Consider the following 47632-nt stretch of genomic DNA (forward strand, 5'->3'; position numbering starts at 1 on the left):
CGATACGACACTGGTGCCGATCACTCCAATGACATCGGTTACGCCGATAGTGCCACCTTCGGAATCGCCTCGATGAGCGCGGGAATCGAGGGAGATATTCCGGTTGTCACCCTGAATCCAAAGACGTCCACGTCCGATGTTGACAGGACCAAACGAGAGGGCAGAGGCAGGATTGGTCGTCACATAGGGCTCGACTAATGGATGGCCGTTGACCACCATCTGCCCCTTTGAGTTGCAGCAGCTAACTGAGTCGCCGGGAATGCCGATGACCCGCGAGATGTAGGTGCCCGCCTGCTTCCATTCTGAACGACTCCACGAGGCGGGGGCACGAAAGACGACGATGTCGCCTTCATTTGGCACGTAGTTGCCGCGAGTGAGGCGGGCTGTGCCACGACTGCCCTTCTTTAGTGTGGGTTCCATGGAAGCGCTCTGAACGACATATGTTTCGCGACCGGAGGCCTTGTCGACGAGTCCGCAACTCGCCACGGGGCCAGCGATCAGCAGCGCCATTAAGATGAGAATTCTTCCATAGTTCATCGTTGTATTATCGGCGAAAGACGCGGCATTGCGAAATCCCGCGCCATCGCGGATGGGGGAGCTGTCGATCACCGCCTTGGACCAGTCCAGCTGGGTCCTGGATGGAGGCTGGTGTTGACCGGAAGATCAGGGTGTAGCAAAGGCACACGACAGCGAAGAACGCCATCGAGCCGAGCGAACCCGTGCGGCGTTCGCCGCCTCTCGGCCGGCAAGCCCACTCTTCAACCGGGACACCTCATCACGCAGCCGCGGCAGCAGCGCGTCCAACTCACGCCGCCTGTCCTCGTCGAGGTTAAGCGCCGCGGATACCCGCTCAACCGTCTCCGGAGTCGGCAGCAGTCGCCCGGTCTCCATCCGGGAGATCCAGCCGGAGCCTCGCCTGAAGCCGCGTACCGCCTGCGGGTGCGCTATCTCAAGGGAGAAGGACTGGCTGACGTCGGCGCGGGTCCACCCATGAAGGGGGCGAGAGTGCCCGAGCGGCGGGAGAGGACGGTGTGCACGAGACGGGAGGCGACGACGGCTGCGGCGGCCAGCGCGCCGGTGCCGGCCCAGATGTACAGCGCGAGCCAGACATAGGTGATCTGGTCCAGCGTGCCCACCCGACGCATCGGGAAGCCGATCAGATCGGCGAGGCCGACGAAGAACGCGATCGGCAACGCGTAGGGAACCAGCCGTACGAACAGGCGCCACACGGCGCGGCCCGTACGGCGGCGGGCCCAGGTGCGGGCACGGTGGACCCCCACGAAGCCGAGCCCGAGATTGAGCAGCGTCAGGCCGCCCAGCCAGAGATCCGCGGTCATGGTGAAGGGGACGGCGTCCGCGTCGGGGCGACCCTCGATGATGTTGATCAGGCCGTCGGTGATGATGACCGCGTCGTCACCGGAGATCATCCCGGTGTTGGTGACGACCGCGATGCCGTATCCGCTCGCCGGCAGGAGGGTCTGCGCGGAGTTGTGGGTGAGCAGCCAACCGGTGTGCCGGAGCTGAGGCGCTCCCCCGGCGGTCTTCCCAGTCTCCCAGCCCATGCCGTACTTGCTGCCGTCCATGCCGGACGCGGTCTGGGTGATCCTGACAGTCTCCTCGGGGAAGACGTGGCCGGCGCCGTTCTGCGTGATCAGCCACTTGGCCATGTCGCCGGCGGTACTGACGACACCGTAGGAGCCGTTGACGAACCACTTCGGATGGGAGCGCCTGACGACCTGGCCGTAGGCCCGGATGTACCCTTCGCCCGCGCCGGGGAGGTCCATGGTGGTGTTCACCGTCCTGGTGGACGTCATGCCGAGCCGGCCGAACACGGTGGCGCCCATGTAGTCGGCGAACGGAACTCCGGCCACCACCTCGACCAGGCGCGCCGCGACAGCGTAGTTGGGGTTGTGATAGATCATCGTGGTGCCCGGGTCCGTGGCGAGTGGGGCGGTCCGCAGCATCGCGACGGCGTCCTTGAGAGTGTCCGGCGGGGGGAGCGTCAGCTCGGGGAAGGTCTGGTCGCTCATCCCGGACGTCTGCTGGAGCAACTCCCGCACGGTGATCTTCCCGGCGCGAGGATCGGCCATGGTGAACTCGGGCAGATACGTCTGGACGGGGGCGTCCAGGACGATCTTTCCCTGGTCGGCGAGGTGCAGCACCGCCAAGGCCGTGAAGGACTTGGAGACCGAGGCAAGCGGCATCGGCGTCTCCTTCGTGATCGCCCCGCCGCCGGCCGTGTGGCCGTAACCCGCGGTGTGCACGACATGGTCGCCCTTTGTCACCGCGACCAGGGCACCGGGCAGTCGGGTCCGCTCGATGTAGTCGCGCATGTAGTGGTCGATCACGGTATCGCTCAGCCCGCCGGTCTCCGGCGCTTCCGCCGAGGCGCTCGCCACCGTTCCCCCCATCGCGAGCAGTACACCGGTCAGACCCGCGATCACCGCGACCTTCCGGGTCTTCATCGAGGGCCCTCCGAGGTCTCTATTCGCATGGGACGAACGTTAGAAATCGGCGGGAAGGTCACACAGCGTACGATCGTATGGACCCTCACCTGACTTTCGTCAGGTCCCGGATCGGGGCGGCTTCTCCGGCTTCGGATCGGTCGCCGAGTGATGCGCTCTACGGTCGCCAGGGGTAAACGCCTTTGAGGTGCGTCAATCTCGGCATTCGTCGAGAAATGGTGCAAATACTGTGAAAGTAGTCAGGAAGGCCGGGCAGGGGCTTTCTTGGTCGCAGAGACTGCGCCGGTGCCTACTACGAGAAGTTTCCGATGCTACAGAGTTCCGCCCATCGTGGCTTCGCTTGGATGGCTCTCGCTGGCAGGCGCCTGCTATCTGCGACTACCACTGTTTCGCGCGATCTGGCTGGGCTACTGGCTGTTGATCGTGGCGTTGTGGGCGTGGGTCTTCCTGTGGACTTTTCTGACCGTGATGACGTACCTCTCCCGCAAGGCCTACGCCCGCGCAACAGGTGCCCTGCTTGTGGCAGTGATCGTAGGGGCACTGCTTTCAGTTCCGAAGTGGGAGAACGCCTTCATAGACAGCCTCTTCCTTCTGCAGCGCGACCGGTTCGACGCACTCGCCACCGCATACAGGAACGGCGAGCCCTTACCGGTGCCGTGGTGGATGAGCCTTCTCTCGATCGACGGACGTGTGGGAGCGCAGGAGCACGCGCTATATCTCCCCGTGTACGAGGACTGGAGAGCCGAGACGGGGGTGGGGATCGCTTACGTGCCGTTACCACTCGATGCCGACGACTGGATTGTGACCGCGGCGGGGGACATGGGCAGGCCGACCCGTTCCTTCGGGAACGGGTGGTGGTGGGTGGAGTAGCCATCAGATCCCCTGGAGTTCGTGGACGGCTTCGCCGACCACGATGGGAGGCCCACCGCCGATATGCCGACCACCACGGTACGGATGCGGCTGACCGAGCACGACGGCGGCACCTGGATGGAGGCGTGCTCGGTCTTCGACTCCCGGGAGCAGATGGGCCAGCCGGTGAGCATGGGTATGGCGGAGGGGCTGCGGCCGGCGGTCGGTCAAATGGACGCCCCGCTCGTCGGCTGAGGAGCGCACGACGGCCGCCGCTCAACGGGCTGGTCGGCTCATGACGCGAACACCGCCCTTACTCAGCGGTTGTCGGCGATGTGGTTGGCGGCGACGTATCCGAACGTCATGGCGGGGCCGATGGTGGAGCCGGCGCCGGCGTAGCTGTGGCCCATGACGGCGGCGCTGGCGTTGCCGGCCGCATAGAGGCCGGGGATGACCGTACCGGCAGGTGAGAGCACGCGTGCCTTGCCGTCGGTGACCATTCCGCCCTTCGTGCCGAGATCACCAGGGACGATCTTGAAGGCATAGAACGGCGGGAGCCACAGCGGGGCGAGACAGGAGTTGGGAACGACCGCCGGATCGGTGTAGTAGTGATCGTAGGCACTGTCGCCGCGCTTGAAATCAAGGTCCCTGCCGGTCGCGGCGAAGCCGTTGAAGCGGCTGATCGTGCCCTGTAGGGCACTGGCGGGGACGCCCATCTTGGCCGCCAGACCCGCGATCGTGAACGACTTCACGAGGGCGCCGTTGCCGTACCACGCGTCCGGGAACGGCAACGTCGGCGCGAGGTCCTTGAAGAGGTAGCGGTTCCGGTAGTTCTGATCGACGATCATCCAGGCGGGGATGTCCGGCGCCGCGGCGTTCTTCTCGTACATGACATGGACCACGTCGCTGTAGGGCGCGGCTTCGTTCACGAAGCGCACGCCTTGCTGGTTGACGATGATGCTGCCCGGAAGGGTGCGCTCGGCCAGGCAGAAGTACGGTTCGCCGGGCAGCGGGATCACGGGCCCCCACCAGGAGTCGTCCATCAGCGCGACCTCGGCGCCGGCCGCGAGACCGGCCGCGATGCCGTCACCGGTGTTGGAGGAGGCGCCGACGGTCCAATCGGTGCCGATGGGCTGTTGCTGATAGTGGTCGCGCATGTCGGCGTTGTGCTCGAAGCCACCCGAGGCGATCACCACTCCGTACGTGGCCTTGAGCAGGGTCTGCGTGCCGTCGCGTGTCACGAGCACACCGGTGACGCGGCCCGCGTCGACGCGCAGATCGACGAGCGGGGTGTTCAGCCAGACCGGCACCCCCGCCTGCAGCAGTCCGGCCCGCAGCGCCCCGGCCAGTGACTGGCCCATGGTGAGTGGCTTCTTGCCCTGTGCCGCGGCCTTGATCCAGCGATCGTAGGTTCCGAGCGCGATGGCCGCGCCCTTGGCGTTGACCAGGGCGAGGTTGAGCCATTTGTAATCGGCGCTGAAGACCACCTGACCGCTCGGTACGGGGATGTAGGCAGGGTTCAGGTTGGCCAGTTCCGGGCCGAGGAGGTTCCCGTCGAACATGTCCGGCTCGATGGATCGGCCGTTCGGCAGGCCGCCGGGCCGTTCGGGATAGTAGTCGGAATAGCCCTCCATGAAGCGGAAGCGCAGCGGGCTGTTCTGCATGACGAAAGAAATCATGGCGGGTCCGTTTTCGAGAAACGCCGCCTGCCGGTCCGCGGGCACCTCGCTTCCGACGACCGCCGCCAGATAGGCGGCGGCCTTGGCCGGAGTGTCCGGTACGCCTGCGGAGAGAATGACCTGGTTGTTCGGAATCCAGATCCCCGCACCCGAACGGGCCGCCGAGCCGCCGAATGTGGCCGCTTTCTCGACCACGAGCGTGTTCAGCCCTCGTTTCGCCGCGACCAGCGCGGCGGTCATTCCCGCCGCCCCGGCCCCGACCACCACGACGTCGTACTCCGGCGCGTCGGTGGTATCCGCGTGGGCGGCGACACTGCCGAGAATCGTTGAGCCGAACGCGATCCCGACGCCGGCGGCGGCACCGCGCAGAACCTGCCGGCGGGTCGGATGAGAGCTGTGACCAGGCATTCGACGACCTTTCGTATAGGACAACGGCCTTGCCGGCACCTCGCGTTCGGCACCTGCTGCGCAAAACATGATCTATGTCGAGGACCAATCATGCGCTTGGTTGGTATGTCTGTCAACGGTGGACGATATCGATATCGGCGTGTTCAGATGTAGGCCACCGGACATTCAGCGGGCACGGTTCCGGTCGCCGCCGTCGCCGTTTTCGGCATGTCTCACGATTGCGATGCACAAGAAATGAACGATGATCGACAATGCCGATTCGCGCGTGCTCCATGCATATGAAAGTCCACCTGCTCATCTCCCATGCCGGCGGCTTGGGATCCGTACGGCACGGAAACACGGCGACGGGTGCGAATCCGGTTTCCAAGGCGCCTGATGCGTCTCCTCCGGCAGCACGTTCATCGTGACCGGGACGGATTTCCCCTGGCAGCCAATGGAACCGTTCATGCCGTCTCGCGGTGCTCACCGAGCATCCGGCCGCTGAGTACCAGGACGCCCTCGGTCCTGTCGCGTGCCGACCTTGGATAACGTCGAGGTCATGCGGCTCCATGTGGGATGTGCGATGTGGACTCATGCGTCATGGCAGGGGCGCTTTCTGCCCCATCCGCTTCCTCCCGGGGAACGCCTGCGGTCCTATGCGACCTGGTGCAACGCGGTGGAGGGCAACACGACGTTCTATGCGACACCGGCGAAGAGCACAGTGGAGTCGTGGGCGCGGCAGACCGACCCCGACTTCCGCTTCGTGGTGAAGTTGCCCAAGTCGATCACGCACGAGCGCCGCCTCAACGGTGTGGACGAGGAACTCCGATCGTTCCTGGACACGATCGAGCCACTCGGGCCGCGGGTCGACGCCCTCTGGATCCAACTGCCGGGATCATTCGCTCCGACCGACCTCGGTACTCTGGCGGGCTTTCTCCGTCGCCTGCCCCGCGCGCACAGATACGCCGTCGAAGTCCGCCACCGCTCGTTCTTCGATGACGCGCGATCCGAACGGCTTCTCACAGGAGTTCTCGCCGGCGCCGACGCCGAGTGGATCCCGTTCGACACCACCGTTCTTTTCCAGAGCCCACCGACCAGTGACGCCGAGCGGGACGCGTGGACGAAGAAGCCGCGGGTCCCGCGCCGGTCGCTCGCTCTCACTGACCGTCCGATCGTCCGCTACATCGGCAGGGACGCCACGGCGCGCACGATCGAAGGCTGGCAGCATTGGGTCGATACGGTCACAGAATGGCTGCGCGAAGGCCGTTCGCCGACCGTGTTCATCCACACCCCCGACAACGCCGACGCGCTGACGCTCGCCCGTCGTTTTCACGACGATGTGCGGGCCCGGCTGCCCGAGATCGAGCCGCTCCCCGAGCCCATGCCGTCCGAGCCGCTGACCCTCTTCTGACTCCTGGTGCTTTCGGTGGGAGCCTCTCCTCACGCCGGGACGTGATCCGTGACCACCGGGGGTGCGGAGGTGATCTCCACGTGGCCCCACCAGCCCAGCAGCCTGAACCAGGAGCCGTCCCACCTGAAATCATCGATGTTCCCGTAGTCGATGTCTCCGTACCGGTCCTTGAAGGGCTGGAACGTGCGCTCGACCCAGTCGATCTGTGACGGGTTGGGGAAGGCGATGCGCACCTGCCGGTAGCAGTACTGCTTGCCGGGCTTGGCCGGATGCCACTGCGGGTGGCCCTCCCTCAACGCCGCTTCGACGACGAAGGTCAGGCTTTCATCGCTCTCGATCAATTGAAGGAGGTAGGAGTCCTCCAGGTACAGATGCTCAAGGCCCGGCAGTTCGTGATAAGGCCGGAGGGCGCCCCTGTGCTCCATCAGCTCTCCCGGATCTCGTCAGGATCGGGACACCCCCTCACGGTTCTTCGAGGGGTGAAGAACACGCAGGGATGTCGTACCGGTCAGGCAAGCCTCCCACGCCGTAGCGATCTTCGGATATGCAGGCGCGTGATCTCCATGTCCGGCGATCCGCTGACCGGCCCGCGTCTCCTGCCGTACGGGCGCTCCGCGCCGCCGACGGGCCACCGTGTCCCCCGCGTCGTGTGACCATCAGGGGCTCACCCGCCCGATCGTGAGGTCAGCCTGCCTGAAGGTATGGGCGGCGCTTCCGGCGGAGAACCCAGAGCACATGACCGGCTGACGCCCGATATGTCAGGCTTTCCGGATGAACCTCGACCAGAAACGAGACGGCCGGAGGTCCAGGCGAGGCCGGGCCCGCGGCTGCCCGTCATCGCCCGAGGTCCAGGCTCCATCGGATCTCTCCGTCCTGCCATCGGCCGGTGGGCGTGAGACCGGCGGCGGTGGCGACGGCCGCGGACGCCTGATGGTCCGGATGGATATGGGCGATGACGCGTTGTACCGGTTTCCCGGCGAGCCAGGAGACGAGACCGCGGGCCGCTTCGGTGGCGATTCCGCGGCCTTGCCAGGGCGTCCCCACCACCCAGGCGATCTCGGCGACGAGACCGTTCGCGGAGGGGCCGACGGTCGCCTGGACGGTACCCGTCAGACATGCCTCCTCATCGAGCCGGATGACCCAGTTGCACCATGACACGGCGGGATCGGGTGAACCGGCGATCATCCGCCGGTAGCGGGAGCGCAGGGCCTCCGGTTCGGCCGGCACCCCGCCGACGAAGGTGTGCAGACCCGGATCCGACAGCACCGCGGCCATCTCCTCGGCGTGCTCGACGCGAAGCGGCAGGAGCAGCAACCGGTCGGTACGGATGCCCTCGGGGACGATCGCGCTCAATGCGTGCCGTACCGATGCCGGAGGAGACCGTACAGATCAGGGGACATGCGGTCACTCTAGCCTCGGGCTTTCGCGGTGAATTGCACTCTTGAACGAAACGGCGTCGGATATGACGGCCTCCAGACCCCCCGGGGCAAGGACAGGTTCCCGGGGGTCGCTCCTTTTCCGCACCCGGTACGGCGCGGCCGTGCCGTCCCCGGTCGACCGCCCGGTCGCAGGTCGAGCTCCCTCAACCCGCAAAACAGGGTCATCATCATGATGGACAACGAATCCCTCGCGGGGTGGATTACCGGGATTCGCGGCCGAACATACCTTTCTCCCTGTTTATTGCGGCTGGGTCGCCGTTGGTTCTGGCCCGGCTGTTCCTTCACAGGGGGTCACATGAGCCGTATCACCACACCGCGCCGCCGTCTGCTCGCGGCTGCCACCGGGGGCCTTGCCGTACTGTCCTTCCAGGCGTCCATGACCGCCGCGACCGCCGCGACCGCGGACGACGCCGTGACCGTGGTCGCCAAGGGCCTCGACAACCCGCGCGGCCTGTCCTTCGGGCCGGACGGGGCGCTGTACGTGGCCCTGGCCGGCAGCGGCGGGAAGATCAAATGTGCCACGATGCCCGCCGAGCCCGGCACCAAGCCCGAGAAGATGTGCTTCGGCACCTCCGGGAAGATCATCAAGATCAAGGACGGCGCCACGTCCACCGTCCTCTCCAAACTGCCCTCCGCCGCGTCCGGCGGCTTCGGCCTGGGACCGCACGACGTGGCGGTCGCCGACGACGGCCGCATGCTGGTCACCATCGGCCTCGGCGGTGACGCCAAGCTGCGCGCCAAGCTGGGCCCGAAGGCGCGCACCCTGGGGACACTGCTCAGCATCGACGGCAAGGGCAAGGTCGTCCGGGTCGCCGACCTGGTGGCGCACGAGGTCAAGCACAACCCCGACGGCAAGGACAAGGGAAGCAGTGTCGACGCCTATCCCTTCGGTGTCGTGGCCACGCCGGACGGCGGGGCGCTCGTCACCGACGTCGGCGGCAACGACGTGCTGAAGGTCAGCGCGAAGGGCAAGATCAGCACGCGGGCGGTCTTCCACGCCCGCAGCGCGGACGCTCCTCCGGCGCTGAAGATGCCCAAGGGGTCCAAGCTGCCGCTGCAGTCGGTGCCGATGGGCATCACCCGTGGCCCCGACGGCGCGTACTACGTCGCCGAGCACGCCGGATTCCCGCAGCCCGAGGGTGCGGCCCGGGTGTTCCGCCTGTCCGGCAAGGGCAAGCCGACGGTGGCGGCCAAGGGCTTCACCACCGTGGTGGACGTCGCCTTCGACGCCAAGGACCGCATGGTCATCCTGGGATCGGTCGGCAAGGTCCCGGCCAGCGGCCAGCCGCTGACCACGCTGTACCGGATCGAGGCGGACGGCAGCCGCACCGAGCTGCTCAAGCCGGGCACGCTGAAGGCCCCGATCGGCATGGCCCTCGCCGACGACGGCTCGGTCTACGTCTCGCAGAACCCGTACGCGCCCGGCAAGGGCGAGGTCGTCCGGGTCACCGTCGCCGAGTAGATCGCACGTGTCCATGGCCGGTCTCCGGTTCCCCGAGTGAACCGGAGACCGGCCGTTGGCCGTACGTCGGGGCTTCGCGGCGGCAACCCGCGGGTACGACGATGCGATGGCAAGGCGTAACTCCCCTGCTACCCTCGGTGGCCTAAAGATGGGTCCACGGTGCCGGGAACCTTCCGGAGGGGAGTCGCGATGATGATCCGCGTCGGATTGCCGGCGGTGGTATTGCTCGCCCTCGGCTCCACGGTGGCCGCGGTGACTCCCCCGATGGGGACGACCCGCTCCGACGTGCTCACCGTCGCGCCCCTGGGAAAACGCCAGAACGACCTGACGATCACCGTTCCCGGCACGAGAAGCCTGCTCAGCGGGTTCGCGGGCGGGCAGATCAGCCGGACGCTCACCACGGTGCAGGTGAGCGACACCAGGGGCGGGGGCGACTGGGTCGCCACCGTCTCCGCGACGAACTTCACCACGGGCGGCGGGACACTCGCGGAGACGATCCCCAGCAGCGACATCTTCTACTGGTCGGGCCCGGCGACCGCCACCACCGGACCAGGCACCTTCACCCCCGGCCAGCTGCACGCGGCGGCCGCGCAGTCGCTGAACGTCTCGCGCACGGCGTTCACCCACACCGACGCCGGCGCTGCAGGGAACAACACCGCCTCCTGGAACCCGACCATCGTCGTGCACGTGCCGGTCACCGCCCTGCCCGGCACCTACACGGGTACGGTCAACCACTCGGTGGCATAGGACGCCCGCTCCAAGAGTCCGACAAGCCGCGCTGAAGAGTTGGCAGACATCACGCCGGCGCGCCTTCGCGTCGATCTTCGCCGCACAGGATGAGCCGCGTAAGTACGCCCTGACCTGGGCGTGGATCCGATGAAGAGGAGCGGCCGTGTCTGCAAGCCGTCTCGGCCTGGTGTGTTCGGGAGTCGCGAGCCTGGTTGCGGCCATGGTGGCCGCGTTACCGGCACAGGCGGGCACCTGCCCCGCGTCCACCACATGTCCCACCACTGTGAACTTCACCGTCAACGCGCCCAACGGCTTGACGATCAACGTTCCCGACGGCCCGGTCAACATCGGAAGCGGGGCGCCAGGGGGGCAGATCAGTGGACAGCTCGGCTCGGTCCAGGTGTCGGACGAGCGTGCCGCGCTCGCGGCCACCTGGGTCGCGTCCGTGATCGCCGCCACCGGCGGGTTCAAGACGGGAGGCGGCACCGCCCCGGAGACCATTCCCAACACCGACGTCCTGTACTGGTCGGGCGCCGCGACCGCCACCACCGGCAGCGGCACCTTCGTTCCCGGCCAGGCCAACGCCGCCGCCGCGCAGTCGATCGACGTCTCGCGCACCGCGTTCAGCAAGACGACCGGATCCGGTGTCAACAGCGCGACCTGGAACCCGACCATCGTGGTGAACGTCCCGGCCGGCGCCGTCGCGGGCACGTACACCGGCACGGTGGACCACTCTGTTGCGTAACCCCCTCGTACGGCCGTGCCTGCTGGCGACGCTGCTCGCGCTCCCCCTGTACGGAGTGCTCAGCGGACCGGCGGGCACGGCCTCGGCCGCGGACGCACGACGTCCGGACACGAAGGGCGCCATCGGGATCAAGCTGCTGGAAGCGCCGAAGAACCGGATGGACGACCCCCGCGCACACGTCTTCATCGTCGACCACGTCAATCCCGGCACCACCTTCACCCGGCGGCTGGAGGTCAACAGCAGCTCGTCCAGGCGGCAACATGTGGAGATCTACACCGCCGCGGCCGACATCGACCATGGCAGGTTCACGTTCGCACCGGGCCGCACCCCGAACGAGCTGAGCCGGTGGATCACACTCAACCGCTCCGAAGTCGATCTGCCGCCGCACGGCAGTTCGGAGGTGAAGGCCACGATCGGCGTGCCCGATTCGGCGACCAAGGGGGAGCAGTACGCCGTCATCTGGGCACAGGTCTCCTCCGGCGAGCCGGGGGAGAAAGGGAACGTCGCCCTCGTCAACCGGGTCGGGATCCGGGCCTATCTCGATGTCGGTCCGGGAGGCGATCCGCCGTCGGAGTTCCGGATCAGCGACGTGATCCCGCGGCGTACCGAGGACGGCAGGCCGGCGATCACGGCGGGAGTCCGCAACACCGGCAAGCGTGCCCTCGACCTGGGCGGGCAGCTCACGCTGTCCGACGGCCCCGGCTCGGTGCGGGCCGGCCCGTTCCGGATCGTCAGCGGCACGACCCTGGCCCCCGGAGACGAGGGCTCCATATCCGTCCTGCTGGACGACCGGCTGCCGGACGGGCCGTGGAAGTTCCGGCTCACCGTGCGCAGCGGCCGGGTCGAGCACGAGGTGACCGGCACCCTCACCTTCCCGGAGGATTCCGGTGGCCGGGGAGCGCCGGCCGCTCTGGACTCCCCGCTGACGATGGTGCTCGGGCTGATCGTGGTGGTGACGCTCATCAGCGCGCTGATCCTCGTCCGGATCGCCCTCACGCGCCGCCGCCGCGCGGTGCCGTACTGACGGACCGGGCGCGACGGCGGAGGTGGAACGCGAAGGCGGGGCGTGACGTCAGTGCGCGGGCGCCGGCTCCTCCACCTTCGCGGGCGCGGCCAGGTCCACGCTCTCGCGCAGTCTGATCGAGGGGAGGAACAGGACGGCGATGATGCCGATGACCGAGATCCCCGCGGAGACGAGGAAGATGTGGCCGGTGGCGTCGCCGTACGCCGCGCGCACGATGGTCTTCACCGGCTCGGGCAGGGCGGCGATGTTCAGGTTGCCGCCCTGGGAGCCGGACGCCTTGATGCCGAGCTTGGCCAGCCCTTCGGCGATGTTCGTGGCGACCTGGTTGGCCAGGACCGCGCCCAGGACCGAGACGCCCATGGTGCCGCCGAGGGAGCGGAAGAAGGTGACGGCGCCGCTGGCCGCGCCGAGCTCGCGCAGCGGGACGGTGTTCTGGATCGCGAGGACCAGGTTCTGCATCGACATGCCGACGCCGGCGCCGACCAGCACCATGGCGGCGGCGATGACGACCAGCGAGGTCTCGTGGTCGATCGTGGACAGGCACAGGAAGCCGAGGGTGAGCATGACGGAGCCCACCACGATGTACGGCTTGACCTTCCCGCTCCTGGAGATGAGCCGGCCCGAGATCGTGGATGACACCAGCACGCCGAACATCATCGGGATGGTGAGCAGGCCCGCCTCGGTGGGGCTGTAGCCGCGGCCGATCTGGAAGTACTGCCCGAGGAACACCGAACCGCCGAACATCGCCATGCCCACGGCGAGGCTGGCCACGATGGCGAGGGCCGGGGTGCGCATGCGCACGATGTGCAGCGGTACGACCGGCTCCTTCACCCGGGACTCGACGAACGTCGCGGCGGCCAGGACGATCACGGCTCCGCCGACCATGGCGGCCGTCTGCCAGGAGATCCAGTCGAAGGAGTTGCCGACGAACGTGACCCAGATGAGCAGGACGCTGACGCCGGCCGCGATCAGGGTGGCGCCGACGTAGTCGACCTTGGTGTCCGGCCGCCGCACTGTCGCGATCTTCAGCGTCTTGTGCAGCATGGCGAACGCGATCACGGTGAACGGCACGGCGATGAAGAAACACCACCGCCAGCCCAGCCACGAGGTGTCGGCGATCAGGCCGCCGAGCAGGGGTCCGCCGACCGTGGCGACCGCCATGACGCCGCCCAGGTAGCCGTTGTACTTGCCGCGCTCCTTGGGCGGGATCATCGCGGCGATGATGACCTGGACGAGGATCTGCAGCGCGCCCATGCCGAGCCCCTGGAAGGCGCGGAAGGCGATGAGCTGTCCGGTGTTCTGGGCGAATCCGCAGGCCAGGGAGCCGATCAGGAAGATGACGATGGAGGCCTGGAGCAGCAGCTTCTTGCTGAACAGGTCGGCCAGCTTGCCCCAGATGGGGGTGGACGCGGTCGCCGCGAGCAGTGATGCGGTGACGACCCAGGTGTACTGCGACTGCGTGCCGTTGAGAGCGCCGATGATCTGGGGCAGGGCGACCGACACGACGGTGCCACTGATCATTGCCACGAACAGCACGAGGAGCAGGCCGCTCAGTGCTTCCATGATCTGCCGATGGGTCATCGGCGCGGGGCCGGGCGGCGACGCGGACTGCGCGCTCAAGAGGTGCCTCCGTAGCAGGGGATTTCGAGACGATTGCGTATCGCATAATATATGCACAGTGAGCAACTTTGCTCAGTGGGCAGATATTCCCGGACGCTAGGATTGCCGGAACCATGGACACCACGGTGGGGCTGCGCGAGCGCAAGAAGGCCGAGACACGGCAGGCCGTTCACGAGGCCGCGATGCGGCTGGTGTTGGAGTTCGGCCTGGACAACGTCACCGTCGAGGCCATCGCCGACGCCGCGAACATCTCGCGCCGGACCTTCTCCAACTACTTCGCCGGCAAGGAGGACGCCCTCCTCTACGGCGAGGAGCGGCGCATCTGGTCCCTGGTGAACACGTTCCGCGAGCGGCCGGCGGAGGAGACGTCGTGGCAGGCGCTGTGCAACGCGGCGCGCGCGCTCTACGCGGAGCTCGGAGAGCCCAACCGCGAGCGGGCCGTCCAGACGCACCTCGCCAAGCGGCATCCGTCTCTGCTGGCCAGGCAGATGGCCAACCACGTCCGCGTCGAGCGGGAGCTCGCGCAGGCCATCGCCGTACGCGAGGGCGAGGACCCGGGCGCGTCACCGCGTCCGCGCGTTCTCGCGGCCGCGTTCCTGATGGGGCTCCGGGTCGCCGCCAACATCTGGATCGACGAGGAGGGGTCCGACGACACGCCTTCCCGGTCACTCATGGACATCGCCGACGAGGTCCTCGAGCAGGTCGCCCGGCCGTTCCACTAGAAACGCGGCTGGAAATACGACCGGAGATCAGAGGCACGGTCCCACCACGCCGACGGGGTCCCTGTCCCGGGACGGGACAGGGACCCCGGTTCGTGGAAGGCGCGGCCTCGAGGGCTCACCCGAAGACCCGTGGACTCACATGAAGTAGCGGAGCCAGACGTAGACCCAGGCCATCACGGTGCTGAGGATCGTGACGACGATGCCGTACTTCGTGAACTGCCAGAACGAGATCTTGTGGCCGGTCCTGGCCGCGATGCCGACGGCCACGACGTTGGCGCTCGCGGCCACCGCCGTGCCGTTGCCGCCGAAGTCGGCGCCCAGGGCGAAGGCCCACCACAGCGCCTGGCCCACGGCCGCGTCCGGCGCCTGGGCGACCAGGCCCTCGACGACGGGGGTCATGGTCGCGACGTACGGGATGTTGTCGAAGAAGGCGCCGAGCACGGCGGAGCCGAACAGCAGGGACGTCGCCGCTCCGAAGTAGTTGTCGCCCACCGCGTTGACGGCCCAGGTGCCGATGGTGGAGATGACCCCGGTGTGCACCAGCCCGGCGACCATGACGAACAGGCCCATGAAGAACACCAGGGTCGGCCACTCGACCTCGCGGAGGACCTCCGGTACGTCGGGACGGGCGACCATGATCATCAGCCCGGCGCCGACCAGGGCGACGATCGAGGGCTCGATGTGCACGACGGCGTGCAGTCCGAATCCCGTGATGACGAGCCCGAGCACGATCAGGCAGCGCACCAGAAGGCGCGGGTCGGTGATGGCACGCCGCTCCTGGAGCGCCATCACGGACGCCACGTGGTCCGGGTTGTACCGGAACGACTTCCGGAACAGCACCCCGGAGAACAGCACGAACACCACGAAGATGATCACGACGACCGGCGTCATGTGCACCAGGAAGTCGTTGAACGTCAGCCCGGCCCGGCTACCGATGATGATGTTGGGCGGGTCGCCGATGAGCGTGGCGGCGCCGCCGATGTTGGAGGCGAGGACCTCCGCGATCAGGTACGGCTGCGCCGGGATCTGCAGGCGGTTGCACACCAGGACGGTGACCGGGGCCACCAGCATGATCGTGGTGACGTTGTCCAGGAACGGCGAGGCGATGGCGGTGATGACCATCAGCATCACCATGAGCCGGTACGGCCGGCCGCGTGACTTCTTGGCCGCCCAGATCGCGAGATAGTCGAACAGCCCCGTCTGCTTGATGATCCCGACGATGATCATCATGCCCAGGAGCAGGAAGATGACGTTCCAGTCGATGCCCTCGTGCTCGGAGAAGAAGACCTGGGCCCCCGGGATCAGCCCGAGGACCGCCATCGCCCCCGCGGCGACGAGCACCACCTTGACCTTGTCGACCTTCTCCGTGGCGATGAGAAAGAACGCGACGACGAAGATGGCGAGCGCGGCGATGGAGCTCATCCGGTCCACCCGGGCGGTCCCGCCTGCACCCCGGTCACGACTCGGGCGGCGAAGCGCGCGGACGGTACGGCGAAGCGTGGTGACGGGACGCACCGGAACGGCGTCACCGCGGACAAGAGGTGCACGAGAGGGCCTCCGAACGATATGCGGGCATGCGACACCGCGGACCGGGGCCGGCCGGCGGCGCGCGGGAACCGGGCTGGGGGTGCGCGGGCGTGCGGCGGCGCCGTCACCACCCGGCGGGTGATGGCGCTGAGACGACGAGAGGCGGGCGGCGGTGCCGCCCCGTCACCGGAGCCCGGGTGAAACCGTCCGGAGACCGGCGGCGGAACCGCCGGAGGACGCGACCAGAGGACGGCACGCGGGTGTCACGGAAACGGTCAGGAGGGGGCCGCGGTCAGCTGTCCGAGTCGGAGACCGAGTCGGAGACCGCGAGACCGGTGAGTAACCCGTCGAGGGTGATCGCCCCGGCCAGCACGCCCGAGCGGTCGACGACCGCCACCAACGGGCTGCGCATGGACGCCATCACGGCCGCCACTTCGAGCAGCGTCGCGTCCAGGGCCACGATGACCGGCCGGACCAGCTGGCTCGGCAGGCAGTCGCCCACCGTGCGGTTGCCCAGCTCCTGCCAGAACAGGTCGGCGTGGGCCTCGTCCACCGTCCGGGCGAGGGCCGGATCCTCCTGGTATGTCCTGGGGACGGCCAGCCGCAGCACCTGCGTACCGGGCAGCACGACGCGGGGACGGCCGCCGCCGTCGACGACGATGAGTCCGGGCAGGCGCCCGAGAGTCATCACCCGAACCGCTCTGGTGACCGGATCTCCGTAGGTGACCGTGGGCAGTTGTACCGCTATATCGCGCGCCTGCATGTCACCATCCCGTCGTCCGTCTGGGGTGCGTTGTCGTGGTCGTCCGTGTCCGCGCGGGTCATGACGCCTTTCCGGAGAGTTCGGCCAGCCGTCGTTCGAGTACGGCGAGCCGGTCGGAGACGGACCGGTCACGCAGGAGGTCGGCGACCTGGTCGGCCTCGTCGTTGTCCAGGACGATGGTCTGCCTGGGCACGTCAGGGTCGTCGGAGGATTCGTAGATCAGCAGTGAGCGCCGGTCGGTTTCGTCCACCATCACGCCGAATCGCTGTCCGGCACGCGTGCTGCAGTGGTGCAGGACGCCGACGCCGGGGACGGTGGTGCGGGCGATGTCCATGTCCGATGTGTCTCCGTTCCTCGTCCGTGGTGGTGACCTCAGCGCGCGGATAAGGGCATGACCTCTTCCTCCCTGGTGATCGGAGCCCGGACGTCAGGAGCCCGGACTCCCGGAGCCTGGACGCGTGGCGTCGAGAGCCCGGACTCCCGCCGTCTCAAGTCTCGTCGCGCGGGGTCCCCGGACACCATCGGGTCCAACACCCATCTCGGGAGGGGGGCGGCATGTAGGAACGGCAGGTGGGACGGTGCGGCCACGCGCGCGAATGAGCATCGCGCCCGATGGACAAACACTCCTCGCTACGACCACGGTGGTCATATGAGCAATCTCGCCGACCGGCAGGCGGACGGGCGGCCGCGGGCGGCCCGCGCGCGGTGGAGGGCCCCGCGCACGCTGTTCTGGCGGCTCTTCATGATCAACGGCCTCGTCTTCACCGCGGGCACGCTGATCCTCGCGCTCTCCCCCGCCACCGTATCCTCTCCCGTCCTTCTGAAAGAGGTGCCGGTCCTGACGGTCGGGCTCGCGCTGATCCTGGGCGCCAACGCGCTGCTGCTGCGGGCGAGCCTCGCGCCGCTCGGCGCGCTCGCGACGCTCATGCAGCGGGTGGACCTGCTGCGGTCCAGCGGTGACCGCCTCGCGCTTCGCGGCAACGGCGACCTGACCCATCTGGTCGACACCTTCAACGCCATGCTCGACCGGCTGGAGGCCGAGCACAGCACCAGCAGCGCGCACGCGCTGGCCGCCCAGGAGGCCGAGCGCGGCCGCATCGCCAGGGAGCTGCACGACGAGATCGGGCAGACCCTCACCGTGGTGCTGCTCGGCCTCAAGCGCGCGATCGACCGCGCCCCCGAGGACCTGCGCGACGACCTGCACGCGGTCCAGGAGACGGTCCGCTCCAGCCTGGACGAGGTACGCCAGATCGCCCGCAGGCTGCGCCCGGGCGTCCTGGAGGATCTGGGGCTGCTCAGTGCCCTAAGCGCGCTGGCGACGGACGTCGCCCAGGTCAGCAAGCTGTCGGTGATCCGGCGGACGGACCCGGACCTGCCCGCTCTGAGCGGAGACGTCGAGCTCGTCATCTACCGGATCACGCAGGAGAGCCTGACGAACGTGACCCGGCACTCCCAGGCCACCCAGGTGGAGCTGTCGCTGACGGCCGAGCCCGGCGCCGTGGTGCTGCGCGTCGCGGACAATGGCCGTGGCGGGGTGCTCCAGGAGGGCGCGGGCATCCGGGGCATGCGCGAGCGGGCGCTTCTCGTCGGCGCGTCCCTTACCGTCACCTCGCCTCCCGGCGGTGGCACGGAGATACGGCTCGTCATCCCCCTCGCGGGGAAACCGACGGCGGAACGGAGTTGAACCCGGTGGACTCGCCCACGACACGGATCCTGCTGGCGGACGATCACGCACTGGTCCGCCAGGGCCTCCGGCTGATCATCGACGCGGAGCCGGACCTCATGGTCGTCGCCGAGGCGGCCGACGGCGCGGAGGCGGTCGAGCGCGCCTCCGAGGAGGAGGTCGACCTGGCGATCCTGGACATCGCGATGCCCCGCATGACGGGCATCCAGGCGGCGCGCGAGATATCCCGGCGCGCGCCCGGCATCCGCATCCTGATCCTGTCGATGTATGACAACGAGCAGTACCTCTTCGAGTCGCTCAAGGCGGGGGCGTCCGGCTACGTGCTCAAGTCGGTCGCCGACCGCGACCTCCTCGAAGCGTGCCGGGCGGCCGTACGGGGAGAGCCGTTCCTCTACCCGGGGGCGGTCACCGCGCTCATCCGGGACTACCTGCAGCGCAGCCGGCAGGGCGAGGCGATTCCGGACAGCATCCTCACGCCGCGAGAGGAGGAGATCGTCAAGCTGATAGCCGAGGGGAACTCCTCCAAGGAGATCGCCGAGACCCTGGTCATCAGCGTCAAGACGGTCGACCGGCACCGCGCGAACATCCTGCAGAAACTCGGTATGCGCGACCGGCTGGAGCTGACCAAGTACGCCATCCGCGCCGGGCTGGTCGAGCCCTGAAAGCTGGTCGAGCTCTGAAAGCTGGTCGGGCCCTGAAGCGGGCGTGTCTCTGAAATCGGGCGTGCCCCGGAGATCTTTCGTGATCGCCGTCATGTGCCGCGAATCCGGTTAGGCGTCCTCGAAAGGGAACGAAAAGGGAACGCCGGAGGCGTCGAGGGGTGGGTCGGCTCGGCTCGGCCGTACCGACCTCGCGGCGGCGGCCGGTCCTCCTGCGCCCGGCGAGCGCCGCCAGGCCCGTCGTCACCCACTCTGTTCGAGCTGGTCGGTTCGAGCTGGTCGGCGAGGTGGAGCGGGCAGCCTGACGGCCGCGCGAGCACGGGTTCCAGCTCTTCCGGGCGGCGCCGACGAACGAATGGCGAACGGGAACGGCGGCGATACACGACAACGCGAGGGGAGAACTGATATCCTCAACCCTCTGTAGAAATGGGCCGACAAAGAACCTAACGATAGGATTCTAGCAAAGCCATGATGAGCCGTCAACCCGCGCAAGCTCTCAGGGAAGAACAGTCCTACGTCTCCATGCTCTACGACCGGCTCGACACCGCACGGGAACGCGCCGAAGCGGCACTGAGCACGGTGTTCGCCCGTGGTGGAGGCGGCACCCGCCAGGCCGCCATCGAGCGGGAGGTCTCCGCGGACGAGCACGCCCGCAGGGTCGCCCAGCTCTCCGGGGTCGAGCGTGGTCTGTGCTTCGGGCGGATCGACGACACCGGCGGCGAGACCTACTACATCGGCAGGATCGGGCTGCGCGACGACGAGCACGACTCGGTCCTGATCGACTGGAGGGCCCCCGTCGCCCGCCCCTTCTACGTCGCGACTCCCGGCGATCCGGCGTCCCTCGTCCGCCGCAGGCACATCCACACGCGCGGCCGTACGGTCACCGGACTGGACGACGAGGTCTTCGACCTGGACCGGATGGACGAGAGCGACCGGAGGAACCTGGTCGGCGAGGCCGCCCTGATGGCGACGCTCCGGCGCGGCCGCACCGGCCGGATGGGCGACATCGTGGCCACCATCCAGACGGAGCAGGACCGCGTGATCCGGTCCGGCCTGCCAGGGGCGCTCGTGGTCCAGGGAGGTCCCGGCACCGGCAAGACCGTCGCCGCGCTCCACCGGGCGGCCTACCTCCTGTACGCGCACCGCGCCACGCTGGAACGCCGGGGTGTGCTCGTGGTCGGCCCGAACGCGATGTTCAGCCGCTACATCGGCCAGGTCCTGCCCGCGCTCGGCGAGACAGAGGTGGTCCTGTCCAGCGTCGGAGAACTCCACGCGGGCGTGCACGCGACCGCGGACGACGAACCCGCCGTGGCAGTCCTCAAGGGCGACCTGCGGATGGCGGATGTGATCGAGGCCGCCGTACGCGACCGCCAGCGGGTTCCGGACGGCGACCTGGAGGTGCTGATCGACGTGCGCACCTCGATCCGCGGCGGCGTCGAGGTGGTCGTCGAGCGGATGGCGCTTCGCCTGGACCACGGCGCCTGCCTGCGCGCCCGTGACCGGGCACGCGCGCTCGGCAGACCGCACAACCTCGCCCGGCGGGTGTTCGTCAACAAGGTGCTCATGGGCCTCGCCGTGGACGAGGCCAGGAGCCTCGACCGGCCGTACGACGAGGAGGACCTGCGCTACGCGCGCGAGGCCCTGTGGCAGCAGGCGTCGGTGCGCGCGGCACTGGAGGAACTGTGGCCGTACCTCACGCCCGAACGGCTGGTCGGCGAGCTGCTCTCGGATCCCGCCCGGCTGCGCGCGGCGACGGCCGGGCTGCTCGGCGACGAGGAGCGCTCCCTGCTGCTCCGCCGGGCGGGCGCGCCCTGGACGGTCGGGGACGTCCCCCTGCTCGACGAGGCCGCCGAACTCCTCGGCCAGGACGACGCCGAAGCCAGGGCGCGAGAGCGGGCCGCCGAGGAGGAACGCCAGGACGAGGAGACCTACGCCAGAGGCGTGCTGGAGATCGCCGACCTCACGGGGATGATGGAGGCCACCGCGCTCGCCGAGCGGCACCACGACACCGGCCGGGCCGTCACCACGGCGCAGCGGGCGGCGGCCGACCGCTCCTGGGCGTACGGGCATGTGATCGTGGACGAGGCGCAGGAGCTCTCCGCGATGGCCTGGCGCGCCATCATGCGCCGCATCCCTGCGCGCTCCCTCACCGTCGTCGGTGACATCGCGCAGACCGGGTCCGCGGCCGGCGCCCGCTCATGGGGCGAGATGCTCGACCCGTACGTCAAGGACCGCTGGCGCGAGGAGCGGCTGATGGTGAACTACCGCACCCCGGTGGAGATCATGGATGTCGCCGCCGACGTGCTGAAGGTGGTCGCTCCGGAGCAGGAACCCCCCGAGTCCGTACGCGACGGTGAGGCGCGGCCCCGCGCCGTGCCGTACCGGGGGACGGACCTGAGCGCCCTGGTGGCGGAGGAACTGGAAGCGATCGGAGAGGGCACGCTCGCGGTGCTCACCCCCGACGCGCGCCACGCGGAGACGGCCGCGCTCTTCCCGCAGGAAGCCGACCCGTTGGAGTCGGCGGTCGCCGTGCTCACCGTGAACCAGTGCAAGGGACTGGAGTTCGACGCGGTGGTGGTCGTCGCCCCCGAGGAGATCCTCGCCCAGTCGCCCATGGGTGGTCAGGACCTGTACGTCGCCATCACCCGGGCCACCCGGCGGCTGACCGTGCTGCACGACGGCGGCCTCCCCACGATGCTGGAGCGGCTGGCACACGAGGGATGACAGCGCGGACGGCCCACAGGGCGAACGGCCACAGGGCGAACGGCGGCGCGGACGAGAACGGGCCGCCCGCCCGGAGGCGTCGGCCCGCAGGTGCCGCGGCCGGCGCCGGAGCGCCGGCCGTACGCACTACTGGATCTTGCCCGCGATCTCGTCGGCCTTGTCGCCAGTCCTGGAACCGGCCTGCTTGGCCTTCTCGGCAGCCCTGGTGCCGGCGTGCTCGGCCTTCTCGCCGGCCCACCTGGTGGTCTCCGACGCGGTTTCCTTCATGCTCTCGGCCCACTGCTCGGACCTGTTGCGATACATCACCGCGCCGATCGCTCCGATGGCCAGGCCGGCGAACAGCATCAGTATCGGCCAGCGCCGCCGGGCCCTGGCCACCGGCGTCGGTTCCACCCGCCTGGCCGCACCCGCGAGAAACGAGCTCACCATCGGCGCGAGCTGCTCCTCAACCGAGTGAGCGGCCTGGTCCAGCTTGGGCGCCGCCCACACACGGGCATCCGTGATGCGCGTGGCGGTGACGTCCCGAGCGTTGCCGACCATCGGGCTCACCTTCCCGACCATCGGGCTCACCTTGCCCGCGATCGGGGTCACCTTGTTGACCATCGGGCTCACCTGGGCCTTCATACGGCCCAGCCGCGTCCGCGGAATCGGTACTTCCACGCGGCGTCTTCTGAGTGTCAGGGACACGACAAACCTCCCCGGTGTTGGGGCCCCGTGACGACCCTCTTCCCGTGTCAAAGCGGCTCAATCATGACCGGGCGCCGCAGGAGGGCTCGCTACGCTGTTCACCGAAGTTCAACGGACAACCGAAACCTGCATGAAAAGGGGGCGGCCCTCGTGGCTGACAACCTCATCGCGAACCTTCGCACCAATCACGGCACCATCCGGATCAAGCTCTGGCCGAACCAGGCGCCCAAGACCGTGCGGAACTTCGTCGAACTGGCCGAAGGCACCCGGGAGTGGACCCACCCCGAGACCGGCCAGAAGAGCACCGACAAGCTGTACGACGGCACGATCTTCCACCGTGTCATCAGCGGCTTCATGATCCAGGGTGGCGACCCGCTCGGCCAGGGCATCGGCGGCCCCGGCTACGACTTCGACGACGAGATCCACACGGAGAACAACTTCAACCGTCCCTACCTGCTCGCCATGGCCAACGCCGGCAAGCGCTTCGGCAAGGGCACCAACGGCTCCCAGTTCTTCATCACGGTCTCCCCGCAGCCCCACCTCAACCAGGGCCACACCATCTTCGGTGAGGTCATCGAGGGCAGCGAGGTCGTCGACGCCATCGCCAAGACCCCGACCGGGCGGATGAACCGTCCCGTCGACGACGTGGTGCTCGAGGAAGTCACCATCGAGCGTTCGTGAAAAACGGCTTATAGGCTAGGAGGCCGTGGACACGCCCTTCGGAAGGACTCCATGACCTCCCAGCCACCGCCGACGCACCCGGGGGCCGAAGCCGCGCCGACCTGCTACCGGCACCCCGAACGCGAGACATACGTGCGATGCCAGCGCTGCGAGCGCTCCATCTGCCCTGACTGCATGCGCGACGCCGCCGTCGGCCACCAGTGCGTCGAATGCGTCCAGGAGGGCAACCGGAGCGTCCGCCACGCCCGGGCGATGTTCGGCGGGGCCGCCGTCACCAAACCACGCGTGACCTGGACCCTGCTGATCATCAACGTGCTCGCCTACCTCGCCGAGCTGACCAGAGCCGACGAGATCATCAACACGTTCGCGACCTCGTCCGTCTACGTCTTCTACGGCGAATGGTGGCGACTGCTCACCGGCGCGTTCCTGCACGCCCCGCCGCCGTCCTTCTGGCACATCCTGTTCAACATGTGGGCGCTGTACGCCATCGGCCCCGAGCTCGAACGCCGCCTCGGATCACTCAGATTCGCCGCGCTCTACCTGCTGTCCGCACTCGGCGGCTCCATCGCCGTCTACCTGTTCGGCCTGTGGGCATACGGAGCCTCAGGCGCGATCTACGGCATGTTCGGCGCGCTCTTCGTCGTGTCCAGGAAGCTCGGCTTCGACGCCCGCGGCGTGCTCTGGCTGATCGGGATCAACATCGTCCTGACCTTCGTCGTCCCCGGGATCAGCTGGCAGGGCCACCTCGGCGGCCTGGTGACCGGCACGGCGGTCGCCGCCGCCTTCGTCTACGCCCCGCGCAAATCCCGGAACGCCGTCCAGCTGGCCGCCGTCGTCGCCGTGCTCGCGGTCATGGCCGTCATCCTGCTGACCCTGCCACCGTACGGTGCGATCGCGATCCAATGATCCGAATGTCCACAGGTGTGGATAACCCTGTGGACAACAATCTTCGTCAGCGCCAGCGCGTCGACAGGACCACACCGAAGATGATCAGCCCGAAACCGATCAGCAGGTTCCAGTTGCCCAGGGCACCCAGACCCGGCGCGGTCGGCGCGATGTAGTACACCGCGATCCAGGCGATCCCCAGGATCCAGGACACCACCATGAGCGGAGCGAGCCACCGGGGGCTGACCTTCAGCGTCTGCGCCTTCTGCGGCGGCGTGTAGACGGCCTTCTTACGGAGCTTGGACTTCGGCACGGCAGTTCCCTCGTTAGTGGGCGCAGTTCCGAGTAAGGATAGTCTGCATGGTCGACCGACCGCGATTCCCGGCCCGTGTCCTCGTGGTGGACAACCACGACAGCTTCGTCCACACCATCGTGCAGTACCTGCGCGAGCTCGGAGCCACCTGCGACGTCCACCCCCGCGACGACGTCACCGTCGACGACGCCGACCCATACGACGGCGTGCTCGTCTCCCCCGGCCCCGGCACCCCCGAAGCCGCCGGAGTCAGCATCCCCATGATCCACCACTGCGCCGAACGTAAAATTCCCCTGCTCGGCGTCTGCCTCGGCCACCAGGCCATCGCCGTCGCCTACGGCGGCACCGTCGCACGCGCCCCCGAACTCATGCACGGCCGCACCAGCCTGATCATCCACGACGGCAAGGGAGTCTTCACCGGCATCCCCTCACCCGTCACCATGACCCGCTACCACTCGCTCGCCGTCACCCGCGTACCGGACGCGCTGGAGGTCACCGCCACCACCCCCGAAGGCGTCGTCATGGGCCTGCGCCACCGCGACGCCCCCATCGAAGGCGTGCAGTTCCACCCCGAGTCGATCCTCTCCGAACACGGCCACCGGCTACTCGGCAATTGGCTCGCCCAGATCGTGTAACGCTTCCCTCCCCCGCGACGACTAAAGAATGAGGGCTTCCGCCATTGCCCCCGAGTGGCGGAAGCCCTTCCCATGTCGGTCGGGCGATGGCAGCCATCGCCCGACGCCCCGTTCATCCGGTGGTGGGAGCGGGGACGGCCTTCTCGGCGGCGCGACTGACCTGCTCCCAGCGGGCCCAGGTGTCCATCCGCCGCCGGGAGATGTCGAAGGCCAGGTCGTAGACCATGCTCCCGAGCAGCAGCCGCAGCGGTGGATCATCGCTGTCGACCAGCTTCATCACCGCCTCCGCGGCCAGGCGCGGCTCGCTGTCCACCGATCCTTCCGCCCACTGCTTCTCCAACGCGGCCCGCAGTGGCGCGTACGCGTCGTTCGGAGTGGTCGAGGTCATGCTCGTGTACAGGTCGGTCCAGTAGCCGCCGGGCTGGACGATGCTCACCTTGACGCCGAACGGCGCGGCCTCCATCGCCAGGGCCTCGCTCAGCCCCTCAAGGGCGAACTTGCTCGCGCTGTACATGCCGGTGGACGGAAATCCTCCGAGCGCGGCGATGCTGGAGATCTGCACGATGTGCCCGGACCGTCGCGCCCGCAGGTGCGGCAGGACCGCCTGGCCCACCCACAGGGCTCCGAAGAAGTTGACCTCCATCTGAGCCCGGGCTTCGGCCTCGGTGAACTCCTCGATCATGCCGGATGACAGGATCCCCGCGTTGTTCACCACGACATCGAGTCCCCCGAAGTGCTCGACGGCCCTGGCGACGACGGCGAACACTCCGGCGCGATCGGTGACGTCCAGCGGGAGGGCCAGCACCCGGCCCTCGTGCTCGGCGGCGAGTTCATCAAGCGATGCCGTACTGCGAGCGGCCGCGACCACCCGGTCACCGCGCTCCAGGGCGGCCCGGGCGAACGCGTGGCCCAGGCCACGGCTGGCCCCGGTCACGAACCAGACGCGGCCGGCGGCAGTGGCGGTGGTGGCGGTATCGGCGGTGGTCATCGGCGGAACTCCATTCAGTCGATCGGACATTAACGAGACAAGACGGATCGTCTCGTCAACGAGAACCACCCTGCCCGGTCGCCGGGTCAATGTCAAGACGGACCGTCTCGTCTCAGAGTTGATAGTCTGCGCCCATGACAGCGCAGCCCAAGGACTCCTCCGCCCGCAGGGGCACACCGGACGCCACACGCAGGAACGAGGCGTCGCGGCGGGCCATCGTCACGGCGGCGTTCGAGCTGGTCGGGGAGGTCGGCTACGCCAAGCTGAGCATCGAGGGCATCGCCGCCCGCGCGGGCGTCGGCAAGCAGACCATCTACCGCTGGTGGCCCTCCAAGGGCGCCGTGCTGTTCGACGCCTTCCTCATGTTCACCGGAGACCAGGCCCCGGCGCTGCCCGACACCGGTGACCTGGAGGCCGACCTGAAGACGGTGCTGCGCGCCACCGTGGAGGAGCTGAACGATCCCCGCTTCGACGAGCCGATGCGCGCGCTGAACACCGAGATCCTGCACGACCCTGCGCTCGCCGCCGTCTATGCCGAGCGGCTGGACGGGCCGATGAAGGAACTCAAGAAGCAGCGGCTGCGCGCCGCGCAACGGGCCGGGCAGCTGTCCGAGGCCGTCGACCTCGACGTGGCGATCGACCTGCTGTGGGGGCCGCTGCTGAACCGGTGGCTCCAGCGCAGCGGTCCCCTCACCTCCGGCTATGCCGACGCCGTCGTCGAGACCGCGCTCAACGGGCTACGCCCCCACGCCTGACCCGGCGGGCCCGCAGGCACAGAAAAAGGCCCGCTCGGGGGGAGCGGGCCTCTTTCGCGATCTGTGCCGGTTCCGGTGATGCGTCAGTTGCCGAACGGGTTGTCGCCCTGGTCGGGGAGGATGCCACCGTCATCGCCGCCGTCGCCGCCGTCGTCCACCGGCGGCTCGGTGACCTGGTCACTCGGCTGATCGGTCGGCTGCTGCTGGTTGGGCCCGCTGGAGACGGTCAGCGTGATCGTCGTACCGGACTGGAGCTTGGCTCCGGCGTCGGGCGTCTGCGCGATCACGTTTCCTGCCGGAACCACGTCGCTCGGCTGCTGTGAGAGCTTGACCTTGAAGCCGGCGCCTTCCAGCGTGGACTTGGCGTCCTCCGCGGTGAGGCCGAGCACGCTCGGGACCTCGATGGCCTCCTTGGGCACGTAGATCCGAACCGCGCTCTCCTTCGCGACCTCCTTGCCCGCCTTGGGCTTGGTGTCGAAGACCTTGCCCTGCGGCTGGGTGGAGACCACGTCGACCCGGGAGACCTTGAAGCCCAGCGCCGTCAGCTCGGCCTTGGCCTCGTCAGGCGTCTTGCCGACGACGTTCGGCACCGCGATCAGCTCGGGACCCTTGGACAGTGTGAGGGTGACCGTGGACCCCGGCTCCACCGCCGTGTCCCCGGCGGGGTCGGTGCCGATCACCACCCCCTTCTCGACGTCGGCGCTGAACTCCTCTTTCTCGGTGAACTTGAGGCCCGCGTCCGTCAGGGCCTTCTCGGCCGCCGGCTTGGTCTGGCCCTTCACGACGGGCACCTTGATGGTCGCGGCGTTGCCTGTGTCGCCGGTCAGGAAGGCGTACCCCACGCCGATGAAACCGCCGATGACCAGAAGCGGGATCAGGATCCACGCCGCGGTCTTCAGCGCGGTGTTCCCGCCTCGGCTGCGCCTGCGGCCGTCGTACCGGCCACCGCCGCCGTCGCGCTCCTCGGGGCCGTAGTCGTACTGCGGGATCGCCCGGGTGCCCTGAGCGGCCATCTGGCCGCCCGCGCTGGTCATGGTGCGGGTGCGGTCGGCCGGGCCGTACGAGCCGTGGTTGGTGGCCATCGCCATCGTCTGCGGGTCGACCGGCATGCCGGACATGACGCGCTGGATGTCGGCGCGCATCTCGGTCGCGCTCTGGTAGCGGTTGACCGGGTCCTTGGCCATGGCCTTGAGCACGATCGCGTCGGCCCACTGGGGGATCTCGGGGTCGATGCCCGACGGGGGGATCGGGTCCTCGCGGACGTGCTGGTACGCGATGGCGACCGGGGAGTCGCCGGTGAAGGGCGGCTGGCCGGTCAGCAGTTCGTACAGCACGCAACCGGTCGAGTAGATGTCGCTGCGGGCGTCCACCCGCTCGCCGCGGGCCTGCTCGGGCGACAGGTACTGCGCGGTGCCGATGACCTGGGCCGTCTGGGTCATGGTGGCCGCGGAGTCGGCCATCGCACGGGCGATGCCGAAGTCCATGACCTTGACCTCGCCGTTGAGCGTCAGCATGATGTTCGCCGGTTTGATGTCCCGGTGGACGATGCCGCCGCGGTGGCTGTAGTCGAGCGCCCTCAGGATGCCGTCGACCAGCTCCATCGCCCGCTCGGGCAGCAGCCGCCGGTCGGCGCGGAGCAGGTCACGGAGGGTCCGCCCGTCCACGAACTCCATCACGATGTACGGCACGGGCGTGTTGTCCATCATGTCTTCGCCGGTGTCGTACACGGCGATGATCGACGGATGGTTCAGTGACGCCGCCGACTGCGCCTCCCTGCGGAACCTCGCCTGGAAGGTGTGGTCCCGGGCAAGGTCCGAGCGGAGCGTCTTGATCGCGACAACACGGTCCAGCCGGATGTCCCGGGCGCGATACACCTCGGCCATGCCGCCACGCCCGACGACACCGTCGAGTTCATAGCGACCACCGAGAAGCCGAGGCTGAGTCATTTCCTGCACTGTCCCTTGCCGTTCATCTTGGGGTGCCGCCGGTGTCCATCATCGACCCCTTTTCGCATCACGTCTCCGTATTGGACGAGTTAGCGGGTGTTGGGGAGGCTGTGGGAGGTTGAGTGTCACTTGGCGTCGGGGTGGGGGTGGGAGTCGGAGTGGGGGTGTTCTTCGGAGTGGGCGTCGGCGATGGCGTCGGCTTCGGGGTGGGCGATGCCGACGTGCTTACCGTAGCCGACGCCGAAGGGGACGGCCGGGTTGAAGGCGGCCGCACTCGGGACGGCGATGCCGTGGGAGTCGCCGACCTGGGAGGTCGCGCGGTGGGAGATTCGACTGTGGGGACGGCGGTGACCGAGCTCAGGTCACCCTCCGGCCCCCTCGGCGCCTGCATCCCCCGTACCGCCAGGGCTCCGAGGCCGACGGCGGCCGCGCACCCCGCCGTGGCGAACACCACTGTCGTGGTCCGCCTGCGGCGGCGCCTGCCCGGTGCCGGGCTCCGGGGCGCCGTCGCGGACACGGCCGCCGGGACCGCCCGGGTGGCCGCCGGCGGCGTCGCGGGGGCGTGGATCGGGCCGTGGGCCGGGGCGCCGACCGCGAACCACGCGGGGTCGGTCAGCGTGCCGAGCATGACGGTGTGCGCGTCGGACAGGGACTCCCGGATAGCGACGGCCCGTTCGGCGAGTTCCCGCGTCCCGGCCGGTCGGGCTTCGGGATCTTTGGCCAGCATGGCCAGCACCAGCTCGCGCACCCGCGCGGGCACCGCGGCGGGCAGCGGCGGAGGCGGGTCGTACAGGTGGTGCAGCGCGATCGCGACCTGCGTTTCGCCGCTGAAAGGAGGGCGGCCGGCCAGGCACTCGTACGCCACGACACCGAGGGAGTAGACGTCGGTGGCAGGGGTCAGCGTGCTGCCGGACGCCTGCTCCGGGCTGACGTACTGCGCGGTACCGAGAACGACGCCGCTCTGGGTCACCGGCGCGGCCTCCAGGGCGCGCGCGATGCCGAAGTCGGTGACCTTGACGACCCCGGCCTCGGTGACGAGCAGGTTGCCCGGTTTGATGTCGCGGTGGATGATCCCCGCCCGGTGCGCGGAGTGCAGGGCCTTGGCGACCTGCCCGATCACGTCGAGCGTGACCTCCGGGCTGAGCGAGCCGTTGCGCCGCAGGATGCCGGAGAGCGGCTCGCCCGACACGAGCTCCATGATGAGGTACGCGACGCCGTCGCTCTCGCCGTAGTCGAAGACCTGGGCGATCCCCGGGTCGGTCAGCCCCGCCGTGATCCGCGCCTCGTTCCGGAACCGCTCACGGAAGGAGGGGTCGGCCGCCACGTGCTGCCGCAGCAGCTTCACCGCGACCTCGCGGCCGAGGAGCTCGTCCGTGGCCTGCCACACCTCGCCCATGCCCCCCGCGGCGATGCGGGAGGTCAGCCGGTAACGGCCGCCGAGAACGGGGTTGCCGGATGTCACTGACCGAGCACCGCCTGCATGACGTCGTGCGCGATCGGGGCGGCGATGGCGCCGCCGGTGGCGTCGTTGCCCGCGCTGCCGGACTCGACGAAGACCGCGACGGCGATCTCCGGGTCCTCAGCGGGGGCGAAGGAGATGAACCACGCGTGGGACGGCTTGCCGGGGGCGGTCTCGGCGGTGCCGGTCTTACCGGCGACCGTGTGGTTCGGCAGGCCGGCGGCCTTGCCGGTGCCGTTCCGGACAACGTTGATCATCATCGTGGTGAGCTGGGCGGCGACCTCGGGCGTCACCGCCTCGCTCAGCTCATCGGGATCGGTGGTGTCGATCTCGCCGCCGTCCGGGCCGGTGATCTTGTTGACGAGGTACGGCTTCATGACCGTGCCGCGGTTCGCGATGCCGGCCGCGACCATCGCCATCTGCAGCGGGGTCATCTGGTTGCTGCGCTGCCCGATGGCGGTCATGGCGAGGGCGGCCTTGCCCTCGTCCGGGCCGATGTCGCTGCGTGTGACGTTCAGCGGGATGCTGAGCGAGCTGCCGATGCCGAACTTCTCGGCCTGCTCCTTCAGCTTGTCGTACCCCATGGCCATCGCGACGTCGGCGAACGGGGTGTTGCAGGAGATCGTGTACGCGGCCAGCAGCGTCGCCCGGCCGCCGCAGGACTCGCCGTGGTAGTTCGGCAGCGAGATGTTCGTGCCGGGCAGCGGCAGCGCGTCCGGCGCGTTCACCATCGTGTTCACGTCGCGGGACTGGTCGTCCATCAGGAACGCCGCCGACGTGATCGTCTTGAACGTCGAGCCGGGGGCGTACGTGAGGCCGATCGCCCGGTTGAGCAGCGGCTTGTTCGCCTTGTCCTCGTCGAGCTTGTTGTACGCCTTGTTGACCTCGGCCTTGTTGGCCACCGCCAGCGGGTTCGGGTCGTACGACGGCACCGACACCATGGTGAGGATCGCGCCCGTCTTCGGGGCGATGGCGACGACCGCGCCGCGCTTCCCGGTGCTCGCCAGGTCCTTGTACGCGATCTTCTGCGCCTTGGCGTTCAGCGTCAGATCGACGTTGGCACCCTTGTGCGGCTTGCCGCTGATCAGGTCGATCGCGCGGCGCACCACCAGGTCGGGATGGCTGCCGTCGAGGTAGCGGCCCTCGGCCCCCTCGATGCCCGACGCGCTCTCCGGGGCGAAGTAGCCGACGACGTGCGCGAACGCCTTGCCCTCGGGGTACTCCCGATCGAACCTGAACCTGGCGTTGCCGGTGTCCTTGCTCTTGGCCAGGACGACCTTGCCGTTGTCGGAGGTGATCCACCCGCGGTCCACGGCGTAGCGCGCGTAGAAGGCACGCACGTTCCGGGAGTCGGAGCGCAGGCCGTCCGCCTTGACCGCGCCGAGGTAGGTCACATTGGCCATGAGCAGGCCGAACATCAGCAGGCAGGCGAGGGCGACCCGCTTGAGAGTGCCGTTCATCGCTGCATCACCTGGGTCAGTCCTTCGTCCTGGATCGCCTGTGGCGGCGGTCTGCGCGCCGCGTCTGACATGCGTACCAGCAGCGCGATAAGCATCCAGTTAGCGAGCAGGGCCGAACCGCCCGCCGACATGAACGGGGTGACCAGGCCGGTCAGCGGGATCAGCCGAGTCACGCCGCCGACGATGATGAAGACCTGCCAGGCGATGATGAACGACAGGCCCCCCGCGAGCAGCTTGGAGAACGGGTCACGGGCCGCGAGCGCCGTGCGGAGCCCCCGCTCGACGATCAGCGCGTAGACCATGAGGATGGCCATCAGGCCGGTGAGGCCGAGCTCCTCGCCGGTGGCCGAGAAGATGAAGTCGGAGAAGGAGAACGGGATCCGGTCGGGGTAGCCCTTGCCGAGCCCCGTGCCGAGGATGCCGCCCGACCCGATCGCGAACAGGCCCTCCATGAGCTGGAAGCTGGTCCCGTTGAAGTAGTGCTCGTTCGACTCGGCGTCCAGCCATCCGTTGAACCGGACCTGAACGTGGCTGAAGATCATTCCGGCGAGGATCGCGCCGCCGACGAAGAGCAGCAGTCCGATGAGCACCCAGGACGTGCGCTGGGTCGCGATGTACAACATCGCGATGAAAGCCCCGAACAGCAGCAGCGAGGTGCCGAGGTCCTTCTCCACGACGAGGACGGCGATGCTCACGCCCCAGGTGATGAGTACGGGGCCGAGGTCGCGGGCGCGGGGCAGGTCGATGAAGAGCAGGCGGCGTCCCGCCAGGGCCAGCACGTCGCGCTTGGCGACGAGGTAACCGGCGAAGAAGACGACGAGCGCCAGCTTGGCGAACTCGCCGGGCTGGATGGAGAAACCACCGATGTGGATCCAGATGCGGGAGCCGTTGATCTCCGTGCCGAGGAGCGGGAGCATCGGTAGCACGAGCAACCCGAGACCGGCGAAGCCCGCGGTGTACGTGAGGCGCTGCAAGGCGCGATGGTCCTTCAACACGATCAGAGTCGCGGAGAACATCACGACGCCGAGCGCCGTCCACATGAGCTGGTTGGTGGCGGAAGCGCCGTCCTGGCCGGTCTGTTCGATCCGGTAGATCATCACCAGGCCGATGCCGTTGATCAGGGTCACCAGCGGGAGAAGCAGGGGGTCCGCCCACGGCGCCCACTTGGCGAGCACGAGGTAGGCGGCGAGCATGAGCGCGCCCAGGCCGAGGCCGTAGGTCAGCATGCCCGCGGGGATCTTGCCGTCGAGACTGAGACCGACGCTCGCGTACGCGCCCATGACGATGACCACGGCGAAGGCGAGCATGGCGAGCTGCGCCCCCCGCCGCTTGGCGGTCATGGGGACGGGGGCGGCTTCCGCGGAACTCACTTACCGGATCCCGACGACGGGGACGGGGAAGCGGTCGCCTGTTGCGTGGAGCCGTCGTCGCTGAAGTTCTTTATGGTCTTTATCCCGGCCTGCAGGTCGTCGACCGGGATGCCACTGCGTATCTGGTCCTGCTGCACCGCACTGAGCGAGGACACCGGGGCGTCGTCGGTGTAGGCGACCTTCTTGAAGGAGACCGGGCCCAGCTCGGCGTCGACGCCGCGGAAGACCACGATCTGGTCTCCCTTGGCGCCGACGTAGTACTGATCCTGGGTCCACTCATAGCCGAAATAGCCGCCGAGCCCGAGCACGGCGGCGACGATCACGATCGACGTGACCCGAAAGGGCCAGGAGCGGCGTTTCTTGGCCCGCCGGCCGGAGGCATGGGCCTCCGGCGCGGGTTGGTCGTCGAGGTCCTCGTCCACGATCACCGGTTGGGGCGCGGTCACCGTGGTCGCCCGTCCGGCCGGAGTGTCCGGCGGAGCGGATCGCAGTCTGCCCGAGCCCGCGGCCCCCACCACGGCCGCGGCGTAGACCGGCGGCTGGACGTCGTCCACCTCGATCACGTCGGCGACCACGCAGGTGATGTTGTCCGGCCCGCCGCCCCTGTTGGCCAGGTCGATGAGCTGCCGGACGACGTCCTCGGGATCGTCGATCGTGCTGAGTGTGTGGTGCAGGGTCTCGGCGCTGACGACCGCGGACAGGCCGTCCGAGCACAGCAGGTACCGGTCGCCCACCTGGGCCTCCCGGTCCTGCAGGTCGGGGTCGACCTCGCCGCTCCCGTCGAGCGCGCGGAGCAGGATCGAGCGTTGCGGATGGTTGGCGGCCTCTTCGAGAGTGATGCGGCCGTCGTCCACCAGCGACTGCACGAGAGTGTGGTCGTGCGTGATCTGGTACAGCTCCTCGTTGCGCAGCAGGTACGCACGAGAGTCACCCACATGGATCAGGGCGAACCTGGGGCCGTTCCAAAGCATCGCGGTCAGTGTGGTGCCCATGCCCTTGAGGCTCGGGTCCCGGGCCACCATCGCGTGGAGCTGATGGTTGGCCTCCCGGACCGCCGCCTCGATGTCGCTGAGCAGGTCACCCCCGAGGGCGTCCCTGGCATGATCGAGGGACGACATGGCGGCGATGGCGACCGAGCTGGCCACCTCGCCGTGTGCGTGCCCGCCCATGCCGTCGGCGACGGCCAGCAGGCGGCCGCTTGCGTACGCCGAGTCCTCGTTTCCTTCGCGGAGGAGGCCGACGTCCGAGCGGGCGGCGTAGCGGAGTGCGATTGTCATTTGCGCAATTCGATGACGGTTTTGCCGATGCGGATCGGAACTCCGAGAGGCACCGGGGTCGGTCGGGTCACTTTGGAGCGGTCGAGGTACGTGCCATTGGTTGAACCGAGGTCTTCCACGATCCACTGGCCGTCCTGCGGGAAGAGCCGGGCATGCCGGCTCGAAGCGTAGTCGTCGCTGAGTACCAGCGTGGCGTCAGTCGCCCGGCCGATGGTGATTGGCGTCTCCGTGAGGTTGATGACGGTCCCTTGCAGGGGGCCACCCGTGACGACCATCTGACGAGGTTCCCCCCTCTTGGGTTTAGACACTGGTTTCGCGGTTTTGGTTGGCTTCCGTGCGGGTGCGGCAGCCGTACGTGCACCGAACAAGTCTGTCCGGATCACGCCGACCGCGGCAATCACAAAGAACCACAGCAGCGCCAGGAAGGCGAGCCGGATCAGCAGCAGCGTGAGCTCGGACATGGACCGTCTGTCTACCCCTAATCGCGCCGGAACACCAGGGTCGTGCGCCCCAGTGTCACCCTCGTCCCGTCCTGCATCTCGATCCTGCGGATCGGCTGCCCGTTGACGAAGGTGCCGTTCGTGGACCCCAGGTCGACGAGGACGACCTGCTGCCCCTCTACACGTAGTTCGGCATGATGCCGTGATACGCCCGGATCGACCAGTCGAAGATCACAATCGGTGCCGCGGCCGAGCAGCGTCACCGGTGTGGTCAATTCGTAGGACCTCTGGCCCTGCGGGTCGTCCTGGGTCGAGACGAGCAGCCGTGGCCGGCCGCCGAACGCCCCGGGTCGCCCGGCGGGCAGATCGCTCACCGGTTGCCGGATCTCGTCCTGTTCCACCGTCGCGCCACGGATGACGCCCGACCGGATCCGGAACAGCCCGACCGCGAGGTCGTCGGCGGTCTCGAAACGCACCCGGACGGGTCCTACGAATGAGTACCCCTGCTCCTTGGCGTACTCCCTGGCGAGGTTGGCCAGTTCGTGGCTGATGCTGTCGGCGTACACCTCCAGCCGCTCGCTGTCGGTCGTCGACAACTCCACCACGAAGTCGTTCGGTACGAGCGTGCGACCCTGGGCGACGATCGCGGCCCGCTCGTCCATCTCTCGCTGGACGGCGCTGGCGACCTCGACCGGCTGAAGGTCAGACTTGAACGCCCGTGCAAAGGCCCCCTCAACCAAGCCTTCGAGCCTGCGCTCGAAGCGCTGAAGGACTCCCACCGGGTACCTCCCTTCCTCCATCGTCTAGAGGGATCGTATCCGGGTTCGTAAGTATCGGCGGTTACGTGCTAACCTTTCCAGGCGCCCAGCGATGGGGGCACCCGCAAGGGGCAAGTGGCGGAATGGCAGACGCGCACGGTTCAGGTCCGTGTGTCCGAAAGGACGTGGGGGTTCAACTCCCCCCTTGCCCACGAACGGTTGGGGTCGGCTGGTCGGAAGCAGAGCTTCCTTCCCATCCGGCCCCTTCGTTGTATCTACCGGGGGGACGACCCCCCGAGCCCCCCGATGTGAGGGGCCGCGCCCCCCACGCCCCCCTTCAGCGGCTGGGGTAGTGGTCAAGAGACGCCTGTTCTTCCGGGGATTCGGCGGATCGTCTGGATGGGCGACCCTCTCAAGCTCCCGAGGTGAGGGGCTGCGCCGCCCTTCGGTGACCGGGACGGTGGAGAAGCGCTCGGTTCTGTGTGGCACGGAACGGCATCCCCTTCGGTCGGAGTACGGGTCAACGTAGCGGGCGGGCGGCCGTCGCAGAACCCGGAAACCGGAACGCGTGCCTTCCCGATCCCGGCCGGTGCCGGGCCCTCGGATTCTCCGGCTCATGACTTTCGATCCGCTTGCAGATGGATGATCAGCCTTCTTTGCTTTATGTCTCACTATGTGACCATAACTGTCTTAGTTTGCGAGATGCTTCATATGCTGCCCTCATGAGGACTCCCAACCGCTGGATCATGCTGAGCCTCGGTGTGGCCGCCCAAGGCGCGGGCTGCGTGTTCATGTACGGCCTGCCGTTCCTCCTGCCCGCCTTCCAGGAGGAGAAGGGCCTGACCCTTCCTCAGGCGGGACTGCTCGTCGGCGCCCCGAGCGCGGGCATGCTCTTCACCCTGATCGCCTGGGGCTGGGTCGCCGACCGGTACGGTGAGCGGCTCGCGATGACCGCCGGTCTCGGGCTCGCGGCCGGATTCCTCGCCGCCGCCGCGTTCGCGGGGCACCCGGCCGTCCTCGCGGTGCTGCTGGCGCTCGCCGGCGCCTCGGGGGCGTCGGCGAACGCGGCCAGCGGCCGGGTGGTCCTCGGCTGGTTCCCCAAGGAGCGGCGCGGCGTCGCGATGGGCTGGCGGCAGACGGCCCAGCCCCTGGGCGTCGCCGTGGCCGGGATCGTCACCCCGGCCGTGGCGCATGTCACCGCCGCGCTGCTCGTCATGGCCGCGATCTGCCTGGCCGCCGCGGCCACCGTGGGCCTGATGGTGGTGGACCCGCCCCGGCCCCCCGCCGCGCCGGGCACGCGGACCGCGTCGCCGTACGGCATGGCGGCCCTGTGGCGGGTGCACGGCGCCAGCATGTTGCTCGTCGTCCCGCAGTTCGTGACCGCGGGCTTCGCCGTCACCTATCTCGTGTCGGCACGGCACTGGGATCTCGGCACGGCCGCCCGGGTGGTGGCGATGGCCCAGTTCGCCGGGGCGGCGGGGAGGCTGCTGTGCGGCCGCTGGTCGGATCTGGCCGGCAGCCGGGTGGGGCCGATGCGCCGGCTGGCTCTGGTCAACGGAGCGGTGATGATCCTTCTGGCGGTGGCCGCACAGGCCGGAAACGGCCTCAGCGCGCCTTTTCTGGTGGCCGCCCTGGTGATCTCGATGAGCGGCAACGGACTGGCCTTCACGGCCGTCTCAGAGCTCGCGGGCTCGTCCTGGGCTGGGCGCGCGCTGGGCGCGCAGAACACCGCGCAGAACGTCGTCGCGGCCGCGACCCCGGGCGTGATGGGACTGTTCATCTCCGGATCCGGGTTCGCGGCCGCCTTCGCCGTGGCGGGAGCGCTCGCGCTCGCCGCCGCCGCGGCGACTCCGTCAGGAGGCTAGGAGCTGGCCGATGAGGGCGGGCAGGCTGACCATGCCGACCACCATGCCGCTCGCGTCGGTGACCAGGCCGAGCTGCGCGTGGGCCTCCTGCAGCACGGCCACCGCGTCCGAGATGCTGGTGTCCGCGGCGAGCCGGGGAGCGGGCGTGGCCAGCTCCTCCGGGCGCCGTCCCGGCTGCATGAGCGTGTCCCGGACGTGCAGCACGCCCACGACGGACTCAGGGGAGACGACCAGCATCCGCAGGTCGCCGGTCGCCGCGGCGGTGTCCCGTACGACCTGGTCGTCGGCGCCGGCGGGGACCGTGGCGGCGTGCTCGATCGGCACCATGAGCCGCTCCACCGGTAGCAGGTGGACACGCAGCGCCCGGGTGAGCAGGTTGTGCTCGTCCCGGTCGAGCATGCCCATCCGCCCGGACTCGGCGACCAGCAGGGCGAGCTGGTGGGGCGTGCGGGTGGTGGCGAGCTCGTCCTTGGGGTGGACCTTGAACAGCCGCAGCAGCCCGTTCGTCATGCCGTTCAGCGCCGCGAGCACGGGCCGGACGAGCCGCGAGAAGCCGCGGAACGGCAGCGCGAGGCCCATCGCCGCCTTCTCGGGGTGGGTGAGCGCCCACGACTTGGGCGCCATCTCCCCCACGACCATGTGCAGGAAGGTCACCAGGGCGAGCGCGATCACGTACGCGACGGGCGTCCGCGCGGACTCCGGCAGCAGCACGAGGATCGGTTCGAGCAGGTGCTCGATGGCCGGTTCGGCGACCATGCCGAGCCCCAGGGAGCACAGCGTGATGCCGAGCTGCGCGCCCGCGAGCATCAGCGACAGTTCGCGCGCGCCGCGGACGGCCGCCCGCGCGGTCAGTTTCGTGAACCGGCCGCCGGAGGCGGCGAGTTCTTCGAGCCGGTGCCGCTTGGCCGACACCAGGGCGAACTCGGCGGCGACGAAGAAGCCGTTGGCCACCAGCAGGACCACGCCGAGGAGAATGGCCGCTATCTCGTTCACGCGGACCGCTCTCCCTGGAACAGGGCCGAGAACAGGCCGGGGGCGTAGTCACCGGGGTGACGGTGGGCCGCCGTGTCGGTGGCCGGCTCCTCGTCCGCCGCGGGGGACGTCTCGTCGCGGAGCGAGAGCCGTACCCACCCGGGGACGCGGCGTTGCAGGGACAGCACGGTGAGCACGGCCAGCTTCTCGTCGGATTCGGTGAAGGGATCGGATTCCTGCTCGACCGGCACGGTGATCTCGTCGCCGGGCTCGGTCATCCGGCCCAGGGACGCGAGGACCAGGCCGGCCACGGTCTCGTAGTCCTCGCTCTCGGGGAGCCGGACGCCCGTGGCGCGCTCGACCTCGTCCAGCCTGAGCGTGGCGGGTACGTCCCAGGAGCCGTCGTCGTGAGGGACCACGCCGAGCGGTTCGGGGTCGTTCTCGTCGATCAGTTCGCCGACGAGCTCCTCGGCGAGGTCCTCGACGGTGACGATCCCGGCCAGTCCGCCGTACTCGTCGATGACGCACGCGAACGTGTCGTCAGAGGCACGCATCCGCTGGAGCACCGTGGGCAGCGGCAGCGTGGCGGGCACGAACACCGGCGCGCGCATGACGGCGGACACCGGCTCGTTCTCGTGCGGTCCGTCCTTGAGGATCTCGCGCAGTCCGGTGACGCCCACGACGTCGTCGCCGTCGGTGCCGAGCACCGGATAGCGCGAGTGACCATGGTCGCGTACGGCGTCGAGCAGGTCGCGGACGGTGCGGCCGGCACGGAGCGAGACCACGCGGGGACGGGGGACCATCACGTCCTCGGCCGTACGGTCGCCGAAGGAGAGCGCGCGTTCGAGCAGCTCGGCCAGCCGCGGGGGCAGCTCGCCCGCGGCGGCCGACTCGGCCACGATGCGGGACAGCTCCTCGGGAGTGGCGCCGTGCTCCAGCTCCTCCACGGGCTCGATCCCGGCGAGCCGGACCAGCCGGGTCGCCGCCGAGTCGAACAGGTGGATCAAAGGGCCGGCGACCTTCAGGTAGATCAGCGTCGATCGGGCCAGGAACTTCGCGACGGGCTCCGGCCGGGCGATGCCGAGGTTCTTGGGAGCGAGCTCGCCGAGGATCATCTGGACGATCGTGGCGATCGCGATGCCCAGTGCCACGGAGAGGCCGGGGACGACGCCGGTGGGGACGCCCAGGTCCCGCAGCGGGTCCCGGATGACGTCGGAGATGGCCGGCTCGGCGATGAAACCCACCAACAAGGTGGTGACGGTGATGCCGAGCTGGGCTCCGGAAAGCATGAACGACAGGCGCCCGGTGACTTCGAGCGCCCGCTCCGCGGCGGGATCACCCTTCTGTTCGCGGAGGACCGCCCGGTCCGCCGCGACGAATGCGAACTCCTGCGCGACGAAGTATCCGGTCGCGAGGGTGAGGACGAGTACGGCCAGAAGGCCGAGGGCGATGCTCATCGGGCGCCTGCCCGGGGGCGGTAAGATCCCGTGCCTGGGCACGGGCAGGTACTCCACGAGTCCGAAGCGGACACGACCGTCCTTTCAGGTAGGGGTCTACCACCGTAACGGCTGAATGTGCCGAAGTGTTTCCGGCAGTGCCTTTATTGAGGTCTTAGGGCACTTCTGGGTACGTTCCACAGGAAACCTTGATGTCACGCCTGCGCTCTCATGGGTTTACGGCATGGTTGACGGCAGGACGCTGAGCGGCAGGGGGAGAAGACGTGGCCGAGGACGACGACCCGACCCGGGCCATCCGCAAACCCGGCGTCGCACGCCCCCCGGTTCCCGGCATTCCACCTGTGCAGCATCCGGTGCCCCCTCTGCGCGGGTCCGAGCCGCCGCCCGCGCAGGACGCCCCGTCCTCGCGCCGCGGCTCCTCCAAGGTGTACGGCAAGCCGCGTTCGGGGCAGAGCCCCGTGCGTCCCCTGCCGGCCGATCGCACGGTCGCGGACCATTTCCCCCCGCGGAAGCCGAGGCGGATCGGCCGGACGATCATCAAGGTCGTCGCGGGTGTGCTGGTGGTCCTCATTATCGCCGCTATAGCCGGATATTTCTGGATCGGTTCCAAGCTGCAGCCGGTGGAGTCCCTGGCCGACTACTCCGGACGGCCCGAGGCCACACCCGGCCAGGACTGGCTCCTCGTCGGCTCCGACAGCCGGGAGGGCCTGTCGGCCGCCCAGCGCAAGAAGCTGGCCACCGGCAAGGCGGTCGGCAAGCGCACGGACACGATGATGCTGCTGCACATCCCCGACGGGGACGGGCGGCCCACCCTCGTCAGCCTCCCCCGCGACTCCTACGTCCCGATCGAGGGCCACGGAAGCAACAAGCTGAACGCCGCGTACGCCTTCGGAGGGCCCGAGCTGCTGGCCAAGACGGTCGAACGGGTCACCGGCATCCGGATCGACCACTACATGGAGATCGGGTTCGGGGGATTCGTCGGCATCGTCGACGCGATCGGCGGGGTCAACATCTGCGTGAAGCAGAACATCAAGGACTCCAAGGCCGGCATCAACCTGAAGAAGGGCTGCCAGGACATGGACGGAGGCACCGCCCTGGGCTACGTCCGGACCCGGGCGACCGGCAACATCCCCGACTTCGAGCGGACCCAGCGGCAGCGTCAGTTCTTCTCGGCCGTGGTGCAGAAGGCGGCGAGCCCCGGCACCCTGCTCAACCCGTTCACCTCGGTGCCCCTTGGCCTGAGCGCGGCGGAGTCGGTGGCCGTCGATCCCGGGACCGGCCTGTACGACCTGCTGTCGGTCGGCCTCGCGATGAAGGGCAGCCCGATCGCCACGGGCGTCCCGGTCAGCGGGTTCCCCACGATCGACGGTCAGTCGGTCGTCAAGTGGGACTCCGCGAAGGCCAACCGCCTGTTCGAGGCGCTGGCCCAGGACAAGCCCGCTCCGAAGGACACCATCACCAAGTAGCCCGAGCGGCCGGAGCGGGCGCGCCGACCGCTCCGCGCGTGCTCACCCGGTCGACGCGCTGGCGGCGACCGTCGCGGCGATGGTTCCCGCCAGAACGGCGGCGTGGATGGAGGCGATCGTCTTCTTCACCGCCGCGCCGGCCCACTCGCCCTCGGCGATCTCCTTGATCCGCTTCCCGGGGGCGTCGGGGAACGCCTTGCGATCGAGCTTCGACGCGTGCAGCACCGCGATGAGCACGGCCGTGCGCTCGTCGGGATCCTCGCCGCCGAGCACGCGCTCGATCCGCTGCCGGATCTCCAGCTCCGGGGCCGGGTCGTGCTCCGGGTAGCGGGTCGAGGGGAAGATTCCGAGGATCTTGGTCCGTTCCTCGGACAGGACGCCGTGCTCGGCCAGGCGGGCCAGCAGACGGCCGCGGAGCTTCCTGGAGTCGAGCTTGCCGACCCACCACTCCGGCTTGCGTTCCCGGGTGTCCCCGGCGATCCGGGCGAGGGCCGCGTCCAGCTCATCGTCACCGAGCGGGGTCGCGTCCTTCGCCACGACCTTCGTGCCGTCCAGATCGATGCGGCCGTTCACGGCGAGCTCGGCCAGGACGGCGCCCGCGACCGCGGCGTCCAGTTCGACCGAGCCGATCTGGGGCTTTCCGGTGTCCTCACGGTAGGCGAGAAGCAGGACCTCTTCGGCGATTGTCGTCGTCACGCCCTCGACCATATGGTGGCGCGGGATCCGGGAAGCGCGATGTCAGCCACAATGTCCCCTTATGGGGATTTCTCAGGAACTGCACGCCGTCGGCCGTCCGCTGCTGGAGGCCCAGCTCGCGCATCCCACCGTGCGGGGCATCGCGCGAGGTGACCTGCCTGACGAGGTCTTCCGCTCGTGGCTGGAGCAGGACTACCTCTACCTGCTCGACTACGTCCGGGTCTTCTCCCGGCTGGCCTGGCAGGCGCCCGACGCCCACCTCGGGGTGCTGGTCGATCTCGCGTACTCGACCTGGCACGAGGAGCTGGACCTTCACCGGTCGCTCTCCGCGGACTTCGGCGCCGACCTGGGCGGCGCCGTGAAGGGGCCCGCCTGCGCCGCGTACACGGCGTTCCTGCTGGAGTCCGCCGCCGACTACGGGAACGGCCTGGCGGCGCTGTATCCCTGCATGTGGGGCTACTCGACGCTCGGGCGGATCCTCGCGGAGAATCCGCCGGCCGAGCCGCGCTACAAGGCGTGGGTGGACACCTACGCCGACCCCGGATTCGCCGCGCTCTCCGACCGCATCGCCCAGATGATCGACGACGTACGGCCCGAGCGCGCGGAGGAGTTCTTCGTCGAGGGGATGCGGCACGAGCTGGCCTTCTGGGATGTGCCGTAGCGTTTGTCCACAGCCTGTGGACGAGCGGCCGGTAGTGTGAGGGCATGCCGGAGCTTCCCGAGGTGGAGGCGCTCGCCGAGTTCCTGGGCGAGCGCGCCGTGGGCCGCGTGATCGCGGCGGTCGACGTGGTCGCCTTCCAGGCGTTGAAGACCGTGGACCCGCCGGTCAGCGCGCTCGGCGGGCTGACCGTGACCGGCGTGGCCAGGCACGGCAAGTTCCTCGACCTCGACTGCGACGGTGTGCACCTCGTCACGCACCTCGCCCGCGGCGGATGGCTGCGCTGGCGGGAGGACCTCACGGGCGCGAAGCCGGTCCGCCCCGGCAAGAGCCCGCTCGCGGTGCGGGTACGGCTCGCGCCGGACGGCGACGGCCGGGCCCCCGGCTTCGAGCTCACCGAGGCGGGCACGCAGAAGCGCCTCGCGGTGTACGTCGTGCGTGATCCGGCCGAGGTCCCCGGGATCGCGAGCCTGGGCCCCGACCCGCTGGCCGACGATTTCACCCCGGACGCGCTCAAGGCGATCCTGACCGGCGGCCGCACCCAGATCAAGGGGCTGCTCCGGGACCAGAAGGTGATCGCGGGCATCGGCAACGCGTACTCCGACGAGGTGCTGCACGTCGCCCGCATGTCCCCTTTCAAGATCGCCGGGACGTTGACGGACGCCCAGATCGCCGAGCTGCACGAGGCGATCGTCACGACGCTCCGCGACGCCGTCGGGCGGGCTCGGGGGCTGGCCGCCAAGGACCTCAAGGCGGAGAAGAAGTCGGGCCTGCGCGTGCACGGCCGTACCGGCGAGACGTGTGAGGTCTGCGGCGACACGATCAGGGAGGTGTCGTTCGCCGACTCCTCCCTGCAGTACTGCCCCACCTGCCAGACCGGCGGCAAGCCGCTCGCCGACCGCCGCCTGTCCAAGCTGCTGAAATAGCGCGGAAAGCCGGGGAAGCCGGGAAAGCCGGGGAAGCCGGGGAAGCCGGGGAAGCCGGGGATCGGATCAGGGATCTCCCTGATCCCCTCCGGAGCCGTTCCGCGCGAAGATGGGACGACCCCGCCCCGGCGCGCGGGAGCGGCACGGACCGACTGGGGAACGGCATGGCGAGCGCGAGTGTCATCGACGACTACGTGACGGGGCTCGCCCGTTCCCTGCGCGGTCCGTGGCGGGTCAAGCGGGACCTGATGGCCGAGGCGCGTGACGGCCTCGTGGACGCCACCGAGGCGCTGGAGGCCGACGGCCTGCCCCGATCCGAGGCCGAGCGGCTGGCGGTCGAGGAGTTCGGCGCGATCGGCGAGATCGCCCCCGCCTACCAGGAGGAGCTCGCCGTCGGACAGGGGCGCCGCACGGCGCTGCTGCTGTTCCTCAGCGTCCCCCTCACCACGCTGATGTGGAGCGTGATCTGGCAGAACTACCCGGCCGATCCCGCCGCGGCGATGGCACAGTGGCCCGGCTGGTTCGGCCCCGTCTCGCGTGTGGTCGACTACTCCGGGATCGCCGTCGGGCTGCTCGGGGCGGTGGCGCTGATCATCGTCGGGCCGGCACGGCGCAGGGTGCGGCGTCCCTTGCTGGTCACCCGGGCGCTGGGCGTGCTCATCTGGGTCAAGGTGCCGGTGGTCGGCGTGCTGTCCTTCCTGCTGTCCTCGGCTTCCGCGATCGACATCACGGTGTACGCGCCCGGTGTCGTCGCGATGCTGCTCACCGGCGCCGTCACCCTGTGGCAACTCCACAGCGGGACGCGGTGCCTGATGGCCAGTTTCCGCGTCTCCGGCTGATCGTGGGGACGGGCTGACCGCGGGGGAACGGCGTCACTGGGTGCGCGGCTCCAGCACGCTGCCGATCGCGGCGGTGAACTCCCGCCAGGCCGACCGCTCGCCCGCGAGAGCCGTACGACCTGTCGGGGTGAGCCGGTAGGTGCGGCGCTTGCGCCCGCCGACGGTCGCCCACTCGCCGGCGAGATAGCCGGCCCGCTCCAGCCTCCTGAGGGCGGGATAGACCGTGCCGGTCGGCACGGCGAGCGCTCCACCGCTGCGTTCCTGGAGCGCCTCGATGATCGCGTAGCCGTGCAGGGGCTCGTGTTCCAGCACGGAGAGCAGCAGGGCGTCCATGTGTCCATGGAGCGCGTTGGTGTTCACGGCCTCACCCTAATCCCTGTGTCTTTCTTGCCATCCTACATGTAGTCTCTCTATATGTAGAGAGGCACAACAAGGGAGTTGGGACATGGACGTGCTCGATCTGGCACGGGCGCAGTTCGCGGTGACGGGAAGCCTGCACTTCCTGTTCGTCGTGCTCACCCTCGGCCTGGCCCCCCTTGTCGCGATCATGCAGACCCGCCATGTCATCAGCGGGAAGCCGGTCTTCGAGCGGATGGCCCGGTTCTGGGGCCAGATCTACGTCATCAACTACGCGCTGGGCGTCTTCACCGGCCTGGTGATGGAGTTCCAGTTCGGACTGAGCTGGAGCGGGCTGTCGCGGTACGCGGGAGACGTCTTCGGCGCGCCGCTGGCGATCGAGACGATGGTGGCCTTCTTCCTGGAGTCCACCTTCCTCGGCCTGTGGATCTTCGGCTGGCACCGGCTGCCGCGGTGGCTGCACCTGGCGTGCATCTGGCTTGTCGCGCTCACGGCGTACGCCTCCGCGTTCTGGATCCTCGTGGCGAACTCGTTCCTGCAGAACCCGGCGGCGGCCGAACTGCGCGGGGATCACCTCGTGCTGACCGACTTCGGCGCCCTGTTGACCAACCCGACGCTCGTCTTCGCGCTGCCCCACGTGCTCGGGGCGGGCCTGTTCGTCGGCAGCTTCGTCATCATCGGCGCGAGCGCCTACCACCTGTTCCGCCGCACGTCCGAGTGGGAGTTCTTCGTCCGATCGTTGCGCCTCGGCGTGGTGGGGGCGCTCATCGGCACCACGATCACCGTGGGCTTCGGCTACGCCCAGTTCGGCGCGGTCGGCCTGGTCCAGCCGGGCAAATTCAACGGCGGACCGGCCGTCGGTGTCCCACTGGGCTTCATGATCCTCATCGGACAGCTCATCCAGTTCGCGGTGATGTTCGGCCTGACCCCGCTGCTGTTCCGCGACTGGCTGGCCCGCTGGCGGTGGACGCACCCGCTGCTGATGCTCATGACCCCGCTGCCGTTCATCGCGGCGATCCTCGGCTGGCTGGTCCGCGAGATCGGCCGCCAGCCCTGGATCGTGTACGGCAGGCTGACCGTGAAGGACGCCATGTCCCCCGGGCTCACCCCAGGCATGATCGTCGGCTCCTTCGTCGCCTTCACCGGTGTGCTCGGCCTGCTCGCCGTCGTGGACTACCTGCTCATCACCCGCACCGTACGGCGCGGCCCGGCCGCCGCGACCCTCGGCGCCTCCGGGCGCCCGCCCGCGCCCGCCCCGGCGCTGATCCTCTGATGCCGCCTCTGTGCCGCCCTCTAGTGCCGCCTCTCTAGGAGACGACGATGGACATCCTCTGGCTCGGCGTGTTCGCGCTGCTGCTGATCGGCTACTTCGCCCTGGAGGGCTTCGACATCGGACTCGGCATGCTGCTGCCCGTGCTCGGCCGTACCGGCGCGGAGCGGGACCGGCTGGTGGCGGGGATGGCGCCGTTCGTCCTGGCCGGCGAGGTGTGGCTGGTCGCGGTGGTGGGCGTGCTGTTCGGCGCGTTCCCCCACCTGGAGGGCGAGGTGCTGTTCACCCTCTATCCGCTGGTCGTCGGGCTGCTCGTGTCGTGGGTGCTCCGTGACGCCGGATTGTGGTTCCGGCGCAGGCAGGACGGCCGTGCCTGGCGGGCGTTCTGGGACGGCGTGCTCTGCGTCGGCTCGTTCGGCCTGGCCCTGACCTGGGGCCTGGCGCTGGCCGCCCTCGTCCAGGGCGGGCCGGTGCTCACCCCGCTCGGGGTGGGCTACGCGGCGCTGGTGGTCGGGGTGTTCGCCCTCCACGGCCGGAGGTTCGCGGTCTGGCGGCTCGGCGGGCCCGGCCGTACCGGCAGGGCGCTGCTCGGCTCGGCGTGCCTGGCCGCCATCCCGGTGGCGGTGCCCCTGGCCGTCGCGACCCCGTGGCTGCTCGACCACGTGGCGCCTCCCGGCACCCTGGGCGTGCTCACCCTGGTGGTCCTGCCCTGCGTGCCCGTCATGGTGGTCGCGCAGGTGTGGGTGTGGCGCACCTTCGGCCGCGGCGCCGGAGTCGGCGCGGGGGCCGGAGCCCCGTCGTTCTTCTGACCTCTTCAGGCACCCTTTCGGAGTCTTCCGGATTTTGCCGGGAGCTCCCGGATGGCCGACCGTGCCCCCGCATGACCGGTGGCTGGGAAAATAGACGGTATGACGTTCCCTGAGATCGACGTGAAATCCCTGCCGGACGGGGCCTACCTTCTCGACGTCCGCGAGCCGGACGAATGGCAGGCCGGGCACGCGCCCGACGCGTGTCACATCCCCCTTGGCGAACTGCAGAGCCGCGTCGGCGAGGTCCCCCTGGACCGGCCCGTCTACGTGGTCTGCCGGGTCGGCGGCCGCTCAGCCCACGCCGCCGCCTGGCTGAACCACATCGGGCGCGAGGCGATCAACGTGGACGGCGGCATGCAGTCCTGGGCCGCCGCCGGGCTGCCCATGGTGAGCGAGAGCGGCAGGCCGCCCTTCGTGGCGTGATCTCCGGCGCGCGGTGCCTGATTGCCGCGCCTTCGGCACGGCGGGCTCGGGGCGCCCTTGAGGCGACTCGTGCCCTCCTCGCTCGGAGTCGCTCGTGCCTCGCTCCCCGCTCGCTCGTCGGTTACTTCCCCGCCGCGCCCCTCGCTGTGCCTGATTGCCGCGCCTTCGGCACGGCGGGCTCGGGGCGCCCTCGAGACGGTGGCTTTCCTCGTCGCTCGGGACTCGTCCCTCGCCCGCTCGCTTCTCGTCAAACCACCGCCGCGCCCCTCGCTGTGCCTGATTGCCGCGCCTTCGGCACGGCGGGCTCGGGGCGCCCTCGAGACGGTGGCTTTCCTCGTCGCTCGGGACTCG

The 47632-nt window shown here is 69.1% G+C and carries 46 protein-coding genes and 1 tRNA gene (1 of these 47 only partly in view); 24 read left to right on the plus strand and 23 right to left on the minus strand.

Translation table 11 applies throughout. The features are described from left to right. A protein-coding gene (lepB, locus tag AB0I59_RS23765; RefSeq protein WP_358136076.1) for a signal peptidase I crosses the window boundary here: on the minus strand, window positions 1-609 show its 5' portion. 15 nt of this gene lie to the left of the window's left edge; only the first 609 of its 624 coding nucleotides appear in the window; the start codon lies at window positions 607-609; the stop codon falls past the left edge of the window. Between the two features lie 335 nt (window positions 610-944). After that, complete coding sequence (locus AB0I59_RS23770; RefSeq protein ID WP_358136079.1) at window positions 945-2465, minus strand: serine hydrolase domain-containing protein; 1521 nt, start codon at window positions 2463-2465, stop codon at window positions 945-947. 330 nt (window positions 2466-2795) lie between these two features. Between AB0I59_RS23770 and AB0I59_RS23775 the strand changes: the two genes are divergently transcribed. Both AB0I59_RS23775 and AB0I59_RS23780 read left to right on the plus strand, forming a co-directional pair. Then, complete coding sequence (locus tag AB0I59_RS23775; protein ID WP_061255985.1) at window positions 2796-3335, plus strand: hypothetical protein; 540 nt, start codon at window positions 2796-2798, stop codon at window positions 3333-3335. A 21-nt stretch (window positions 3336-3356) separates the two neighbouring features. Continuing rightward, window positions 3357-3569 carry a hypothetical protein gene (locus AB0I59_RS23780; RefSeq protein WP_061255983.1) on the plus strand — a complete coding sequence of 71 codons (213 nt, stop codon included), beginning with the start codon at window positions 3357-3359 and terminating at the stop codon, window positions 3567-3569. Window positions 3570-3631: 62 nt separating this feature from the next. Here AB0I59_RS23780 and kstD read toward each other — a convergent pair whose 3' ends face one another. Next, entirely contained in the window at window positions 3632-5401 is a 1770-nt protein-coding gene (gene kstD, locus AB0I59_RS23785) for a 3-oxosteroid 1-dehydrogenase (protein ID WP_061255980.1), read from the minus strand. Window positions 5402-5939: 538 nt separating this feature from the next. On the opposite strand from kstD, the gene AB0I59_RS23790 reads away from it, so the two are divergent. Beyond that, complete coding sequence (locus tag AB0I59_RS23790) at window positions 5940-6791, plus strand: DUF72 domain-containing protein (RefSeq protein ID WP_061255978.1); 852 nt, start codon at window positions 5940-5942, stop codon at window positions 6789-6791. A 29-nt stretch (window positions 6792-6820) separates the two neighbouring features. On the opposite strand, the gene AB0I59_RS23795 is transcribed toward AB0I59_RS23790, so the two are convergent. Both AB0I59_RS23795 and AB0I59_RS23800 read right to left on the minus strand, forming a co-directional pair. Further along, a complete protein-coding gene (locus tag AB0I59_RS23795; protein ID WP_061255976.1) occupies window positions 6821-7216 on the minus strand; it encodes a hypothetical protein in 396 nt (131 codons plus the stop codon). A 409-nt stretch (window positions 7217-7625) separates the two neighbouring features. Continuing rightward, window positions 7626-8144, minus strand: coding sequence for a GNAT family N-acetyltransferase (locus tag AB0I59_RS23800; protein WP_358136087.1), 519 nt, complete (start codon window positions 8142-8144; stop codon window positions 7626-7628). A 381-nt stretch (window positions 8145-8525) separates the two neighbouring features. Between AB0I59_RS23800 and AB0I59_RS23805 the strand changes: the two genes are divergently transcribed. The 4 genes from AB0I59_RS23805 to AB0I59_RS23820 all read left to right on the plus strand — a co-directional run bounded on the left by AB0I59_RS23805 (window position 8526) and on the right by AB0I59_RS23820 (window position 12190). Then, window positions 8526-9692 (plus strand): ScyD/ScyE family protein, encoded by a 1167-nt coding sequence (locus AB0I59_RS23805; protein WP_061255973.1) that lies wholly within the window; start codon window positions 8526-8528, stop codon window positions 9690-9692. A gap of 189 nt (window positions 9693-9881) precedes the next feature. Further along, complete coding sequence (locus AB0I59_RS23810; RefSeq protein ID WP_358136090.1) at window positions 9882-10439, plus strand: hypothetical protein; 558 nt, start codon at window positions 9882-9884, stop codon at window positions 10437-10439. 145 nt (window positions 10440-10584) lie between these two features. Then, window positions 10585-11166 carry a hypothetical protein gene (locus AB0I59_RS23815; protein WP_082776913.1) on the plus strand — a complete coding sequence of 194 codons (582 nt, stop codon included), beginning with the start codon at window positions 10585-10587 and terminating at the stop codon, window positions 11164-11166. Continuing rightward, window positions 11159-12190, plus strand: a complete 1032-nt coding sequence (locus AB0I59_RS23820; protein WP_358136093.1) for a hypothetical protein — start codon at window positions 11159-11161, stop codon at window positions 12188-12190. The genes AB0I59_RS23815 and AB0I59_RS23820 overlap by 8 nt, the downstream gene beginning before the upstream one ends. A gap of 48 nt (window positions 12191-12238) precedes the next feature. On the opposite strand, the gene AB0I59_RS23825 is transcribed toward AB0I59_RS23820, so the two are convergent. Then, a complete protein-coding gene (locus tag AB0I59_RS23825) occupies window positions 12239-13753 on the minus strand; it encodes an MDR family MFS transporter (protein WP_358136239.1) in 1515 nt (504 codons plus the stop codon). Window positions 13754-13923: 170 nt separating this feature from the next. On the opposite strand from AB0I59_RS23825, the gene AB0I59_RS23830 reads away from it, so the two are divergent. Further along, entirely contained in the window at window positions 13924-14532 is a 609-nt protein-coding gene (locus AB0I59_RS23830; RefSeq protein ID WP_061255965.1) for a TetR/AcrR family transcriptional regulator, read from the plus strand. A gap of 135 nt (window positions 14533-14667) precedes the next feature. Here the strand turns inward: AB0I59_RS23830 and AB0I59_RS23835 are convergent, their stop codons facing one another. The 3 genes from AB0I59_RS23835 to AB0I59_RS23845 form a co-directional block, all read right to left on the minus strand. After that, the gene (locus tag AB0I59_RS23835) at window positions 14668-15954 is read right to left on the minus strand and encodes an ArsB/NhaD family transporter (protein WP_358136096.1); all 1287 of its coding nucleotides are present in this window, start codon (window positions 15952-15954) and stop codon (window positions 14668-14670) included. Between the two features lie 397 nt (window positions 15955-16351). Further along, the gene (locus AB0I59_RS23840) at window positions 16352-16822 is read right to left on the minus strand and encodes a CBS domain-containing protein (RefSeq protein WP_358136098.1); all 471 of its coding nucleotides are present in this window, start codon (window positions 16820-16822) and stop codon (window positions 16352-16354) included. Window positions 16823-16880: 58 nt separating this feature from the next. Further along, window positions 16881-17156 carry a cation:proton antiporter regulatory subunit gene (locus AB0I59_RS23845; RefSeq protein WP_358136101.1) on the minus strand — a complete coding sequence of 92 codons (276 nt, stop codon included), beginning with the start codon at window positions 17154-17156 and terminating at the stop codon, window positions 16881-16883. Between the two features lie 315 nt (window positions 17157-17471). Here AB0I59_RS23845 and AB0I59_RS23850 point away from each other — a divergent pair, with 315 nt between their 5' ends. The 3 genes from AB0I59_RS23850 to AB0I59_RS23860 all read left to right on the plus strand — a co-directional run bounded on the left by AB0I59_RS23850 (window position 17472) and on the right by AB0I59_RS23860 (window position 21889). Continuing rightward, on the plus strand, window positions 17472-18506 hold the full coding sequence (locus AB0I59_RS23850; RefSeq protein ID WP_082776911.1) for a sensor histidine kinase: 1035 nt from the start codon (window positions 17472-17474) through the stop codon (window positions 18504-18506). A gap of 5 nt (window positions 18507-18511) precedes the next feature. Continuing rightward, a complete protein-coding gene (locus AB0I59_RS23855) occupies window positions 18512-19168 on the plus strand; it encodes a response regulator (protein ID WP_061255959.1) in 657 nt (218 codons plus the stop codon). Window positions 19169-19633: 465 nt separating this feature from the next. Next, on the plus strand, window positions 19634-21889 hold the full coding sequence (locus AB0I59_RS23860) for a HelD family protein (RefSeq protein ID WP_061255957.1): 2256 nt from the start codon (window positions 19634-19636) through the stop codon (window positions 21887-21889). Between the two features lie 126 nt (window positions 21890-22015). On the opposite strand, the gene AB0I59_RS23865 is transcribed toward AB0I59_RS23860, so the two are convergent. Then, the gene (locus tag AB0I59_RS23865; RefSeq protein ID WP_358136105.1) at window positions 22016-22549 is read right to left on the minus strand and encodes a hypothetical protein; all 534 of its coding nucleotides are present in this window, start codon (window positions 22547-22549) and stop codon (window positions 22016-22018) included. 177 nt (window positions 22550-22726) lie between these two features. On the opposite strand from AB0I59_RS23865, the gene AB0I59_RS23870 reads away from it, so the two are divergent. After that, window positions 22727-23257 (plus strand): peptidylprolyl isomerase, encoded by a 531-nt coding sequence (locus tag AB0I59_RS23870; RefSeq protein WP_061255953.1) that lies wholly within the window; start codon window positions 22727-22729, stop codon window positions 23255-23257. A gap of 51 nt (window positions 23258-23308) precedes the next feature. Continuing rightward, a complete protein-coding gene (locus tag AB0I59_RS23875; RefSeq protein WP_061255951.1) occupies window positions 23309-24163 on the plus strand; it encodes a rhomboid family intramembrane serine protease in 855 nt (284 codons plus the stop codon). A gap of 46 nt (window positions 24164-24209) precedes the next feature. Here AB0I59_RS23875 and AB0I59_RS23880 read toward each other — a convergent pair whose 3' ends face one another. Next, window positions 24210-24455: a cell division protein CrgA gene (locus tag AB0I59_RS23880; RefSeq protein ID WP_061255948.1), complete on the minus strand. Its 246-nt coding sequence runs from the start codon at window positions 24453-24455 to the stop codon at window positions 24210-24212. A gap of 47 nt (window positions 24456-24502) precedes the next feature. Here AB0I59_RS23880 and AB0I59_RS23885 point away from each other — a divergent pair, with 47 nt between their 5' ends. Further along, window positions 24503-25090, plus strand: a complete 588-nt coding sequence (locus AB0I59_RS23885; RefSeq protein ID WP_061255946.1) for an anthranilate synthase component II — start codon at window positions 24503-24505, stop codon at window positions 25088-25090. A 112-nt stretch (window positions 25091-25202) separates the two neighbouring features. On the opposite strand, the gene AB0I59_RS23890 is transcribed toward AB0I59_RS23885, so the two are convergent. Further along, complete coding sequence (locus AB0I59_RS23890; protein WP_358136109.1) at window positions 25203-26078, minus strand: SDR family oxidoreductase; 876 nt, start codon at window positions 26076-26078, stop codon at window positions 25203-25205. Between the two features lie 134 nt (window positions 26079-26212). Between AB0I59_RS23890 and AB0I59_RS23895 the strand changes: the two genes are divergently transcribed. Further along, window positions 26213-26833, plus strand: coding sequence for a TetR/AcrR family transcriptional regulator (locus AB0I59_RS23895; RefSeq protein ID WP_228645950.1), 621 nt, complete (start codon window positions 26213-26215; stop codon window positions 26831-26833). 83 nt (window positions 26834-26916) lie between these two features. Here the strand turns inward: AB0I59_RS23895 and pknB are convergent, their stop codons facing one another. The 7 genes from pknB to AB0I59_RS23930 form a co-directional block, all read right to left on the minus strand. Further along, window positions 26917-28779, minus strand: a complete 1863-nt coding sequence (gene pknB, locus AB0I59_RS23900; RefSeq protein WP_061255940.1) for a Stk1 family PASTA domain-containing Ser/Thr kinase — start codon at window positions 28777-28779, stop codon at window positions 26917-26919. A 67-nt stretch (window positions 28780-28846) separates the two neighbouring features. Then, the gene (locus AB0I59_RS23905) at window positions 28847-30241 is read right to left on the minus strand and encodes a serine/threonine-protein kinase (RefSeq protein WP_358136112.1); all 1395 of its coding nucleotides are present in this window, start codon (window positions 30239-30241) and stop codon (window positions 28847-28849) included. Beyond that, entirely contained in the window at window positions 30238-31698 is a 1461-nt protein-coding gene (locus AB0I59_RS23910; RefSeq protein WP_061255938.1) for a peptidoglycan D,D-transpeptidase FtsI family protein, read from the minus strand. The genes AB0I59_RS23905 and AB0I59_RS23910 overlap by 4 nt, the downstream gene beginning before the upstream one ends. Continuing rightward, complete coding sequence (locus AB0I59_RS23915; RefSeq protein ID WP_061255936.1) at window positions 31695-33038, minus strand: FtsW/RodA/SpoVE family cell cycle protein; 1344 nt, start codon at window positions 33036-33038, stop codon at window positions 31695-31697. The genes AB0I59_RS23910 and AB0I59_RS23915 overlap by 4 nt, the downstream gene beginning before the upstream one ends. Before the next feature lie 26 nt (window positions 33039-33064). Continuing rightward, a complete protein-coding gene (locus tag AB0I59_RS23920) occupies window positions 33065-34345 on the minus strand; it encodes a Stp1/IreP family PP2C-type Ser/Thr phosphatase (RefSeq protein ID WP_061255934.1) in 1281 nt (426 codons plus the stop codon). Further along, the gene (locus AB0I59_RS23925) at window positions 34342-34806 is read right to left on the minus strand and encodes an FHA domain-containing protein FhaB/FipA (protein WP_061255933.1); all 465 of its coding nucleotides are present in this window, start codon (window positions 34804-34806) and stop codon (window positions 34342-34344) included. The genes AB0I59_RS23920 and AB0I59_RS23925 overlap by 4 nt, the downstream gene beginning before the upstream one ends. A 17-nt stretch (window positions 34807-34823) precedes the next feature. Beyond that, window positions 34824-35564 carry an FHA domain-containing protein gene (locus AB0I59_RS23930; RefSeq protein ID WP_061255931.1) on the minus strand — a complete coding sequence of 247 codons (741 nt, stop codon included), beginning with the start codon at window positions 35562-35564 and terminating at the stop codon, window positions 34824-34826. Window positions 35565-35672: 108 nt separating this feature from the next. On the opposite strand from AB0I59_RS23930, the gene AB0I59_RS23935 reads away from it, so the two are divergent. Together AB0I59_RS23935 and AB0I59_RS23940 are read left to right on the plus strand one after the other, a co-directional pair. Beyond that, a tRNA-Leu gene (locus AB0I59_RS23935) sits at window positions 35673-35755 on the plus strand. A gap of 510 nt (window positions 35756-36265) precedes the next feature. Next, window positions 36266-37408 (plus strand): MFS transporter, encoded by a 1143-nt coding sequence (locus AB0I59_RS23940; protein ID WP_358136117.1) that lies wholly within the window; start codon window positions 36266-36268, stop codon window positions 37406-37408. On the opposite strand, the gene AB0I59_RS23945 is transcribed toward AB0I59_RS23940, so the two are convergent. Together AB0I59_RS23945 and AB0I59_RS23950 are read right to left on the minus strand one after the other, a co-directional pair. After that, complete coding sequence (locus tag AB0I59_RS23945) at window positions 37397-38401, minus strand: hemolysin family protein (RefSeq protein WP_061255928.1); 1005 nt, start codon at window positions 38399-38401, stop codon at window positions 37397-37399. The genes AB0I59_RS23940 and AB0I59_RS23945 overlap by 12 nt on opposite strands. Beyond that, complete coding sequence (locus AB0I59_RS23950; RefSeq protein ID WP_358136120.1) at window positions 38398-39837, minus strand: hemolysin family protein; 1440 nt, start codon at window positions 39835-39837, stop codon at window positions 38398-38400. The genes AB0I59_RS23945 and AB0I59_RS23950 overlap by 4 nt, the downstream gene beginning before the upstream one ends. 263 nt (window positions 39838-40100) lie before the next feature. On the opposite strand from AB0I59_RS23950, the gene AB0I59_RS23955 reads away from it, so the two are divergent. Next, the gene (locus AB0I59_RS23955; RefSeq protein ID WP_358136123.1) at window positions 40101-41303 is read left to right on the plus strand and encodes an LCP family protein; all 1203 of its coding nucleotides are present in this window, start codon (window positions 40101-40103) and stop codon (window positions 41301-41303) included. A gap of 42 nt (window positions 41304-41345) precedes the next feature. On the opposite strand, the gene AB0I59_RS23960 is transcribed toward AB0I59_RS23955, so the two are convergent. Next, window positions 41346-41999, minus strand: a complete 654-nt coding sequence (locus AB0I59_RS23960; RefSeq protein ID WP_061256277.1) for a GOLPH3/VPS74 family protein — start codon at window positions 41997-41999, stop codon at window positions 41346-41348. A gap of 61 nt (window positions 42000-42060) precedes the next feature. On the opposite strand from AB0I59_RS23960, the gene AB0I59_RS23965 reads away from it, so the two are divergent. From AB0I59_RS23965 to AB0I59_RS23975, 3 genes are all read left to right on the plus strand, one after another. Then, window positions 42061-42660 (plus strand): TenA family protein, encoded by a 600-nt coding sequence (locus AB0I59_RS23965; protein ID WP_061255926.1) that lies wholly within the window; start codon window positions 42061-42063, stop codon window positions 42658-42660. Window positions 42661-42704: 44 nt separating this feature from the next. Then, the gene (locus AB0I59_RS23970; protein WP_358136127.1) at window positions 42705-43583 is read left to right on the plus strand and encodes an Fpg/Nei family DNA glycosylase; all 879 of its coding nucleotides are present in this window, start codon (window positions 42705-42707) and stop codon (window positions 43581-43583) included. 164 nt (window positions 43584-43747) lie between these two features. Continuing rightward, the gene (locus AB0I59_RS23975; protein WP_358136130.1) at window positions 43748-44422 is read left to right on the plus strand and encodes a permease prefix domain 1-containing protein; all 675 of its coding nucleotides are present in this window, start codon (window positions 43748-43750) and stop codon (window positions 44420-44422) included. A gap of 33 nt (window positions 44423-44455) precedes the next feature. On the opposite strand, the gene AB0I59_RS23980 is transcribed toward AB0I59_RS23975, so the two are convergent. Then, window positions 44456-44782: a helix-turn-helix transcriptional regulator gene (locus AB0I59_RS23980; protein ID WP_228646307.1), complete on the minus strand. Its 327-nt coding sequence runs from the start codon at window positions 44780-44782 to the stop codon at window positions 44456-44458. Window positions 44783-44867: 85 nt separating this feature from the next. On the opposite strand from AB0I59_RS23980, the gene AB0I59_RS23985 reads away from it, so the two are divergent. The 3 genes from AB0I59_RS23985 to AB0I59_RS23995 all read left to right on the plus strand — a co-directional run bounded on the left by AB0I59_RS23985 (window position 44868) and on the right by AB0I59_RS23995 (window position 47281). Beyond that, window positions 44868-46052, plus strand: a complete 1185-nt coding sequence (locus AB0I59_RS23985) for a cytochrome ubiquinol oxidase subunit I (protein WP_358136133.1) — start codon at window positions 44868-44870, stop codon at window positions 46050-46052. Between the two features lie 47 nt (window positions 46053-46099). Further along, window positions 46100-46858 carry a cytochrome d ubiquinol oxidase subunit II gene (locus AB0I59_RS23990; RefSeq protein ID WP_358136136.1) on the plus strand — a complete coding sequence of 253 codons (759 nt, stop codon included), beginning with the start codon at window positions 46100-46102 and terminating at the stop codon, window positions 46856-46858. A gap of 99 nt (window positions 46859-46957) precedes the next feature. Next, window positions 46958-47281, plus strand: coding sequence for a rhodanese-like domain-containing protein (locus tag AB0I59_RS23995; protein WP_061255914.1), 324 nt, complete (start codon window positions 46958-46960; stop codon window positions 47279-47281). Window positions 47282-47632 lie beyond the last annotated feature (351 nt).

It is taken from the genome of Microtetraspora glauca (assembly GCF_040656155.1).
Classification (GTDB): Bacteria; Actinomycetota; Actinomycetes; order Streptosporangiales; family Streptosporangiaceae; genus Microtetraspora; species Microtetraspora glauca.

What these genes read in the sequence shown, in the direction of transcription:
- AB0I59_RS23895 (WP_228645950.1), top strand. Translation starts at nt 26,213, where the DNA reads ATGACAGCGCAGCCCAAGGACTCCTCCGCCCGCAGGGGCACACCGGAC.
- AB0I59_RS23965 (WP_061255926.1), top strand. Translation starts at nt 42,061, where the DNA reads ATGGGGATTTCTCAGGAACTGCACGCCGTCGGCCGTCCGCTGCTGGAG.
- AB0I59_RS23850 (WP_082776911.1), top strand. Translation starts at nt 17,472, where the DNA reads ATGAGCAATCTCGCCGACCGGCAGGCGGACGGGCGGCCGCGGGCGGCC.
- AB0I59_RS23910 (WP_061255938.1), bottom strand. Translation starts at nt 31,698, where the DNA reads ATGAACGGCACTCTCAAGCGGGTCGCCCTCGCCTGCCTGCTGATGTTC.
- AB0I59_RS23995 (WP_061255914.1), top strand. Translation starts at nt 46,958, where the DNA reads ATGACGTTCCCTGAGATCGACGTGAAATCCCTGCCGGACGGGGCCTAC.
- AB0I59_RS23810 (WP_358136090.1), top strand. Translation starts at nt 9,882, where the DNA reads ATGATGATCCGCGTCGGATTGCCGGCGGTGGTATTGCTCGCCCTCGGC.
- pknB (WP_061255940.1), bottom strand. Translation starts at nt 28,779, where the DNA reads ATGACTCAGCCTCGGCTTCTCGGTGGTCGCTATGAACTCGACGGTGTC.
- AB0I59_RS23940 (WP_358136117.1), top strand. Translation starts at nt 36,266, where the DNA reads ATGAGGACTCCCAACCGCTGGATCATGCTGAGCCTCGGTGTGGCCGCC.
- AB0I59_RS23875 (WP_061255951.1), top strand. Translation starts at nt 23,309, where the DNA reads ATGACCTCCCAGCCACCGCCGACGCACCCGGGGGCCGAAGCCGCGCCG.
- AB0I59_RS23830 (WP_061255965.1), top strand. Translation starts at nt 13,924, where the DNA reads ATGGACACCACGGTGGGGCTGCGCGAGCGCAAGAAGGCCGAGACACGG.
- AB0I59_RS23860 (WP_061255957.1), top strand. Translation starts at nt 19,634, where the DNA reads ATGATGAGCCGTCAACCCGCGCAAGCTCTCAGGGAAGAACAGTCCTAC.
- AB0I59_RS23825 (WP_358136239.1), bottom strand. Translation starts at nt 13,753, where the DNA reads ATGGAAGCACTGAGCGGCCTGCTCCTCGTGCTGTTCGTGGCAATGATC.
- kstD (WP_061255980.1), bottom strand. Translation starts at nt 5,401, where the DNA reads ATGCCTGGTCACAGCTCTCATCCGACCCGCCGGCAGGTTCTGCGCGGT.
- AB0I59_RS23970 (WP_358136127.1), top strand. Translation starts at nt 42,705, where the DNA reads ATGCCGGAGCTTCCCGAGGTGGAGGCGCTCGCCGAGTTCCTGGGCGAG.
- AB0I59_RS23990 (WP_358136136.1), top strand. Translation starts at nt 46,100, where the DNA reads ATGGACATCCTCTGGCTCGGCGTGTTCGCGCTGCTGCTGATCGGCTAC.
- AB0I59_RS23770 (WP_358136079.1), bottom strand. Translation starts at nt 2,465, where the DNA reads ATGAAGACCCGGAAGGTCGCGGTGATCGCGGGTCTGACCGGTGTACTG.
- AB0I59_RS23890 (WP_358136109.1), bottom strand. Translation starts at nt 26,078, where the DNA reads ATGACCACCGCCGATACCGCCACCACCGCCACTGCCGCCGGCCGCGTC.
- AB0I59_RS23835 (WP_358136096.1), bottom strand. Translation starts at nt 15,954, where the DNA reads ATGAGCTCCATCGCCGCGCTCGCCATCTTCGTCGTCGCGTTCTTTCTC.
- AB0I59_RS23975 (WP_358136130.1), top strand. Translation starts at nt 43,748, where the DNA reads ATGGCGAGCGCGAGTGTCATCGACGACTACGTGACGGGGCTCGCCCGT.
- AB0I59_RS23790 (WP_061255978.1), top strand. Translation starts at nt 5,940, where the DNA reads ATGCGGCTCCATGTGGGATGTGCGATGTGGACTCATGCGTCATGGCAG.
- AB0I59_RS23950 (WP_358136120.1), bottom strand. Translation starts at nt 39,837, where the DNA reads ATGAGCATCGCCCTCGGCCTTCTGGCCGTACTCGTCCTCACCCTCGCG.
- AB0I59_RS23805 (WP_061255973.1), top strand. Translation starts at nt 8,526, where the DNA reads ATGAGCCGTATCACCACACCGCGCCGCCGTCTGCTCGCGGCTGCCACC.
- AB0I59_RS23915 (WP_061255936.1), bottom strand. Translation starts at nt 33,038, where the DNA reads ATGACCGCCAAGCGGCGGGGGGCGCAGCTCGCCATGCTCGCCTTCGCC.
- AB0I59_RS23885 (WP_061255946.1), top strand. Translation starts at nt 24,503, where the DNA reads ATGGTCGACCGACCGCGATTCCCGGCCCGTGTCCTCGTGGTGGACAAC.
- AB0I59_RS23840 (WP_358136098.1), bottom strand. Translation starts at nt 16,822, where the DNA reads ATGCAGGCGCGCGATATAGCGGTACAACTGCCCACGGTCACCTACGGA.
- AB0I59_RS23985 (WP_358136133.1), top strand. Translation starts at nt 44,868, where the DNA reads ATGGACGTGCTCGATCTGGCACGGGCGCAGTTCGCGGTGACGGGAAGC.
- AB0I59_RS23795 (WP_061255976.1), bottom strand. Translation starts at nt 7,216, where the DNA reads ATGGAGCACAGGGGCGCCCTCCGGCCTTATCACGAACTGCCGGGCCTT.
- AB0I59_RS23920 (WP_061255934.1), bottom strand. Translation starts at nt 34,345, where the DNA reads ATGACAATCGCACTCCGCTACGCCGCCCGCTCGGACGTCGGCCTCCTC.
- AB0I59_RS23925 (WP_061255933.1), bottom strand. Translation starts at nt 34,806, where the DNA reads ATGTCCGAGCTCACGCTGCTGCTGATCCGGCTCGCCTTCCTGGCGCTG.
- AB0I59_RS23845 (WP_358136101.1), bottom strand. Translation starts at nt 17,156, where the DNA reads ATGGACATCGCCCGCACCACCGTCCCCGGCGTCGGCGTCCTGCACCAC.